This is a genomic window from Rectinema subterraneum, from assembly GCA_009768935.1.
In the GTDB taxonomy this organism is placed as follows: Bacteria; Spirochaetota; Spirochaetia; order Treponematales; family Rectinemataceae; genus Rectinema; species Rectinema subterraneum.
In genome coordinates this window covers 1-57,428 of record WESA01000011.1, presented here as the reverse complement: position 1 = coordinate 57,428, position 57,428 = coordinate 1, and the positions used below count along the sequence as shown (strand labels likewise).

The 57,428-nt window shown below is 54.1% G+C and carries 50 protein-coding genes; 35 read left to right on the top strand and 15 right to left on the bottom strand.

Annotated elements, in window-relative coordinates; all coding sequences use genetic code 11:
- The 3 genes from GAP13_RS04770 to GAP13_RS04760 form a co-directional block, all read right to left on the bottom strand.
- Positions 1-315, bottom strand: a 315-nt coding sequence (locus tag GAP13_RS04770; RefSeq protein ID WP_158906726.1) for a hypothetical protein, incomplete at its 3' end; no start/stop codon positions are given.
- Positions 316-325: 10 nt separating this feature from the next.
- Positions 326-1,903 (bottom strand): M16 family metallopeptidase, encoded by a 1,578-nt coding sequence (locus tag GAP13_RS04765; protein ID WP_158906724.1) that lies wholly within the window; start codon positions 1,901-1,903, stop codon positions 326-328.
- Positions 1,900-2,430 (bottom strand): phosphoribosyltransferase, encoded by a 531-nt coding sequence (locus GAP13_RS04760; RefSeq protein WP_158906722.1) that lies wholly within the window; start codon positions 2,428-2,430, stop codon positions 1,900-1,902. Before GAP13_RS04760 ends, GAP13_RS04765 begins: the two co-directional genes overlap by 4 nt.
- Positions 2,431-2,567: 137 nt before the next feature.
- Between GAP13_RS04760 and GAP13_RS04755 the strand changes: the two genes are divergently transcribed.
- The 3 genes from GAP13_RS04755 to feoB are packed head-to-tail and all read left to right on the top strand — an operon-like array spanning position 2,568 to position 5,540.
- On the top strand, positions 2,568-3,011 hold the full coding sequence (locus GAP13_RS04755; protein ID WP_158906720.1) for a Fur family transcriptional regulator: 444 nt from the start codon (positions 2,568-2,570) through the stop codon (positions 3,009-3,011).
- A 1-nt stretch (position 3,012) separates the two neighbouring features.
- Positions 3,013-3,375 (top strand): FeoA family protein, encoded by a 363-nt coding sequence (locus tag GAP13_RS04750; RefSeq protein WP_158906718.1) that lies wholly within the window; start codon positions 3,013-3,015, stop codon positions 3,373-3,375.
- A 32-nt stretch (positions 3,376-3,407) separates the two neighbouring features.
- Positions 3,408-5,540, top strand: coding sequence for a ferrous iron transport protein B (gene feoB / locus GAP13_RS04745; RefSeq protein ID WP_158906716.1), 2,133 nt, complete (start codon positions 3,408-3,410; stop codon positions 5,538-5,540).
- A gap of 42 nt (positions 5,541-5,582) precedes the next feature.
- On the opposite strand, the gene GAP13_RS04740 is transcribed toward feoB, so the two are convergent.
- Complete coding sequence (locus tag GAP13_RS04740) at positions 5,583-6,890, bottom strand: hypothetical protein (RefSeq protein ID WP_158906714.1); 1,308 nt, start codon at positions 6,888-6,890, stop codon at positions 5,583-5,585.
- Between the two features lie 179 nt (positions 6,891-7,069).
- Here GAP13_RS04740 and GAP13_RS04735 point away from each other — a divergent pair, with 179 nt between their 5' ends.
- Together GAP13_RS04735 and GAP13_RS04730 are read left to right on the top strand one after the other, a co-directional pair.
- A complete protein-coding gene (locus GAP13_RS04735; protein ID WP_158906712.1) occupies positions 7,070-8,911 on the top strand; it encodes a bifunctional metallophosphatase/5'-nucleotidase in 1,842 nt (613 codons plus the stop codon).
- 302 nt (positions 8,912-9,213) lie between these two features.
- Entirely contained in the window at positions 9,214-9,789 is a 576-nt protein-coding gene (locus GAP13_RS04730; RefSeq protein ID WP_186338821.1) for an Hsp20/alpha crystallin family protein, read from the top strand.
- A gap of 86 nt (positions 9,790-9,875) precedes the next feature.
- Here GAP13_RS04730 and GAP13_RS04725 read toward each other — a convergent pair whose 3' ends face one another.
- The 5 genes from GAP13_RS04725 to GAP13_RS04705 all read right to left on the bottom strand — a co-directional run bounded on the left by GAP13_RS04725 (position 9,876) and on the right by GAP13_RS04705 (position 17,359).
- On the bottom strand, positions 9,876-10,262 hold the full coding sequence (locus tag GAP13_RS04725; protein WP_158906710.1) for a DUF1667 domain-containing protein: 387 nt from the start codon (positions 10,260-10,262) through the stop codon (positions 9,876-9,878).
- Between the two features lie 82 nt (positions 10,263-10,344).
- Positions 10,345-11,595 carry an NAD(P)/FAD-dependent oxidoreductase gene (locus tag GAP13_RS04720; protein ID WP_158906708.1) on the bottom strand — a complete coding sequence of 417 codons (1,251 nt, stop codon included), beginning with the start codon at positions 11,593-11,595 and terminating at the stop codon, positions 10,345-10,347.
- Positions 11,592-13,019, bottom strand: coding sequence for an NAD(P)/FAD-dependent oxidoreductase (locus tag GAP13_RS04715; protein WP_158906706.1), 1,428 nt, complete (start codon positions 13,017-13,019; stop codon positions 11,592-11,594). Before GAP13_RS04715 ends, GAP13_RS04720 begins: the two co-directional genes overlap by 4 nt.
- Positions 13,020-13,103: 84 nt before the next feature.
- Positions 13,104-15,644, bottom strand: coding sequence for an alpha-glucan family phosphorylase (gene glgP, locus GAP13_RS04710; RefSeq protein ID WP_158906704.1), 2,541 nt, complete (start codon positions 15,642-15,644; stop codon positions 13,104-13,106).
- Positions 15,645-15,685: 41 nt separating this feature from the next.
- A complete protein-coding gene (locus GAP13_RS04705) occupies positions 15,686-17,359 on the bottom strand; it encodes a DEAD/DEAH box helicase domain-containing protein (RefSeq protein ID WP_158906702.1) in 1,674 nt (557 codons plus the stop codon).
- 189 nt (positions 17,360-17,548) lie between these two features.
- Here GAP13_RS04705 and GAP13_RS04700 point away from each other — a divergent pair, with 189 nt between their 5' ends.
- Positions 17,549-19,597 (top strand): NAD(P)/FAD-dependent oxidoreductase, encoded by a 2,049-nt coding sequence (locus GAP13_RS04700; RefSeq protein ID WP_158906700.1) that lies wholly within the window; start codon positions 17,549-17,551, stop codon positions 19,595-19,597.
- A 94-nt stretch (positions 19,598-19,691) separates the two neighbouring features.
- On the top strand, positions 19,692-20,684 hold the full coding sequence (locus tag GAP13_RS04695) for a polyprenyl synthetase family protein (protein WP_158906698.1): 993 nt from the start codon (positions 19,692-19,694) through the stop codon (positions 20,682-20,684).
- A 57-nt stretch (positions 20,685-20,741) separates the two neighbouring features.
- On the opposite strand, the gene GAP13_RS04690 is transcribed toward GAP13_RS04695, so the two are convergent.
- Both GAP13_RS04690 and yccX read right to left on the bottom strand, forming a co-directional pair.
- Positions 20,742-21,743, bottom strand: a complete 1,002-nt coding sequence (locus tag GAP13_RS04690) for a zinc-binding dehydrogenase (protein ID WP_222126148.1) — start codon at positions 21,741-21,743, stop codon at positions 20,742-20,744.
- Positions 21,744-21,812: 69 nt separating this feature from the next.
- Positions 21,813-22,085, bottom strand: a complete 273-nt coding sequence (gene yccX / locus GAP13_RS04685; RefSeq protein WP_158906696.1) for an acylphosphatase — start codon at positions 22,083-22,085, stop codon at positions 21,813-21,815.
- A 246-nt stretch (positions 22,086-22,331) separates the two neighbouring features.
- On the opposite strand from yccX, the gene GAP13_RS04680 reads away from it, so the two are divergent.
- The 3 genes from GAP13_RS04680 (at position 22,332) to GAP13_RS04670 (ending at position 26,445) form a co-directional block, all read left to right on the top strand.
- Positions 22,332-23,681 (top strand): FAD-dependent oxidoreductase, encoded by a 1,350-nt coding sequence (locus GAP13_RS04680; protein WP_158906694.1) that lies wholly within the window; start codon positions 22,332-22,334, stop codon positions 23,679-23,681.
- A gap of 171 nt (positions 23,682-23,852) precedes the next feature.
- Positions 23,853-26,120, top strand: a complete 2,268-nt coding sequence (locus tag GAP13_RS04675) for a heavy metal translocating P-type ATPase (protein ID WP_158906692.1) — start codon at positions 23,853-23,855, stop codon at positions 26,118-26,120.
- Between the two features lie 115 nt (positions 26,121-26,235).
- A complete protein-coding gene (locus GAP13_RS04670) occupies positions 26,236-26,445 on the top strand; it encodes a CopZ family metallochaperone (protein ID WP_158906690.1) in 210 nt (69 codons plus the stop codon).
- A gap of 114 nt (positions 26,446-26,559) precedes the next feature.
- Here the strand turns inward: GAP13_RS04670 and dnaJ are convergent, their stop codons facing one another.
- The 3 genes from dnaJ to GAP13_RS04655 all read right to left on the bottom strand — a co-directional run bounded on the left by dnaJ (position 26,560) and on the right by GAP13_RS04655 (position 30,544).
- Positions 26,560-27,687, bottom strand: coding sequence for a molecular chaperone DnaJ (gene dnaJ / locus GAP13_RS04665; RefSeq protein WP_158906688.1), 1,128 nt, complete (start codon positions 27,685-27,687; stop codon positions 26,560-26,562).
- Positions 27,688-27,759: 72 nt separating this feature from the next.
- Positions 27,760-29,700 carry a molecular chaperone DnaK gene (dnaK, locus tag GAP13_RS04660; protein WP_158906686.1) on the bottom strand — a complete coding sequence of 647 codons (1,941 nt, stop codon included), beginning with the start codon at positions 29,698-29,700 and terminating at the stop codon, positions 27,760-27,762.
- A gap of 58 nt (positions 29,701-29,758) precedes the next feature.
- Positions 29,759-30,544, bottom strand: coding sequence for a nucleotide exchange factor GrpE (locus GAP13_RS04655; RefSeq protein ID WP_158906684.1), 786 nt, complete (start codon positions 30,542-30,544; stop codon positions 29,759-29,761).
- A gap of 260 nt (positions 30,545-30,804) precedes the next feature.
- On the opposite strand from GAP13_RS04655, the gene GAP13_RS04650 reads away from it, so the two are divergent.
- The 25 genes from GAP13_RS04650 (at position 30,805) to GAP13_RS04530 (ending at position 56,699) form a co-directional block, all read left to right on the top strand.
- Positions 30,805-31,095 carry a EutN/CcmL family microcompartment protein gene (locus GAP13_RS04650; RefSeq protein WP_158906682.1) on the top strand — a complete coding sequence of 97 codons (291 nt, stop codon included), beginning with the start codon at positions 30,805-30,807 and terminating at the stop codon, positions 31,093-31,095.
- 6 nt (positions 31,096-31,101) lie between these two features.
- Complete coding sequence (locus GAP13_RS04645) at positions 31,102-32,517, top strand: ethanolamine ammonia-lyase reactivating factor EutA (RefSeq protein ID WP_158906680.1); 1,416 nt, start codon at positions 31,102-31,104, stop codon at positions 32,515-32,517.
- A gap of 14 nt (positions 32,518-32,531) precedes the next feature.
- Complete coding sequence (locus tag GAP13_RS04640) at positions 32,532-33,899, top strand: ethanolamine ammonia-lyase subunit EutB (protein ID WP_158906678.1); 1,368 nt, start codon at positions 32,532-32,534, stop codon at positions 33,897-33,899.
- Between the two features lie 4 nt (positions 33,900-33,903).
- On the top strand, positions 33,904-34,818 hold the full coding sequence (gene eutC / locus GAP13_RS04635) for an ethanolamine ammonia-lyase subunit EutC (protein ID WP_158906676.1): 915 nt from the start codon (positions 33,904-33,906) through the stop codon (positions 34,816-34,818).
- Complete coding sequence (eutL, locus tag GAP13_RS04630) at positions 34,815-35,471, top strand: ethanolamine utilization microcompartment protein EutL (RefSeq protein ID WP_158906674.1); 657 nt, start codon at positions 34,815-34,817, stop codon at positions 35,469-35,471. The genes eutC and eutL overlap by 4 nt, the downstream gene beginning before the upstream one ends.
- Before the next feature lie 29 nt (positions 35,472-35,500).
- Positions 35,501-36,991: an aldehyde dehydrogenase family protein gene (locus tag GAP13_RS04625; RefSeq protein ID WP_158906672.1), complete on the top strand. Its 1,491-nt coding sequence runs from the start codon at positions 35,501-35,503 to the stop codon at positions 36,989-36,991.
- A gap of 24 nt (positions 36,992-37,015) precedes the next feature.
- Positions 37,016-37,333 carry a BMC domain-containing protein gene (locus GAP13_RS04620; protein WP_158906670.1) on the top strand — a complete coding sequence of 106 codons (318 nt, stop codon included), beginning with the start codon at positions 37,016-37,018 and terminating at the stop codon, positions 37,331-37,333.
- 6 nt (positions 37,334-37,339) lie between these two features.
- A complete protein-coding gene (locus GAP13_RS04615; RefSeq protein ID WP_158906668.1) occupies positions 37,340-37,969 on the top strand; it encodes a hypothetical protein in 630 nt (209 codons plus the stop codon).
- Between the two features lie 3 nt (positions 37,970-37,972).
- Positions 37,973-38,569 (top strand): hypothetical protein, encoded by a 597-nt coding sequence (locus GAP13_RS04610; protein WP_158906666.1) that lies wholly within the window; start codon positions 37,973-37,975, stop codon positions 38,567-38,569.
- A 159-nt stretch (positions 38,570-38,728) separates the two neighbouring features.
- On the top strand, positions 38,729-39,832 hold the full coding sequence (locus GAP13_RS04605) for an ABC transporter substrate-binding protein (RefSeq protein WP_158906664.1): 1,104 nt from the start codon (positions 38,729-38,731) through the stop codon (positions 39,830-39,832).
- Positions 39,833-39,837: 5 nt separating this feature from the next.
- On the top strand, positions 39,838-40,776 hold the full coding sequence (locus GAP13_RS04600; RefSeq protein WP_158906662.1) for an ABC transporter permease: 939 nt from the start codon (positions 39,838-39,840) through the stop codon (positions 40,774-40,776).
- Positions 40,773-41,570, top strand: coding sequence for an ABC transporter permease (locus tag GAP13_RS04595; RefSeq protein WP_158906660.1), 798 nt, complete (start codon positions 40,773-40,775; stop codon positions 41,568-41,570). Before GAP13_RS04600 ends, GAP13_RS04595 begins: the two co-directional genes overlap by 4 nt.
- A 21-nt stretch (positions 41,571-41,591) precedes the next feature.
- Positions 41,592-42,707, top strand: coding sequence for an ABC transporter ATP-binding protein (locus GAP13_RS04590; RefSeq protein WP_158906658.1), 1,116 nt, complete (start codon positions 41,592-41,594; stop codon positions 42,705-42,707).
- Positions 42,708-42,818: 111 nt separating this feature from the next.
- Positions 42,819-44,168, top strand: coding sequence for an RNA polymerase factor sigma-54 (gene rpoN, locus GAP13_RS04585; protein WP_158906656.1), 1,350 nt, complete (start codon positions 42,819-42,821; stop codon positions 44,166-44,168).
- 88 nt (positions 44,169-44,256) lie between these two features.
- Positions 44,257-44,550 carry an HPF/RaiA family ribosome-associated protein gene (locus GAP13_RS04580; RefSeq protein ID WP_158906654.1) on the top strand — a complete coding sequence of 98 codons (294 nt, stop codon included), beginning with the start codon at positions 44,257-44,259 and terminating at the stop codon, positions 44,548-44,550.
- 188 nt (positions 44,551-44,738) lie between these two features.
- Positions 44,739-45,698: an HPr(Ser) kinase/phosphatase gene (gene hprK / locus GAP13_RS04575; protein ID WP_158906730.1), complete on the top strand. Its 960-nt coding sequence runs from the start codon at positions 44,739-44,741 to the stop codon at positions 45,696-45,698.
- A 181-nt stretch (positions 45,699-45,879) separates the two neighbouring features.
- Positions 45,880-46,905 (top strand): LacI family DNA-binding transcriptional regulator, encoded by a 1,026-nt coding sequence (locus GAP13_RS04570; protein ID WP_158906652.1) that lies wholly within the window; start codon positions 45,880-45,882, stop codon positions 46,903-46,905.
- Positions 46,905-47,900: an ADP-ribosylglycohydrolase family protein gene (locus tag GAP13_RS04565; protein ID WP_158906650.1), complete on the top strand. Its 996-nt coding sequence runs from the start codon at positions 46,905-46,907 to the stop codon at positions 47,898-47,900. The genes GAP13_RS04570 and GAP13_RS04565 overlap by 1 nt, the downstream gene beginning before the upstream one ends.
- A gap of 3 nt (positions 47,901-47,903) precedes the next feature.
- Positions 47,904-48,794, top strand: a complete 891-nt coding sequence (locus GAP13_RS04560) for an ABC transporter permease (RefSeq protein WP_158906648.1) — start codon at positions 47,904-47,906, stop codon at positions 48,792-48,794.
- Positions 48,788-49,687 (top strand): carbohydrate ABC transporter permease, encoded by a 900-nt coding sequence (locus tag GAP13_RS04555; RefSeq protein WP_158906646.1) that lies wholly within the window; start codon positions 48,788-48,790, stop codon positions 49,685-49,687. Before GAP13_RS04560 ends, GAP13_RS04555 begins: the two co-directional genes overlap by 7 nt.
- A 9-nt stretch (positions 49,688-49,696) precedes the next feature.
- A complete protein-coding gene (locus GAP13_RS04550; protein ID WP_158906644.1) occupies positions 49,697-51,121 on the top strand; it encodes an extracellular solute-binding protein in 1,425 nt (474 codons plus the stop codon).
- Between the two features lie 109 nt (positions 51,122-51,230).
- Complete coding sequence (locus GAP13_RS04545; RefSeq protein WP_158906642.1) at positions 51,231-53,414, top strand: ADP-ribosylglycohydrolase family protein; 2,184 nt, start codon at positions 51,231-51,233, stop codon at positions 53,412-53,414.
- Entirely contained in the window at positions 53,411-54,676 is a 1,266-nt protein-coding gene (locus tag GAP13_RS04540) for an aldolase/citrate lyase family protein (protein ID WP_158906640.1), read from the top strand. Before GAP13_RS04545 ends, GAP13_RS04540 begins: the two co-directional genes overlap by 4 nt.
- Positions 54,654-56,261, top strand: a complete 1,608-nt coding sequence (gene citF / locus GAP13_RS04535) for a citrate lyase subunit alpha (protein WP_222126147.1) — start codon at positions 54,654-54,656, stop codon at positions 56,259-56,261. Before GAP13_RS04540 ends, citF begins: the two co-directional genes overlap by 23 nt.
- 165 nt (positions 56,262-56,426) lie before the next feature.
- Positions 56,427-56,699, top strand: coding sequence for an HPr family phosphocarrier protein (locus tag GAP13_RS04530; protein WP_158906638.1), 273 nt, complete (start codon positions 56,427-56,429; stop codon positions 56,697-56,699).
- Positions 56,700-56,828: 129 nt separating this feature from the next.
- On the opposite strand, the gene GAP13_RS04525 is transcribed toward GAP13_RS04530, so the two are convergent.
- Positions 56,829-57,428, bottom strand: a 600-nt coding sequence (locus GAP13_RS04525; RefSeq protein ID WP_158906636.1) for a hypothetical protein, incomplete at its 5' end; no start/stop codon positions are given.

Here is a 57,428-nt window from a genome sequence, read left to right as displayed (position 1 = left end):
TGCTTTTTCGTAAGGATAATTCTGCGAGCTTCGAGCCATTGTCTTGAGCGCGATATTTTCCCAACCAGCTTGCTCGGGAGGTGTGACGAGCGAGCCGCCCTGCAGCACGAGCGACACATGGAACACCCGATTGGCATCTTGTACTTTCATATAGACGGGAATGCCATTCGAGAGTACGGTCTTCATGAATGTCGGCGCGTTTTCGCGAATAAAAGAAGTCTGTGCGCCGGCAGAAGCAACAATCAAAAAAACGAACATAACCGCAGCAAATAGTCGAGACAGCCTGCGGTATCGCTCACATATTGCAAATTTCATCGAAGCCTCCTTATTTCTGCCACCAGAAGGCATTGTCGGCGGTTACTCTGGTATATCCGAGTTCGGTTATTTTCGAATCCATTCTGGGATCAGCGCTGAATGTACTCGAGCGCAGGCGCACGAGCGTCGCCGCCGGCGGACGGGCGCTGGCCGCTGGACTGCTGTCTGCGGTTCCGCTTGCCGCACCCGCCTCGCCGATCAGATATTTCCTAATCAACGAAGAAATATCTTCCCAGGTCACTTTCCGGCAGTTTGCTTCGTAATCGAAGAAATAATCGGTGCCCGCGGTTGACCACCAGAATGTGAGCGTATCGGTCACAAAGGAACCTGCAGACTCAAGCGCGTAGATATTTTGATCGACAAGCTTTGTCTTGGCTTCCTCAAGTGCGCCTTCACCGAAATATGCTTTCGGGTCCTTCGCAATCTGCTCAAATTCACTCAGCACAATCTGCCGCAGGTTTTCCACTCGCTGAAGGACCGGCTCCTCCGCGGCTGGCTTCTGCACCAGCATATAGGTAGAAAAAATATAATTGCCGCCATCGCGGGCCGTCGGATAGGTAAAGTCGATGTACTCGGCATCATAGAGGCCGAAAACTTTCCGCATGATCGCCGATTTGAATGGCCCTGACGGCGAGGAAAGCAAAAAGAGCAGGACATCGGAAACATAGGTATCGAATGTCTGTCGGGTTACATCGGGACCGCGCCAACGAAACTGCACCTGCGCAATGCCTCGATAGAACTGATCTTCTGATGTCACCAGTCGGATCCCTTGCGGAATCGGCCCTTGCGGCGGCTCGCCGAGCACAGGCTCGGGAGCCCATGTCCATTTTCCGAACGAGGCTTCTGCTAGCGCGCGGACCTGGTCTATCGTCGTATCGCCGCCTACCATCAGCGCCATGTTTGTTGGTACATAGTAGGCATGCTGCATGTCGCGGAGGTCGGCAACCGTTGCCTGCGCGACATTGGATTCGGGCCCGTCAATATTCTTCCGCCACGGGAATTGCGGGAACATGCGCGATTCCAGCGCATTCGAAGCAATTTGCGCAGGATCGCTATGGTAGCCGCGGATTTCGTTCAACACCACCTGTTTTTCATTTTCCAGCACTGCATAGTTCAGCGTCGGGTTCATTACGGCATGTGCCCAGAAATCGACAGCATCCGCAAGCTTGTCCGAAGGCACGGTAATATAATAATTGATGTATTCTTTTCCGGTAGCTCCGTTCCAGTTCGTGGTGCCCATGCGATTCAAGGCTGCAGTAAACGCGTCTTTGGTCGGATACTTGTCGTTCCCGTTGAACATCATATGTTCATAAAGATGAAAAAGCCCAGCCGTCTGCGGTGTCTGGGCAAGTGCCCCGCCCCTGAAAGCGACACATACGGTTACAAGCGGCACAGAATGATTCTCGACGACAAACAGCTCGAGCCCGTTTTCAAGCTTGGCATTTTGTATGAGACCCGGCGCTGCACTCAGCTCGGCTCCCCCGATCTGGCTTTGAGGCAAACTCTGTTGCCCAGGAATGGCCAAAACTGAAATCAAAGCCATCACGAGCGCCAAAACCTGGCGCCCAGCCTTCTTTTTAAGATTCATAGCCCCTCCTTCGGTCTTGCTCGAGCATTTCTGTCGTGTTCATCGATATCGATCGCATCCCACGGATAGACGATCCATACATCATCGAGCGTCTGGCCGACAAACACCTGATCCACGCCAGGCGGAAATTGTCCGCGCTTTTCCTTCCGTTTGTCATGCAGCACTGCGACCGCAAGCGCAGCAGGATGATAGGCAAGCAGCTCTCTTGTGCAATATTCAAGAGTTACGCGCGAATCATCGACCTCATCGACAAGAAGAATGCGTTTGCCCGCAAGCTGCTTTTCCGCTTCTTCGATCCATTGGACTTTTCGGGGGTACTCCATTGGCTTATCGTTCATATCATAGTAGACCACGCCTACGGCCAGAATGGGTTTGCTGAGATAGGTACGGAGAATGCGCGCAGGGATGAATCCGCCTGAGCCGATTGCCACAATGACATCAGGGTTGAAACCGCTTTCGTTGACGCGGCTCGCTATGGATTGCGCAAGCCTGTGAATTTCCTGGTATGTGTAATGGTGCTTATTCATATTCTGATTTTATGGCATGAGCCGCCCAGGGACAATATGGCGTCTTGCAATCCGCATGGTTGACATACCTCATTGATAATGATTATCATTATCAATGAGCAGGAAATTTCGTTATCACTTCTCCAGGGGCCTTTTGCATGAACGAACTTGTCAAATTCGAGCAATATCTCCGCACGCACGGCCAGAAAATGACCCGGCCCCGAAGAATCATACTCAAAGCGTTTATCGAAACTGAAGGCCACCTGACCACCGAAGACATCCTGCGCGAAGCAAAAAAGGTCGACCCCGGCATCGGCCAGGCAACAGTCTTCAGGACAATACGACTCATCGCAGATGCCGGCCTAGCGCGCGAAGCGCTTCAGGATGATGGCGCGCGGAAATTCGAACATCTCGCTGATCATCCGCACCACGACCATCTTCTATGCGTCGGCTGCGGCAAGATCATCGAATTCCTTAGCCCGGCCATCGAAAAAGAACAGCAAAAAATATTTTCTCAATATGCATTCTTGCCACGTGGACACATGATGGAACTTCTGGGGCTCTGCCCGGAATGCCAAGCGAAACAAAAAAAGGGAGAGTGAGATGCTGCTTGCAGAACTGGGACCAGGCCAGAAATTCAAGGTACTGCGCGTCACCTTTGGAGGCGAGATCGGGAAAAGGCTTGCTGATCTGGGTTTTATTTCGGGGGCTGAAGGGCATGTCGTGCGTGCTGCGCTGTTTCACGGCCCCATGCAGATCAGGCTTGCAGATTACGACCTCATCATGCGCCGTCATGAAGCAAAACTGGTCGAAATCGAGCTGCTACCACAGCCCGTACCCGTATCTGAACCTGCATCCGAAGCCCATGCGGTCATTGACATACGGCCGAATGCGACTGGCATGCGTCCAAAGGGAATGCGCCATCTGAATCGAGGCTTTCATCACGGCAGGCCCGGCTGCCCGTAAACGTAATCAAGGTATCTTTTCAGGAGTGATCCATGCAGGAAAAAAGAGCGCTCACCATCGCGCTCGCCGGCAACCCAAATTCAGGCAAAACCAGCATTTTCAATGCCATCACGGGGGCACACCATAAAGTGGGCAATTATCCCGGCGTCACAGACGAAAAGCGAGAAGGCACGCTCGAATACCACGGCTGGCGCATCCATGTGGTCGATTTGCCGGGCACTTATAGCCTCACCGCCTATTCGCTCGACGAGGTTGTTGCACGCGATTTCGTTCTCAATGAAAAACCCGACATCATTGTCGACGTGCTCGATTCATCAAACCTGGAACGCAATCTCTATCTTTTGCTGCAGCTCATCGAACTGGGCCTTCCAGTGGTCGCCGCGCTCAATATGGCAGACGAAGCCGCCGCTAAAGGCATACTCATCGATGACAAAACGCTCTCTAGAACACTCGGCGTGCCGATGATCCCGACGATCGGCTCGCGAGGCCAGGGAGTCACAGAGTTGCTCGATGCGGTGATCGAAACATTCGAAACTCACAAGATGCCGCGAATGCCGAGCTATGGCGAAGATATCGAAGCCCATATCGCTGCGCTTGTCCACCTTCTTGAGCAGGATGAGGCCTTCGCCGCTGCCTATTCTCCGCGATGGATCGCAATCAAACTCATCGAAAAAGACCCGGATGCCAGGCGGCGCATCGAGCAGCATGTGCGGGCGGCGGAGATCCATACGGCCCTCGAAGCAGCATGGCACTGGATTACCCTTCACTATGGCAAGGATGCGGAGATTATTCTCTCGGAACAGCGCTATGGGTACATCCATGGCGCAGTTGCGGAAGCTGTGCACCGAAAGCGCTTGCGGGGGATTTCGCTGACCGAACAGCTCGATCGCTTTGTAATGCACCCGTTGGTTGGCCTTCCGCTCTTTTTCTTTGTCATTTGGGGAATTTTCAAGCTGACATTTGTGCTCGGGGAGTACCCGGTGGCATGGCTCGAACAGCTTTTCGGCAGCCTTGAAGGGCTTGTGCAGAATTCCGTGCTGCCCGGCGCAGTGCGCGATCTGCTCATCAACGGTATCATTCATGGTGTCGGTGGCGTGTTTTCGTTCGTGCCGCTGATCGTTATTCTCTTTTTCTGCATTTCGATTCTGGAAGATACAGGATATATCGCGCGAGCGGCATTTCTGACCGATCATTTTCTGCATGCAATCGGTCTACATGGGCAATCGTTCATGCCGCTCATGCTCGGCTTCGGATGCTCTGTCCCTGCAATTATGGCTACGCGCACGCTCAAAAGCCCCAAGGAACGTATTGCGACGATTTTGGCGATTCCCTTCATTTCATGCGGAGGGAAGCTGCCTATCTATGTGCTGCTGGCAGGGGCGTTTTTTGCGCGGAACGCCTCGACGGTGGTCATGGTCATGTATGCAAGCGGGGTCGTGCTCAGCGTTCTGTCTACTTTTTTTCTCAGACGGACAGTGCTCAAAGGCCAATCGATGCCCTTCGTGATGGAGCTTCCGCCTTACCGGATACCGACGCTCAAAGGGGTGCTCTGGCATGTATGGGAAAAGACCTGGAGCTATGCGCGCAAAGCAGGCACCATCATTCTTGCGGTGTCAGTGCTGATGTGGCTCATCACCTCGTATCCGAAAGCCAGGGGAATCCAGGAATACGAGATACATGCGCGCCAGTCGGTTGCGGAAGCGCAGCCGGGGCTGAGCGAGGCGGCTATTTCGGCGAGGGCCGAAGTGCTGGTACGGCAGTATCAACTCGAGCACAGCATCGCGGGGCAATTTGGAAAACTGATAGAGCCGGTCATCGCGCCGATAGGTTTTGACTGGAAGGTCGGAGTCGCGCTCATACCGGGTCTGGCGGCAAAGGAACTGGTGGTGTCAACGCTTGGGGTGCTGTACGGTGCGCCTGTGGATGAAAACAGCGAAAGCCTTTCGCTCAGACAATCGCTGCGCGAGGCGCCCGACTGGTCGCCGCGTATTGCGCTCGCGCTAATGGTCTTTATCCTTGTTATGCCGCCATGCTTTGCATCGCTTGCCACTATTCGGGCGGAAGCAGGGGATAAGTGGCTGGCATTCCAGGTTGTATATTCGCTTGTCCTGGCCTGGGTGATTTCGTTTCTTGTGTCGCTTGCTGGGCGCGCTTTCGGGATGTAAGCGAAGCAAACAAGGCAGAGGCCAGTCTGCTGCGCGCGTTATTTACAACTTGAAGCTTATACCTGCTCCAATCGTCACTCCGCCATAATCGTTGAAGAGCAAGTTATCAAGTGCAAGCCAATAATCAAGCCCCGCATCGACAAACAGCCGCATGTCTCGGCTGAGCAAATAGCCGACTCTCCCGCCAGCCTGAAGACCAATATGCGAGAGATAATCACTTTCATAACTGCGCCAAATAGCCGTCAAATGAGCATAGGTTAACCCTACACCAGCATAGGGCGCGATATGCAACCTGCCTATAGGCATCATATATTCAGCACCGATAACAGCGTTTACAGGTATGATCGTAACGCCAAGAAAACTGAATGCAAGACTCAACGGCATCTGAATGCCGATATACGGCCGTAATGGGTAGAACCCCCGCGACACTGTCGCCCTCAATCCCGGCAGCGATTCTCCGCCACTCATATGGAAGTAAAGATCCAGGTCGGTGCCGCGCCGCGCAATTTCCTTGAGCTGGGTATTCCCATCCAATGCGCCGCTGCGATAGAGAACTCGCCCCATGGACAACTGCTGGCTCACATCGGTGATGAGAATGAGACCTGTCTCTTTGGAGTCCTCAATGCCGCCTATGGTCTGCTTCGTTACAATTGCGTACTCATCGCCCTTTTTCAGCCCCATATTGCTTCCAAGCTGAATTTTGACCCGGGAGCCTTTTGCTTCCAGAATTCGCGTACTGATCTGGAATGCGGGAATAGCGCGGATTCGGTATTCAAGCTCGGATGGAATACTGTTGATTGCAGACATGACCGCGTTGTTCTGGTTCGTTTTATCACTTCCGGATGTATCGATGGATTCGATAGAAATGACGGTGCCGCCTGTGGCATCGATGAAGGTGACGCCTGTCGTAATGTTGCAGTTCCAGCTTCCGGCCTTGGAATCCCAGTAGACCGCAAAATTCGTCACCACCGGCACAACGACAATGAACGCACCAGTGAGCCGCTCGAATTCAGCTTTGGTGAGAAAAGCCTCGCCAAACTGATATTTTTCCGGAAGCACAAAATTTGCCTGCTTGGCTTGCCTTAGCGCATCGATGAATTGCTGCACACCTTCCGAAGACAGCCTCTGCGCGGTGCCGAACACGGTGAAGCGACCGATGTTTGAAAATACCTGCTGTATCCGAAGATCAATAGTACCGAGCGCCTGGGAAGGAATGAACCATCCATAATAGCCCAGGGCAAAAACTGCGATGTCCTGCTTTGCGCTCACTACTGGCTGTGCCCCTGCAGGGAGAATGCCTACACACAATACCAACAGCGCCAGAATCATTGCAAAACCCGCTTTACGCATGGCAAGCCTCCAAACCAATTTTGACCTGAGCAACGTTATTTCGATTATAAGCGAGAATTTGCAATAAGACAAATCAATTCTTGCGCCGCAACCCCTGCAAACTGCAAAATTTATATTGCGCTCGGAGAGAAACAGGCGTATCATTGATATGCTGCAAAATTTCCATAAAAGGAGGTCGTATGAAAAGGTTTTTCGTCATACTGTGCGCATTGCTCGCGATGACCATGTCGCTGGCAGCACAGAGCAAAACCGTAGATCTGACGTTCATTGAGACATCAGATATCCATGGCTCAATCTATCCGTACAATTTCATCACAGCCAAACCAGCTGCTACATCTCTTGCCCAGGTAGCCAGCCTCATCAAGGAAGAGCGCTCCGTTCCTGGTACCGAAGTTGTGCTCCTCGAAAACGGCGACTCGCTCCAGGGTCAGCCCACTGTGTATTACTATAACTTCGAGAAAACCAGCGGTCCGCATATCTGGTCGCAGGCTGTCAACTTCCTCGGCTACGATGCAGTAGGGGTGGGCAACCACGACATCGAAGCAGGCCACGCAGTCTATGACAAAATGTATGAAGAGCTGCAAGCGCCTGTTATATGCGCGAATGCGGTCAAGCCTGATGGAACGCCCTATTTCCAGCCCTATTCGGTGATCGAGCGCAATGGTGTGAAGATCGCGATTCTCGGCATGATCACCCCCAAAATCCCTGACTGGCTGCCTCCGCAGTTCTGGACTGGCATGGAATTCGAGGATATGGTCCAGAGTGCAAAGAAATGGGTTCCCATCATCAAGGAAAAAGAGCATCCCGATCTGCTGATTGGCCTGTTCCATTCCGGTGTCGACTACACCTATGGCAATGTGACCCGCGACACGCCGAACAACGAAAACGCATCTCAGCTCGTCGCCGAGATGGTCCCCGGTTTCGATCTCATTTTTGTCGGACATGACCATGCGGGATGGTCTGGCCAGGGATGGGATCCGGTCAACAAGAAGAAAATCGATGTCAAAGACCCAAACGGCAAAGTTGTCCCTATCTATGGCCCGCTCAACGCTGCCCGCAATGTGGCGGTAGTGAAGATGAACCTCACCTGGAACGACCAGACCCAGAGCTGGGACAAGATCGTGCGCGGCGGCCTTATCGACATGACGAAGTACCAGCCCGATCCCGATTTTATGGCGAAATTCCAGCCTGGTTTCGATGAAATCAAGAAGTGGGTCGATCGCCCGATTGGCAAAATGGACGGCGTGATCACGACCCGCGACTCGATGTTCGGCGATTCGGCGTTTGTAGACCTGATCCATCGTATTCAGCTCGATCTTTCCAATGATCCGAGCCTCGGGCTCAAGCCTGCGGACATTTCCTTCGCCGCGCCGCTCTCGGCCGATTCGAAGATACCTTCCAGCCCCGACGGCACGCTCTATGTGCGTGACATGTTCAATCTGTATGTCTACGAGAACTTCCTTTACACCATGACGCTCACCGGCAAACAGGTAAAAGACTTCCTCGAGTACTCGTACCAGTACTGGTTCGATACCATGCCAAATGAGGGCAACCACCTCATCAATTTCCAGAAAGACAAAGAAGGCAAGCTGGTATTCGACAACCGCACGAACATGCCGATGACCGCTACCCGCTACTACAACTACGATTCAGCTGCCGGCATCAACTATGTCGTCGATGTGACCCAGCCTCCGGGGAACCGTATCTCCATCTCCTGCATGTCCGATGGTCGCGCGTTCAATCCGGATGCAACCTACACAGTCGCGATCAACTCGTACCGTGGCTCCGGCGGCGGCGGGCATCTCGAACTTGGTGCTGGCCTCGACAAGGAAACCATCCGCACCATGAAGCTGGTCAATGGCGCTACCACCAAAGACCTCCGCTATTTCCTGCTCAAGTGGTTCGAAAAACAGGATGGGCCGGTCACGGTCATGCCGATCGGCAACTGGGAAGTAGTGCCTTCCGATCTCGCTGAGCTTGGAACAAAAACCGATTACCCGCTTCTGTATCCGTCGAAGTGAGAGATTATCGATGCGTCCGGCAGGGCTTTCAATCTTTGCCCAAAGCCACAACGCATTAAAAGTTCTTTCATATAAGGCTGCCTGGTGTGTGCCGGGCAGCCTTTTTCATGCTGTCCTCATTTTAAATGAGCCAGCATTTTTCAGATTCTTGGTCGCCATGCGCTCTTTTCTGATTTTCTCTTGATTTCAAACGGACTTATTTCTATATTTGAGTTAGTAATACCGCCCGCCTGCATGGGGGGCGAAATTTGGCCGACGGGCTTTCGCCGCGGCTGCGGAAAAAATTCCGCGAGGAGAAGCATATGAACAAGCGTCCGTACATGGATATCGGATCCATTTTCGACGACATTTTCGAGGCTGCCAAGGATTTTGGCGAAAAAATGAAGAATTTTGCGCCTGGGTTCGAAGGCCCCGGCCCTGAAGACAATTGCGAAGGACCAAGGCCTGGTCCGGGCTGCCACGGGATGGGCGGAGGCGCATGGTTCGAAGCGCATGGCGACGAAAATGTAGATTATTACCCGAACTACTCGTATCCGCCCCTGAATATCTACATGCTCCCTGACAAGAGCCTTGTGTTTGAATTTGCGCTGGCTGGCTTTGACGAAAAGAACATGAGCCTTTCGTTCCAGGGCGACTACATGGTATTCTCCGCCAAAATGGAGATGGAGCAGCCAGAGGAAGGAGTCCGCTACTTCAAGCGCCGGCTCAAACTCAAAGACATCGACCGCCAGAAGTATTATGTGCCTGCCGACAAATTCGACCAAGAAAAAGTAAAAGCGGTGTTCCGCAATGGAATTTTGAAAGTCACGGTGCCACCAAAAGAAGTCGTCGACACGAACGAAGGCATCAAGATCGAAATCGTCAAAGAAGGCGAGTAAACGCCATCAAGGCCGCGCCGCATGTTCTCTAGAGCGCGATTCACTTTAAATGACAGCGCCGTCGGGCTGACCGCCCGGCGGCTTTTTCATGCGCCAATGCTCCGCGAGACCACCACATTTACCTCCATGCCAAGAGCGCGCTCGAGAACCACCGAGCCGCGCGCGACAGGCAGGCGTACGGTGATCCCCCTGAGCACATCGAGCAGTTCGGGAATCCTCTCTTTCGGGAAGGCAGCAGTGGTCCGCACGGGAACGCGCCGCGGCAGATTTGAGCTCGGCCCAGGCAGACTTCCGTCTGGCAGCACTGCTGTGCACGTAAAAGTAACCACGCGCCTGGGATTGAATATTTCCTCGCGCGCATACTGTTCGCCTCGGACACAGCGGTTGCCGGTCACCTTCATTTCGCCCTGTGCGTCAGTGTCGACTGAAAGATGGCAGCCCATCGGACAGGTGATGCAAATCAATTCCTGCATATTCCAGAACCTCTCAAGTTGGCACAAGGTTGGGAGCACTATCGGAGGACTACCCCAGCGCCCTCTCCCTTGACCTTCGTTTTTAAACTAGTGCTATCTCCACCACCGAATCGCGCCCGGCCGCAGCCACATCCTCTGGCCCCAGCGTCAAGCTCAGCATTTCGGAAGGCTGGACATGGGCGAGTTTTCGCGAGCGCACCACATTGCCGTCGAGGCGCACTTCGAGCCGCGCATCGTTTTTGACCACAAGGCTCCGCATATAGAGCCGGTTCTCGCGCTCGGGATTGAGGCGCGCAGGCAGCACATAGCGAATATTCGAGCCTGTTTTGATGCGAATCTCGCGCGAAGGCCGGTAACCGGAAAGCCAGGCCGCCGCGTTCGCGCCCGCGCGCCGCGCCTCCTCGACCACATAGTCGACAAGATCGTGCACATGGAGCACATTGCCGCAGGCAAATACTCCCGGCAAGCTCGTCATGAGCATCGAATCGACCCACGGCCCGTTCGTCGTGGGCTGGATCTCGATGCCCGCATTGCGCGACAGCTCGTTTTCCGGCACGAGGCCAACCGACAAAAGCACCGTATCGCAGGCAATTTTGAAGGCCTTTTCGTGCATAAGCGCTCCGCTCTCAATCGGCGTCACTTCAATGCCCTCGACACGGTCCTTCCCGTAGATATCGGTTACAAGGTGCGACAGATACAGCGGAATTCCAAAATCATTGAGGCACTGCACAATATTACGCGTCAGCCCGCTCGGATAGGGCAGAATTTCGATGACCGCGTGGACTTTGCAGCCCGACCAGGTCATTCGCCTTGCCATAATGAGCCCGATATCGCCTGAGCCGATTATCACGACATCCTTGCCGGGGATGTAGCCTTCGATATTGACAAGGCGCTGAGCGAGCCCCGCCGTGTAGATGCCTGCGGGCCTTGTCCCTGGTATGCGGATATTGCCGCGGTTGCGCTCGCGACAGCCCATCGCAAGAACGACCGCGCGCGCCTCGATGCGCATCATGCCCTGAGAGGGCGAGACGGCGTACACGACTCTGCGGCCTTCTTCTTCGCGGATGTCGAGGACTGTGGTACGAAGCGAGGCCTGGATATTGCGCGCGCTCACTTTTTCTTCAAAGCGCTGGGCGAACTCGGGGCCTGTGAGCTCTTCGTTGAATTCGATGAGCCCGAATCCATTGTGGATGCACTGCATGAGAATGCCGCCGAGCGTGTCTTCGCGCTCGAGAATAAGCACCGAATGCCCGCGCGCATCGAGCTCAAGCGCCGCGGACATGCCCGCCGCGCCGCCTCCAACCACCACAGCATCAAATGTAAGCTGTTTCATAGACTACCCTTGAGTATGGCGGAATTGCCGCCGTGCTTGGTGATCTGATCCCAGCTCATGCCTGTTTCGCGCATGAGTATCCGAATGATTTTGTATGTGCAGAATCCACCCTGGCAGCGGCCCATCTGCGCGCGCGTGTAGTACTTGATCCCATCGAGCGTCGTATGGCCGGCGCGGATCGCCTTGACAATTTCAGCTTCGCTGACGCGCTCGCAGCGGCAGACGATGTCGCCGTACGCCGGGTCCTGGGCGACGAGGGTGTCGAGGGTGTAGGGGTCGGCATCGCGCGCGCGGGGAACTTTGTGGACATAGGGGTCCCAGCTGGGCTTTTCGACAAGGCGAAGCCCGGCTTTTTTCAGCAGGTCCTTGACGTACTCGCCGATTGCGGGACTCGCGGTCAGGCCCGGTGACTGTATGCCCGCGACCTGCACAAAGGCTGGCGCTTTTTCGGAATTCGCGATATAGAAATCATTTCCATACGAAGCGCGCAAGCCGGCAAAGCTCGTGATAACGTCGTTTTCGGATATCGACGGCACCATCATGCGGGCGGAATGCAAGATATGTTCGAGCTGGTCGCGGGTGGTGGCAAAGTCTTCTTTGTCCTGTGCAGGCGAAGCGGTAGGACCGATGAGGACGGTGCCCTCCACAGTGGGGATGACTAGTATGCCTTTGGAGACTTCGGTGGGGACGGGGAAAATGACGCGCGAAGGTTTGGCCTTTGTGGTCCGGTCGAGGAGGTAGTACTCGCCTTTGCGCGGGGCAATCGTAAAGCGCTCCGCCCCGAAAGCTGCAGAAATAGTGTCGGCATGCAAGCCCGCCGAGTTCACCACATAGCGCGCCCGGATCGTCTCGCCAGCCTTGGACTGGATCTGCCAGAATTCCCCATCGCGCTCGGCCTGGGCAACCTCGAATTCGGTTTTGACTTGCACGCCATTTTTACGTGCTGATTCCACGAGCGAAAACACAAAGCGATACGGCTCGAGAATACCTCCCGAAGGCGCATACAAGCCGCCAACCACATCGGGGTTGAGCTTGGGCTCCAGCTCGAGCATGCGCTCGCGCGAACACATCTCGATGCCGATAACCCCGTTCTCGACGCCCTGAAGATACAGCTGCTCGATCGCCCGCATCTCGTCTTCGTGCAACGCAGCGACCAGAATGCCACACCGCTCGAAGGGGAAATCGAGCTCCTCATGCAGGCGGTCAAACATGAGGGCGCCCTGCAGCTCGAGGCGTGCCTTTAATGTGCTGATATGATCATGAAATCCGCCATGCACGATGCCCGAGTTCGCTTTCGAGGTACCAAGGGATACATCGATTTCCTTTTCAAGCAGCGCGACATCGAGCTCATACTGCGAGAGCTTGCGGGCTATATTCGCGCCGCAGACGCCCGCTCCTATTATCGCTACATCATACTGTTCCATAGCCTTTTCCTGTTATTCACATCGCGGACGGAGCGCATGTGCTTGTGTTTTCTGTCAGCGCCCAGCTCCAGCCTCAAATCGAGCTCACTGCGCCCAGCGCACCAGCCCGGGGATAAACCTGCCGTCGAGTGCTGGATGACTGGGCAGGACTCGCACCGAATGCCCGATCTGGCCAGTTATTTCTCCATGCATGGCACATTGGTATCTGAAATAGTGGCCTTCGGGACCGACAAGTGTCATCGGCAGGCGCGCGCCATCCAGAATTTCCCCTTTGGAAGACAACCTGCCCTTGTAGCATTCCACTGCCACATCATCGGGCGAAAGGCCTGCAAGATCGACAAGCACGCTCACGGTGATAGTCGTTCCCCTGCTGACCACAGGCGCGCCATCGTCCTTGAATTCGACAATCCGCACGCGCTGCCACGCACGTCGCACCTTGTCGATATACGCCGCAAGAGAAACGCTCGCCTTGTACCCATCAGCCTCGAGCGCACGGCTCTCGTTGAGCGCCGCTTCGTAGTACTGCGAGTAATATTCCTTGAGCATGCGATGCGTGGCGAACTGGCTTCCGATTGCTTTCATCGAAGCGCGCATTTTCGCAACCCACGCGCGCGGTGTATTATCGCGGCCCCGGCTGTAAAAGAGAGGCAGAATTTCATGCTCCAGAAGGTCGTACAAGTCTTGGGCTTCGATTTTGTCCTGCAAGTCCTGATCCTGATATTCTTCGCCCGAACCGATTGCCCAGCCGATGTCGGGCGTGTATGCCTCCGCCCACCAGCCGTCGAGCACTGAACAATTGAGCACTCCGTTCATGCCCGCCTTCATGCCTGAAGTACCCGATGCTTCGAGCGGCCTGCGCGGTGTATTGAGCCAGACATCGGAACCGCTTGTCATGTAGCGGCCCATCGCCATGTCATAATCCTCAATGAAGACAATCCTGCCAAACACATCTTCCCGCCTCGAAAAATGCACGAGCTCGCGAATGAGGTCTTTCCCCGATTGATCGTGCGGATGCGCTTTCCCCGCGATCACCAGCTGAAGCGGCATATCTTTGTTAGATAATAGTTTAATGAGCCTGTCCGGATCCTCGAGAAGAAGCGTGCCGCGCTTGTAGGTCGCGAACCGGCGCGCAAAGCTAAGTGTAAGCGCATATGGGGAAAGCACATCGCTTGAACGGAGTACTTCACCGTCAGGCATGCCAAGCCGCACATACGAAGCGGCAAGCTTTTGCCGGCAGGTAGCGACAAGGCGCTCGCGCCTTCGTTCGTGGGTGCGCCAGAGCTCTTCATCGGAGATGCGATCGACAGATGCCCACACTTCCGGATTATCCGGCTCGAAATAGAACTTCGGCCCCAGGAACCGATCGAGGAGGCTCAACATGTCGTGGCTTATCCATGTGCGCGGATAGACGCCGTTCGTCACATGCCCGATCGGAATCTCCTTGAGCTCGAGCTCGGGCCACAAGCCCTGCCACATCTTGCGCGAAACTTCGCCATGCAGCTTCGAAACCCCGTTCGATTTGGCGGAAAGGTGCAGCGCAAACACCGTCATGCAGAAGCTTTCCTGGTTGTCGAACGGATTTTCGCGCCCGAGGCTCAAAAATTCGTTCCAATCCAGCCCCAAGCCCGACACAAAAGCGCGGAAATACTTGTCCATCAGATCGATGCCAAAGCGCTCATTGCCCGCGGGCACCGGCGTATGGGTCGTGAAAATATTGGTAGGGATAAACGCCTGCATTGCTGAGTGAAAATCGAGATGAAATTCTTCCATTAAAGAACGAATGCGCTCCAGCGCGAGAAAGGCGGAATGCCCTTCATTCATGTGGGTCGCAGCGACCTTGATGCCAAGAGCCTTCAGGGCTCGAATACCGCCGATTCCGAGCAAAATTTCCTGCTTGATGCGCATTTCTTTGTCGCCGCCATAGAGCGTCGCGGTGATGGTGCGGTCTTCAGGCTGGTTTTCCGGAATATTCGTATCGAGTAGATACAGCTGAGCGCGCCCGATATCGACACGCCAGATACCTGCGCTGATACTCCGCCCAGCCATATCCACAGTGATGAGGATCGGTGCACCGCTCTGGTCGACACAGCGCTCGACAGGCATGTTGTACCAGTCGTTTTCCGGATAGGTTTCCTGCTGATAGCCATCAGCATTGAGGTACTGCTTGAAATAACCCTGCCGGTACAAGAGCCCGACACCCACAAGCGGCAGGCCCAGGTCGCTCACAGTTTTCATATGGTCGCCGGAGAGCACCCCAAGTCCGCCGGAATATGTCGGCAGAGAAACATCAAGTCCATATTCCATCGAAAAATACGCAATGATACTGTCGCTTGGGCCGCGATACCACGGCTTGCTCTTCAGATAACGCTGAAAGCGCGCATACACCTCGTCCAGATCCGACAAGAAAGACTGATCCGCGGCCAGTTCATCGATTTTTTCCTGGCTGAGCATGCCCAGCATTTTCACAGGATTCTGGCCCGCTGCCAGCCATAGATCATTATCGATCCGGATAAACAGCGAAACCGCGTCGAAATTCCACGAGAGCCACAGGTTCCGCGCCAGGGTATCGAGCCTGGCAAGGCGGCCTTTCAACGCCGGCTTAATGGTATGAGAAACTATTCTCATTTATGGACACCTCTTTTTCATACGGTATTTCATCCGATATTTCATTCGGCGGCTTTGCCCCCGGAAAAGAACTTTCCGATAAGTCGCTTTACTATACCGTCATTTTCAGGATTGGTGCTATCGGGTGGCGAAACTTGAGCCCCGTGTTGGGGCGCAGGCGAGGCTTCGCTCGAGGGTGTTTTGAGTATCCCCCTGTATTTGTTGCGAAAATAGGCAAGGCGTTCCTCTGTACTCATGGAATAGAGCGATGGGTTTCGATCCGAATTCTTTGAACCAGCACGAGTTGGCTGCTGGCGACCTTTTTTTCGATCGGTTTTTTTTCGCTCGAACTTACCTCGCTCAGAAATCCGAGTGTGCATTTTGCGTTCCTGGATACTTCTCGGCCTATCCGGTCTCGCCGCTGGCGCGCGGGTTTCAGGCGCACGCCTTTCAGATACGCGGGTTTCAGGTACGCCGGTTTGCTGAGGAAAATCTGCTCTTTTGGTCACATGCCCGCGCTCGAGATCGAGGGGAACACCCTCGCTTGCATCCTTGATATTCGCCATATCAGTAGCTTCTTTGCATTCGACACGAATGCCGAATCGCGATTCAATCGCGGACAAACCGACTTCGTAGCGCTCGCACACAAGCCCCAGCATGGATGCACCGCGCGATCGCATTGCGCGCACCCGCTCTAGATATATGTCTGCATCGAGCGGGATATCATAATGAATGGCAAAAAGCGCGAGCTCATCCGGCAGCGCCTCGAGATTGTCATTGGAAACGACGAGAACCAGCTGCATATGAGCGCTTTCCAGATTTTCTGGGCTTTCGAGAGGCTCGGCACCCTGTTCCCGGTTTTCCTGTTGATCCCCTATTTCCTGCAGCTTTGCGAATCGCTGGAACAGCATTTCATTTTTTGCTGGCGGCGCAGCAGCAGATACGTGCTCTGCTGGAATATGATTGAGCCTCAGCCGCGCTTCGACTTCGCGCGATGTCTGGCGCAGATTGCAGAATACGATTGCTGCGTGATGTCCCTGCGCTCCGGCTGCTGCAAGATGCGACAGCAAGGCTTTGAACTTCTCCTCAGACAAAACCCGATAAAATTCTGCCGAGATTGCATCGAGGCTCGCCCGCGCCTTCTTGAGCGTAACGGTTCCTGGACTATTGGCAAAATCGATCGCTGTGTTTTTTGCTCGCACCCCGAGCCGCTGAGCAAAGAGCACCGCTCTCCGCTCCCAGGGCGGAAGCAGATACCCCCACACCTTGCGCTGAAGCTCGCTTGGCAATTCGCCAAACAGATCCGCACCTTCGATTATAACCAGTCCGAATTCGCGAGGCTTGAAGCTTTGTTCCAGAACCGCAGTCATGAACAAATCCGCTGAAATCCCGACAAAAGAGGCTGTCGCAAGTCGCTCCGCTGAGCTTTCCGTTTCTTCTTTTGAAACGCAGATCGTGCTTTCGATTCCTGCCTGTTCCAAAAGCCCGCGCAACTGCGCAAGCACCTCACCTTTTTCCGCAAGAAGGAGCACGCGCGGGTGTTCCATCCCTTCCTGCGCCGAAGCCTCAAGCCACTTCCCCGCCAGCGCTGCAATCAACGGAGCCCGATATTCCGCATTCTCGTCGTTTACCAGGATATCTTTTTTTTGAGCAAAGAATTGATCGCCTATCAGGCGGGCGAATGATACAATAACTTGATCCTCTGCGCATCCGATGCGCTGCAAGAATCTTTCCATTTCCTGTCCTTCCCTGTCTTGTAAAATCTATATAATGTGCGCGCTTGCACGGTTTCATCATAAGCATGAACGATGCATCATAATAAATAATCGGCATCTGGTGAATAGAAAGAATACTATAGTCAAAATATAGATAATAGTTTATAATAATGCACGGTTTCAGAATCTTGAAATAACGGGGTCACAGAAATGGCAACAAAGAAAATTCTCATTCTTGGCGGTGGCTATGGAGGAGTCTGGGCTGGAAAGATTCTCGAAAAGCACTTCCGCAAGAGAGAGGATGTAGAGATCACGCTTGTCGATAAGCGTCCTTTCCATACATTGATGACAGAGTTGCATGAAGTTGCTGGCTGGAGAACCGAACCTGAATCCGTTCAGGTTCTCTTCAAGAAGATTTTCGGCGCAAAGCGCATCAATGTCGTGCTCGATACAATCGAAAAAGTCGATTTCGAGGCGAAACAGGCGACCGGCAAAGTTTGCACCTATGATTTCGACTATATCATTCTAGGCGTCGGCGCCGAGCCTGAATTCTTCGGCACGCCAGGCATCGCGGAAAATGCGTTCACGCTCTGGTCATTCGAAGATGCAATGAAAGTGCGCAAGCATGTAGAAGAAAAATTCTACGAGGCTTCGCTCGAGACCGACCCGGAAAAGCGAAAAAAGCTGCTGACGTTTGTGGTCGCGGGCGCGGGCTTTACCGGTATCGAAATGATCGGCGAGCTGCTCGATTACCGAGATGTCATGTGCCGCAAATACTTCCTCGACCCGAAGGAAGTGCGCGTTCTCAACATCGAGGCGCTGCCTTCGATTCTCCCCATTCTCGAAGAACCGCTGCGCGCCAAAGCCGAGAAATATCTGCAGAAGCGCCGCTGCGATGTCATGCTCAACTCCGCGATTATCGGCGCCGAGCCCGGCAAGGTACTCCTCAAGAGCGGCCAGATCGTCGAAACCGAAACATTCATCTGGACATGCGGTGTCAAGGGTTCGAGTTTTGCGGGCCAGCTTGGGCTTCCCGCAGGCAAGCGCAACCGCATCGACTGCGACATGGAACTCAAATCCACGAAATATCCATTCGTCTATGTCGTCGGCGACATCTCCGGCCTGATGCAGGAAGGCAAGCCCCTGGCGCAGATCGTCGAAACAGCGCACTTCACCGCGGAAGCGGCTGCTAAGAACATTATCTCCGACATCGACGGCGGCGAGCGGCATCAGTTCAAACCAAACTACCATGGCTTCATGATTTCCATCGGCAGCCACTACGGCGTTTCAAACGCAGGCGGCATGAAAACTTCGGGATTCATCGCGCTTGCGATCAAACACCTGATCAACGTGTGGTATTTGCTCAACATTGCTGGCATCAACCAGGTGTGGGAATATCTCAAGCACGAATTCCTCGACATGAAGAACCGCCGCTCGATAATCGGCGATTTTGCTTCGTACAAAATCCGGCCATACTGGCCGCTTCTGCTCAGAATGTGGCTGGGGCTTATGTGGGTTTTTGAAGGCATCAACAAGATTGGAGAGGGCTGGCTTGCGTTTGCAAGCGGCTCGAAATCTGGCTGGATGTTTTCGCCCGGCGTGGTGCAGGCAGGTGTAAAAGCTGCAGAAGCGACGAGCGGCGCGAGCGCGTGGGAGAGCGCAGGACAGGCTGCGGCCACTGCCGCGACGGGTGCCGCGGCAGCCGCGAGCGCCGCACCGGCTGTGGCCGCCACGAGCGCGGCGAGCGCGGTTGCATCGTCCGCTGCTGCAGCGGCACCGGCCGCCACATCGGCGGCTTCGGCTGCAGCCGCCGCTCCTGCAGCAACCGGTGGCACCCAAGCCGCAACCCAAACCTTCAAGGCCGTCTGGGACCTTACGAAACCTATCTTCGACCCGAATTCCGGGCTCGTAACCTGGTTCCGTCACACCTTTATGGACGGCATTTTCGCATATCTGCCATATACCTTCTTCCAAGCCATGATAGTGGTCATGGAAATCGGCATCGGTCTGGCGCTCTTTGGCGGCTGTTTCACATGGCTCGCCGCCGCGGCAAGTATCGGCATGTGTATCGTATTCACGCTGTCCGGCATGTTTGCATGGAACCAGCTGTGGTTCGTGTTCGCAGCGATTCTGATGCTTGGAGGCCTTGGCCGCTCATTCGGCATCGACTACTGGCTCATTCCTGCTATCAAGCGATGGTGGAACGGCACCAGGTTTGCCCGCAAATGGCATTTCTATGCGGACGATCCGACGAAGTGAGTATTAGAAAAGCGTTGACCAATTAACGAAAAGGTGGCGGCGGAAACGGCTCTCTTTCAAGGCCGCTCCGCCGTCTTTTATTTGCAGGAGCATCATGACGCAATACTGGAATGACTTCCCGGATATAAAAGATTTTCTCAGCGAAACAGAAGCGCTTATTCTTTCGATTCTCGAAAACAGCACACTCCCCCTCAGGGAAGAAGTAGGGAGGCTCGTCGAATCAGGCGGAAAGATGCTCCGCCCCGCACTTGTCTATGTAGGAGGCGAGTTCGGGCTTAACCCCGATCGAAAAAAGTGGAGCAAAAAGCAAGAAAAGCGCCTTGTGAACATCGCTGCTGCCATCGAGCTGCTCCACACTGCAACCCTTATCCATGATGACATCCTCGACAGGGCAAGCCACCGCCGCGGCATTCCAACGCTCCATCAGACACTCGGGACGACGAATGCAATCCTTGCCGGTGACTGGCTGCTTTCGCGCTGCTATCGAATTATCGCGCAATATGTGCACCCGAGCCGCGCTGTCTTGCTGGCTGAATTCGTGAGCGCCATCTGCAAGGCGGAAATCAATCAGGACCTCACAAAATACACGTTTGCGCTGAGCAGGCGGCGGTATCTGCAGACAATCGCAGGAAAAACCGCAGCGCTTTTCGCGCTTGCGCTTCATATCGGCTCGGCGGAAACAGGCTGCTCGACTTTCACCACGCAGGCCCTCAGACGAACCGGCTACAACCTTGGCATGGCATTCCAGATCATTGACGATATTCTCGACTACGAGTCCAGCCTTGAGGAACTTAAAAAGCCGGTTGGCAATGACATACGGGAGGGTCTCTGCACACTGCCGCTCATCTATGCCCTGGAGGAAAAGGGCGAGAAAATCAGACCTCTGCTCTCCGATATCCGCGCCCATCCCGATTCTGTCGGTAGTGTTCTCAACCTTGTGCACGAAACGGATGCCATTAAGCGCGCCCGAAAAGATGCCGAGCGCTATACCCGCCTCGCTCATGCCGAAATTGCGCGCCTGCCTGAAGGAAAGCCGCGGCGTGACCTCGAGCTTATCGTGAATTCACTGCTGGTTCGCACTTATTAGCGTTCGCTCTTGCCGGCGCGCCGCATACTCAGACGTTCCCTTTCGAAAAAGCCCCTTTTACTGTACATGTACAAGGACTTTGCCGTAATGGCTCTCTGTTTCGAGGAATCTGTGTGCCTCGGCAATGCTGCTGAGCGAGAACGTACGCGGGTAGATAATGGGACGAATAAGGCCATCGTCCACCAGGCGGGCAATTGCCTCAAGATCCTGCCCCATCTGCGCGCGCCCCTCCCCGTAGAGAATCGGCAAAAGGCTGAAGACGACATGCAGGTTGAGGCCCTTTGAATGCATAAGGCTCAAATCGACGATGGCCCGCGCAGCGATCGTGACAATATCGCCGCCGCGGCGCGCGGCTTCGAACGACAGCGGGAGGTTGGCCCCTCCCGCTGTATCGAACACAACATCGAAGCCTTTGCCGCCGGTGATTCGCTCAACATACTGCGCGGCTGTTTCCTGATCGTAGCGAATGGTCCAATCTGCGCCAGCCGAAGCAACAACTGCGATTTTTTCATCGCTCGAGGCGGCGGCAGCCACCTGTGCGCCAAACGCCTTGCCCATCTGCACGACAATATGTCCCACACCGCCTGAGCCGCCCTGTACAAGAAGCATCCGGTCCTTTTCGAGCCTGATTTTGCGCCGGAGCCCTTGATACGCGGTAATCCCTACGACAGGGAGCACCGCAGCTTCGTCCAAGGGCAGCGACCGGGGTGCATGCGCCAGGAGCTGTTCATCGCAAACGGCGAATTCAGCAAGAGCACCCCCTTCTCCCCCTGTCCACCCGACAAGCCCGTATACTTCATCGCCTTCCTTAAATTTGCGCACATCCTGCCCGACCTCGACAACCGTGCCGGACAGATCGCCATGCAGCACCGCCGGGAAGGGCGGCAAAATGGCAACCGCTCCCGAGCGCACTTTGCAATCGATCGGATTGACCGAGGTTGCGGCAATTTTTACCAACACTTGGCCCGCCTTCGGTTCGGGAATCAGGAGCTCGGCCTCCTCGAAAACATCCGGTCCTCCCGTGCGTCGAATTACCATTGCTTTCATGGTAGATGCCATTTTCTCCGCCTCCTGTTCTGATGGGCCATCGCCGCAGCGACGCTGCGGCGCGCCCGCATTCCGAATCATTCAAAATGCAACCGAAAACCTTTTATAGATCCCGCGAGGCTGTTCATCGGTTTTGATCACTTCGTCGACGCGTGCCGCGGACGGGCCTACCTGAAGCCAAGCATAGAAGTGTTCCAAAGCTTGTGTATTCCCTTCCGCCCAGACTTCGACATCGCCATCGGGAGTATTCCGAACCCAGCCCGTAAGTCCAAGCTGCTCCGCCCTGATTATCGCTGACATGCGAAATCCGACGCCTTGCACTTCACCTTTCACAATTGCATGGAAGGCTTGCATGTTCTCTGATACTGACTCCCTGTGCTCTAATTGAATATCTCTCTTCCTAATGATTGTAAAGCCCAGAAAATGAAAATGCCACCCCAAAAACACAATACGCCCGGCTGACATAATTTCATTATTAATTTCAGATTTTCAATATATATCATATTATATAGATATTTTAATATTGACAAAATTCTTGAAAAGGAAGAGAATGTTTCTGGCTTATGCCAATTATCTGAATTTCTGACTGGAGGTATAGCTATGAAAGCTGTTGATGTGCTGGTAGTCGGCGGAAGCGCAACTGGCCTTGTCGCCGCAACAACCGCAAAGTCGAATTACCCCGAAAAGAGCGTCGCTGTCATACGAAAAGAAGAAAAAGTCATGATTCCATGCGGCATCCCCTACATTTTCAACACTGTCGGAACAAGCAACAACAACATACTTCCAGACGAAGGCCTTGTGAAGCTCGGCGTCGAAATCATTGTAGATGAAGTGCTCGAAATTAATGGCAAGGCAAAAACATGCACAACAAAAAATGGTCTGGAAATCGCGTACGACAAACTGATTCTGGGAACCGGATCCTTGCCCTCGGTTCCTCGATGGCTCAAAGGCGCCGATCTGGAAAATGTCTTCACCATCCCGAAAAACAAGGACTATCTGGATCAGCTCCAGCAAAAGCTTCAGACCATGAAAAAGATTGTCGTCGTAGGGGCTGGTTTTATCGGCGTTGAAGTCTCCGACGAACTCAACAAGGCCGGCAAGGAGGTGACCCTTGTCGAAATTTTGCCTCATGCACTCGGTGCGACATTTGACGAAGAATTTGCGGCGGAAGCCGAAGCGCTTCTTATTCAGCGCGGTGTCAAACTCAGGACAAATATTGGCATCGAAGAAATACTTGGCGACAAAAAAGTCGCACAAGTAAAGCTCAATAATGGTGAACTGCTCGATGCTGACGCAGTCATTCTTTCGCTTGGATACCAGCCAAATACCGAGCTCGCAAAGAAAATGGGCCTCGAACTCAATGCATTCGGATTTATCAAGGCAGATCAATACCGCCGCACCAGCATGCCGGATGTCTTTGCAGCCGGCGATTGCGCAGAAAAAATCGATTTCTCGACCGGAAAAATCAGTAAGGTCATGCTTGCATCCACCGCCTGCAGCGAGGCAAGGACCGCCGGCCTCAATCTTTATGAACTGAATACCTTCGCGACCTTCAGAGGAACCGTCGGCATCTATTCGACCTGCATAGGAGATACCGCATTCGGAGTGGCGGGGTTGATCGAAAAGACCGCTGCCGCAGAAGGTTTCAAAATTGTCGTCGGCTCCTTCACGGGCGTCGATCGGCACCCCGGCAAAATCCCCGATGCACACAAAGAAACGGTCAAGCTCATTGTATCGAAACACTCCGGAGTGGTCCTTGGCGGAGAGGTAATGGGCGGCAAGGGAGCAGGAGAGCTTATAAACGCGATCGGCATTGCAGTGCAGAACCATATGACCATCAATGATCTATTGATGATGCAGATCGGCACTCAGCCCTTGCTTACGGCGTCACCGGCTGCATTCCCTCTGATCAAGGCAGCGGAAGTCGCCGCCAAAGCACTCAAAAAATAATCTTTCATTGCAGTTGGCCTATTCGCGGATGCGTTCATTTATCCCGGTGAATGCATCCGCAATGGTCACCCGTGAATATCTCTCATTCTGACTTACACTGCAATGCATAATTAAATACTGGAGTAGTCATCTATTTCATTTTATCGTATCTTTGAAGAGAGAGGTGACTACATGCCAGTTTACAAAACCTTTGCGCTGAAGGGCATGACATGCGCAGCGTGCGTAGCTGCGAATGAACGCGCGGTCGGCAAGCTGCCGGGCATTGCACGCGTATCAGTGAATCTCGCCACTGAGCGGATGGAAGTCGAATTCGACCCCACTGCCGTCGATGTGGCGCAAATACAGGCTGCAGTCAAAAAAGCCGGATACGAAGCCGAGCTGCTCGAAAAACCTTCGAGCGCTCCGCCGCCGATCTATGAAGCCTATGGATGGACTCGCTTTACTGTGTCCGCAGTTTTTGCTGTAATTCTTCTTTATATCGCGATGGGCTCGATGATTGGCCTTCCTTTGCCGCCCTTCATCGATCATCGCACGGCGCCGCTCGCATTTGCGCTTGTGCAGCTTGTGCTCCTCATCCCCGTTCTTGTTGCGGGCAAATCCTTCTATATCCATGGATTCAAGTCTTTGTTCCATCTGTCGCCGAACATGGACAGCCTGATCGCGATCGGAACCAGCTCGGCGATTCTCTATAGCCTCTTTTCGATGTGGCGAATTGCAAGCGGCGACCATAGCGCCAGTATGCAGCTCTACTTCGAAACCGCTGCGATCATCATCACACTCATCATGCTGGGCAAGAACCTCGAATCGCGCTCGAAGCGCCGCACGTCCGAAGCAGTGCGCAAGCTCATGAAATTGCGCCCTGCAATTGCGACGATTCTGGAAGGCGAACAGGAACGAAAAGTGCCTGTCGATGATGTGAAGCCCGGGAACCTGCTGCTCGTGCGCGCAGGCGAGCGGATCCCTGTCGATGGAAAAGTACGTAGCGGCAATTCCTCGGTCGACGAATCCATGCTCACAGGCGAAAGCATGCCCGTGGAGAAGGCAAGCGGTGCCCCGGTGTACAGCGGTACCATAAACCTCAACGGGTCGCTGGTGATGATTGCTGAAAAAGTAGGTGAGGATACCGCGCTGGCAAGAATTATACGCTTGGTTGAAGAAGCGCAGAGCAGCAAGGCGCCGATCGCGCGGCTGGCGGATCAGGTTTCGGCGGTTTTTGTGCCGGTTGTGATGGGCATTGCGCTCATCGCGGCATTCGGCTGGCTCATCGCCGGGCACACAATTACCTTTGCACTCACCGTATTTGTTTCGGTTCTTACGATTGCATGCCCCTGCGCGCTTGGCCTTGCCACGCCGACAGCAGTCATGGTCGGCACAGGCAAGGGCGCCGAATTGGGCATACTCATCAAATCGGGAGAAGCGCTCGAAACCGTTCACAAGATACACACTGTGCTGTTCGATAAAACAGGAACCATCACGAAAGGAAAGCCTGCCCTGACCGATGTGGTGCCGGCAGAAGGCTATTCTACAGAGGAGGTGCTGGGCCTGGCCGCTTCGGTCGAACTCGCCTCGGGGCACCCGCTTGCTGATGCTATTGTCTCCCAGGCGCGCGAAAAAGGGCTTGCCATTTCCCGCCCGGACCACGTAGAAACCATTCCAGGAAAAGGAATTGTCGCGAAGATATCTGGCGGAGTCGCAGGCAGCGCAACCCTTGCTGTCGGCAATGCGGCTCTCGCAGAGTCGCTAGGAATTTCAATCCCGAAGCACGCGTCGGATCTGCAGGAAAAGGCGACACAGCTTGCGGGCATGGGCAAGACGCCGATGTTCGTGATGAAAAATTCGCTGCCTGTCGGGCTTATTGCCGTAGCAGATCAGCCTCGGCCTGAAGCACGTGCGGTTGTTGCCGCGCTCAAAAAACTCGGCATCGATGTGGCGATGATCACCGGCGACAGCCGCTGCACTGCAGATGCAATTGCCGCACAGGTCGGGATTTCCGAAGTGTATGCAGAGGTTCTGCCCTCTGAAAAAGCATCGATAATCAAACGCATTCAGGCATCGGGACGAAAAATCGCCATGGTCGGCGACGGCATAAATGATGCGCCAGCACTTGCGCAGGCAGATGTCGGCATAGCAGTTGCTGCCGGTACCGACATTGCCATGGAGAGCGCGGATATCGTGCTCATGCACAACAACATCTGCGATGTCGCAACCGCGATTCACCTGTCGCGGCGCGTCATCAAGACAATCCGGCAGAACCTTTTCTGGGCTTTTGGCTACAATGTGCTGGGAATTCCGATCGCAGCGGGGCTTTTGTACGTGTTTGGCGGGCCTCTGCTTTCGCCGGTTTTTGCTGCAGCGGCAATGTCCCTCAGCTCGGTTTCAGTAGTGACGAACGCGCTCAGGCTCAAAGGGTACCGCAAGCCCGAAGCTTCATGTGAATAGAAAATTTTGCTTGCGGCATCGAAAAGTTATATAATTGATTATAGAAATGCGTGTTTGCCCGCGCAGGCTGCAGACGGGCGGGCTTAATCGAATATTTCAGAGAAGGGAGCGAACCATGAAGAAGTTATTGAAAATCGAAGGTATGAGCTGCGGCCATTGCGTCATGCATGTGCAGTCGGCTCTCGAGGATGTGCCTGGCGTCAAATCCGCGAAAGTGAACCTTCTCGAGCGCGAAGCGATTGTCGATGGCGACAACCTCGACGACCAGGCGCTGCGCGCCGCAGTTGCCGATGCTGGGTACAGGGTTGTACAGATTATTCCATAATGAGAAGCGCCGCGGCTTGGTGCTGAACAGGCTGACTTTTGTCGCGCGCATATTCCACAAACAAGAAAGGCTGTCTCGCGAGCGCGGGACGACCTTATCATTTTATTTTTGCCTTCAGTGCGGCACATCCTTAAGCCGCAAGAGCTCCGGCTGATTGGTCTCGCCCTCAACTGTCCTGAATTCTTCAAGAAGCTCCCGGCCACGCCGCGAAAGCCGCACAGGTACCTTTACGAATATCTTGATATAGAGATCGCCGCGCCGTCCACCGGAAATCGGCACACCTTCTTCTTTGATCCTGAGCAGTTTGCCGCTCTGCGTGCCCGCAGGAACCTGAACAGAAATCTTGCGCCCTTCGAGCGTCGGGATGATAATTTCACCGCCCAATGCAGCAGTCGCAAAATCGACATAGGCTGCGCAATAGAGATCGTCATCCTGTCGTTCGAAAATGTCATGCGGACGGACATGGATGAACACATGCAGATCGCCGGGCGGCCCTCCATTGGGGCCCGCATTGCCCTGTCCAGGCACAGTCACGCGCTTGCCATCTTCGACGCCCGCAGGGATTGTGACGCGAATTTTCTGCTTTTTCTTTACAACACCGATGCCACCGCAGTCAGGGCATGGGTTTTCTATAACTGTGCCTTCGCCATGACAGACCGGGCATGGCTGCGAAATCGCGAAAAAGCCCGAGCTGCGCCGAATTTGGCCTGTGCCTTTGCACATTGAACAGATTTTTCGGCCCTGGCCGTCGCGCGATCCTGTGCCGCTGCATGTCTTGCAGGTATCGTCCCTGCTGTACGAAATTTCGATTGTGGTCCCGAAAACGGCCTTTTCGAATGGCAGTTCTATGTCATAGCGCAGATTGGCGCCGCGATTGACTCGACTTCCTCCGCGCTGCTGTGCTCCCTCTCCGAAAAATGACCCAAAAATAGAAGAAAAATCGCCAAATCCGCTGAAGAGATCCTCGAAATCATGGAATACATTGGCATAATCCTGCTGGGAGGTACCAGCCATGCCTTCCACTCCCGCAAAGCCGAATTGATCATATGCCTGGCGCTTCTGCTCGTCGCCAAGAATTTCGTAGGCTTCGGTCGCTTCCTTGAATTTCTCTTCGGCATTTTTGTCGCCTGGATTTTTGTCGGGATGATATTGTATCGCAAGCTTGCGGTATGCCTTTTTTATATCGTCTTTCGTGGCGGTTTTTGGCACCCCGAGCACTTCGTAATAATCGCGTTTGGCCACTTCCGACCACCCTCTCAATCAGCGAAAAGGCGGCTGAACATGCGCCCAGCCGCCCATTCGTAATTTAATGTGTTATTTATCGTCGTCGACTACTTTGTAATCGACATCGTCCGCATTCTTGGTTTGGTCATTGGATTCCGAAGATGCGGATTCATTTGCCGCACCCGCAGCGCCGCTCGCAGATCCGCCCGCTGCTCCGCCGCTTTGCGCCGACGCATTGCGATAGAGCTCTTCGGAAAGCTTATATGAAGCCTGCTTGAGCGCTTCGGTCTTCTGCTTGATGAGCTCGGTATCTTTGCCTTCCATGACTGACTTGAGATCTTTGATTGCATTTTCTACCGCAGCTTTTTCGCCTGCACCGATCTTATCGCCGACTTCCTTGAGGGCTTTTTCGGTTGTGTAAATGAGCGAATCGGCTTCGTTGCGCGCATCGATACGCTCGCGCTCGCGGCGGTCTTCCTCAGCATGGGCTTCGGCTTCTTTGACCATGCGGTCAATTTCGCTGTCATTGAGCCCGCTCGATGCTTCGATTCGGATCTTCTGCTCTTTGCCCGTGCCGAGATCCTTTGCGGACACGTGCACGATGCCGTTCGCATCGATATCGAAGGTTACCTCGATCTGGGGCACACCTCGCGGAGCCGGCGGAATACCGACAAGGTCGAAGCGCCCGAGGGTCCGGTTCTGGCTTGCCATCTCGCGCTCGCCCTGAAGCACGTGGATCGAAACCGCGGTCTGACCATCAGCGGCCGTGGAGAAAATCTGGCTCTTGCGGCAAGGGATCGTTGTATTGCGCGGAATAAGCCGCGTAAAGACGCCGCCGAGAGTCTCAATGCCGAGCGAAAGCGGCGTTACATCGAGAAGAAGTACGTCTTTTACTTCGCCGCCGAGGATACCACCCTGAATGGCAGCACCAATAGCGACCGCTTCGTCAGGGTTAACTCCCTTGGAAGGCTCTTTGCCGAAAATCTCGCGCACCATCTGCTGCACGCGAGGAGTCCTGGTGGAGCCGCCGACGAGAATGACTTCGTCGATCTGCGCAGCGGTAAGACCTGCATCAGCAAGCGCCTTCATGCACGGCTCGCGTGTACGCTCGATAAGGTCCATGCACATCTGCTCGAAACGAGCCCTCGTGAGGGTCTTCTGCAAGTGCTTGGGCCCCGATGCATCCGCCGTAATGAACGGCAGATTGATTTCGGTCTGCTGCATGTTGGAAAGCTCGATCTTTGCCTTTTCGGAAGCCTCGCGGAGGCGCTGGAGCGCCATGCGGTCCTGCGACAGATCGATGCCCGTATCGTTCTTGAACTCGTCGACGAGCCATTGCATGATGCGACGGTCGAAATCATCGCCGCCAAGGTGCGTATCGCCGTTGGTGGACTTGACCTCGAACACGCCTTCGCCAAGCTCGAGGATGGAAATATCGAATGTGCCGCCGCCGAGGTCGTACACCGCGATGGTCTTCTCTTTCTTCTGGTCCTTGTTGAAGCCGTACGCGAGGCTTGCTGCGGTCGGCTCGTTGATAATGCGCTTGACCTCGAGCCCCGCAATGCGGCCTGCATCCTTGGTCGCCTGTCGCTGCGAATCGTTGAAGTACGCAGGAACGGTGATAACTGCTTCAGTAACCGGTTCGCCGAGATAATCCTCAGCGGTTTTCTTCATTTTCTGAAGAATGAAGGCACTGATTTCCTGGGGGCTGTACAGCTTGCCACCTGCCTCGACGCGCACATCGTTGCCATTGTCGATGACCTTGTAGGGCACCATCTTGATTTCCTGCTGAACTTCAGCATAGCGGCGCCCCATGAATCTCTTGATGGAGAAAATCGTGTTTTCCGCGTTGGTGATCATCTGGTTCTTGGCTGGCTGTCCGACTACTCGCTCGCCCTTTGCAGTGAAGCCGACGATGGATGGTGTCGTTCGCTGACCTTCGGAATTCGCGATAACGATCGGTTCCCCACCCTCCATGACAGCGACGCAGGAATTAGTTGTTCCCAAATCAATGCCAATAATCCTTCCCATATTGTGTTCTCCTTATCTTTACTATCTAAATTAACGAAAATACCTGCTATAAAGCAAATCAGACATCATTCTGACCAGAAGAGCTGCTGTTTGCGGTACTGGATTCATCTTGGGCTTGGCCCTGCGCTTTTTCCATCTGTGCTGGCGCCTTCTCTGCTCCATTATTCGCGGGCACAGTGACTTTTACTTTTGCCGCCCGAATCACGCGATCATGCAGCTTGTATCCTGGCATGAACTCCTGGGTAACTGTTGGCTCGGTAACATCACCCTGATCCGAGAACATGGCCTCATGCATATGCGGATCAAAAACGCTGCCCTCGGCATCGTAGCGCGCAAGCCCATACTTGTTCGCAAGCGTATCCAGAAGTCGCTTCTGGACGAGGCGAATTCCTTCTATTACTTTCGACACATCATTCTGCGACTGCGCGGCAGCTTCCAGCGACCTGTCGAAATCATCGAGTACCGGAATGAGATCCGAAAGAAGCGTCGAAAGCGCGTACTGCTGGTACTCTTCTTTTTCTTTTGTCATCCGTTTGCGGAAGTTGACCTGCTCCGCAAGCGCTCGCAGGTACTTATCGTTCAGCTCTGCAAGCTGAGCCTTGAGCAATTCTATTTCTGCTTTGGCTGCTGCAAGCTGTGCCTCAGGCGTGGTGACTGCACCTGGCTGCGCGCCTGGTTGCCCGGCCATATCGGGCTCAGCATCAGGCTGGATTTCCACCTCAGGCACACCAGCCTGGCCTTCCGCCTGCTGGTTCTGCAGCGAGCTGAGAGACTCTGCAGACATTGTCTGTTCCGGTTTCATCGTATTTGATGATTGGCCGTGTTCGTGTTTATGTTTGGACATTCTTCACCCTGTAATGGATCTATGGATCTATTGTATTGGTATGTTGAAAATAATAACGAAAAAGCTTAACCGTCAACACAGATTTTTCAATCATCTGCATAATTTTTCAACGAATGTCAGGATTTTTCATCCGAAAGAATTATTTTTGGCGCTAAATCCGCACTAGACATATTCGGGATATTGGTGCTCCCAAGCTTGTGCCAGTCATCAATGAGTTCTATAATCAAAATTTAGCAATCTATTTCTTCTTCGAGGTGTCTATGCGCATAGCTTCTGTCATTGGCACAGTTGTGGCGACGATGAAACAGGAAAAACTCAGCGGGCGGAAACTTCTGCTTGTGAGAGAAGTGAACACCGCAGGTAAAGCGAGCGGGGAACCCTTTGTTGCAATCGATACTGTTGATGCTGGGAAAGGAGATATCGTAGTCGTAACCGAAGGCAGCTCGGCTCGCCAGACAACCTTTACCGATGGTCTTCCAATTGATGCAGTCATTGTTGCAGTTATCGACTCGCTCGAAGTCGAAGGCAAAGTAACGTACCGGAAACAATAAACCTCCATGGACAATACTCGGCGGATGATCAGCGTCGGCATTGACATCGGAACGACTACCACGCAAGTCGTTTTCAGTGAACTTAGTCTCGTCGCAATAGCCAGAGCCGGCCAAATACCCCGCCTCGATATAGCTGACAGATCTGTTCTTTTTGAAAGCGACATCGTCTTTACGCCGCTTATCGATTCCCGGACTATTGATGCAGACAAGTTATCCTCAATAATCCGCGCCCAATACGAAAAGGCCGGCATCCTGCCCTCGCAGGTCGAGACAGGCGCGGCGATCATTACCGGAGAAACCGCTCGAAAGCAGAATGCAGACAAGGTGCTTGCCGCAATAGCAGGTCTGGCAGGAGATTTTGTCGTAACGGTGGCCGGCCCCAATGTGGAAGGCATGATCGCTGGGCGCGGTTCAGGGGCTGCAGCCTATTCCCGCCAGCATTTTGCGACCGTTGCCAATATCGATATCGGCGGCGGCAGCGCCAATGGTGCACTATTCCACCTTGGAGAAATCGAAGCATCGGCCGCAATGAATTTCGGCGGGCGCGTCATCGAGCTCGATGGGCCTGTGGTTCGCGCCATTACCAATGCCGGGGAAGCAATTTGCGCATCCGTTGGCATCAAACTAAAGCCGGGCGATCGCCCTTCTCTTGGAGACCTGAGAAAAATCACTGATGCAATGGCAGAGCTCACTATCCTTCTCGTCGAAGGAGGCACATCGCCTCTCGCCGAAAAACTCTACCAGACTGCACCGCTTCCCGGAAATGCCAATCTGAAAAACATCATGTTTTCTGGCGGCATTGGATACTATTATTATAACCCTATCGGGCTGAACAGTGTGGAAGATGTCGCCTGCCATGATGACATAGGCCCGCTTCTCGCAGAAAGCCTGAGGAAAGAAACAAGGTTCAGCCGTTATACCATTCTTCAGCCCAAAGAAACACGACGTGCGACTGTCCTGGGGGCGAGCGCCCAGACACTCACGCTTTCCGGTTCGACAATATGGGCTGATCCATCAATTCTTCCCTTAAAGAATGTGCCGGTAACGGCGCTTGTTTCGGGGTCTGACCCCTCTGACATCACGGAAGCACTTCGCCGCTGGGACCTCAATCCGTCAAACGACATTTTCGCCATTGCACTTGATATGCAACATGGCCTCGATTACAAGGAGCTCTCAAGGATTGCAGAAAATCTTGCAGTTTTTGCAAAGGATCTTCCTCCAGACAAGCCACTCATTGTCATCACCAAACGGGATTATGCCCAGTCTCTCGGCCAGACCATCAAGGGCATAGACAAGAATCGGCCTCTCCTCATTATCGATCAGGTCGGCCTTGAAGAAGGGGATTATATCGACATCGGCTCGCCGCTCATGGATGGACGCGTCGTTCCGCTCGTGGTAAAGACGCTCATTTTTTATCACTGAAGGGAAAGAACGAGATGGCATTGCGCACGAAGCTTTTCGGAAAGACATGGGAATTCCCTGACATACGCGTCCTTATGGGAAAAGCAAATGAAGAAAAATCGGGAGACCGGCTCGCAGGACTCGCTGCCGACAGCGCGGAAGAAAGAGCGGCGGCTCGGATTGTCCTTGCAGATATTCCCCTCAGCGCCCTGAAGGAAAATCCCGCAGTGCCCTACGAACAGGACGAAGTCACCCGAGTCATCCAGGATGGTATCAACGAAACAATTTACAACGAAATAAAAGGATGGACGGTTGGAGAACTGCGGGAATGGCTTCTTTCTGAAAAATCAAGCGGAGATGATATCGCGCGCATTTCCACTGGCCTTACTTCGGAAATGATTGCCGCAGTCGCCAAACTGATGTCGAATATCGATCTGGTCTATGCGGCAAGCAAAATCCGGGTCGAACGACACGCGGTGAATTCCATAGGCTTGCCGGGCATGCTGGCAAGCAGGCTCCAGCCCAATCACCCGACAGATTCGCCGGAAGGTATACGCGCCGCGCTGTACGAAGGGCTCTCCTATGGCTCAGGAGACGCGGTTATCGGCATCAACCCGGCGGACGACAGTTATGCATCAGTTGCCCGCCTGCTCGACATGTCGTATGACGTAGTAAAAACATGGGAAATTCCGACCCAGACATGTGTGCTTGCCCATGTCTCGACACAGATGCGCTGTCTCAAATCCGGTTCGCCGGTCGGGCTCGTCTTTCAGTCAATATGCGGTTCCGAAAGAGGAAATGCTTCATTCGGCATTTCTGTTGGAATGCTGGACGAAGCGTTCACGCTTGCAAAAAAATACTGTTATCATGGCGGACCGCATTATATGTATTTCGAAACCGGCCAGGGCTCGGCGCTCTCCGCAAACGCCCATAATGGCTGGGATCAGCTTACCATGGAAGCGCGCAACTATGGACTCGCCCGGCGATATTCGCCATTCATTGTAAATACTGTTGTAGGGTTTATCGGGCCCGAATACCTCTATAACAGCGAACAGATACACCGCGCCGGCCTGGAGGACCATTTCATGGGCAAGTTGTCTGGTATTTCCATGGGCGTTGATGTCTGCTACACAAATCATGCCAATACCGATCAGAATGCTTCGGAAAATCTTTCTGTCCTGCTGACTTCGGCTGGCTGCAATTTTTTCATCGGCGTACCGATGGCCGACGACGCGATGCTCTCCTATCAATCGCTGTCATTCCATGACATTGCCACACTGCGGGAGCTTTTCGGTCTCAGGCCGAGCCCTGAATTTGAAGCCTGGCTGGAATCGATAGGACTTATGCGCAATGGCCGCTTGACTGAGCGCGCCGGCGACGCCAGCTTTTTCCTTTCAAGGTGAGACGATGATAGACGCGAAAACGATTGAGGCGCTTGTCGATGCGGTCGTCAGTGAGCTCGAGTCGCTGGCTGAAAAGCCGAAGATAGCCGCTGCAAAGCCTCAGTCACAGCAAGGGCCGCAATCTCAGCCTGCAGATGGATCAGCAGTAGCGCCTGCCATGCAGACCGCGCTCATGTCCGGCGTCAAAAACCCTGTTGATCCGGAGGGTCTTCTTGCGCTCAAACAGACCACCACAGCCCGCATCTGTGCCGGTCGTGCCGGCCCACGCTTGCGAACTGAAGACCTTCTGGCATTTCAGGCCGATCTCGCCATCACAAAAGACGCGCTTGAAAAACAGGTAGATCCTTTGCTTCTCGAAGAATTCGGCCTCTTTACCGTGCGGACAAAGATTACTGGAGGCAAGGAGGAATACCTTTTGCGCCCGGACCTTGGCCGCCGACTTTCCGACGAAGCGAAAAAAATCATTTCAGAGCGCTGCATCAGAAATCCCGATATTCAAATCTGCGTCGGCGATGGGCTCAGCGCACGAGCAATCGAAGCCAACCTTGCAAAAATCTTCCCGGTTCTGAAAGCAGGATGCGAGACGGCGGGCCTCTCCATGGGAACGCCGTTTTTCATAGAGCGATGCCGCGTCGGTGTAATGAACGATATCGGCGACCTGCTGGAACCGAAGGTGGTCATTCTTCTTATCGGCGAGCGCCCCGGGCTCGGGCGCGCGGACTCGATGAGCGCCTACATGGGCTACAAGCCGCATGCAGGCCTAACCGATGCTGATCGCGATGTCATCTGCAACATTTTTGATGGCGGAGGGGTCAATCCGCTCGAAGCCGGTGCGTACGCAATCCGTCTTGCGGAACGCATGATAAAGGCAGGCGCGTCGGGCATACAGCTGAAACTCCTGGAAGGTGAGGCAAAATGAGCGTGCTCGATCCGATTTTTGCCCATGCACTTGCGGTGCGTATCATTCCAAAGGTCTCGGATGAGTATGCCAGAGCAATCGGACTAGAGCCTTCTCAGACAAGCCTTGGCTTCATCACTGCAGATAACGATGATGCGCTCTATGTTTCCATCGATGAAGCAACCAAAATGGCGGATGTCGAAGTCGTGTATGCCCACTCATTCTATGCAGGAGCCAGACATTCGTCGGGGATCTATTCCGGCGAAATTATCGCAATGCTTGCCGGGCCCGACCCCACAGAAGTAAAAGCGGGCCTGGATGCGGCTATCCGTTATCTTGAAACAAGAGCGCTTTGGTATTCGGCGGATGCTCATGATGGTGTCGCATTCTTTCCGCACGTCGTCTCCAGAATAGGTTCCTATCTGGCAAGCGTCAGCGGTTTACCGGAGGGGGCATCGGTTGCATATCTGGTGGCGCCGCCGCTCGAAGGCTCTTTTGCCTTGGATGCTGCGCTCAAGGCAGCGGCGGTAAGAATCGCCGCATATACTGCGCCGCCTTCGGAAACGAACTTTATGGGAGCCATCCTTACAGGGGAGCAGTCGGCCTGCGAGGCTGCAGCCCTTACATTCCAGGAAGCGGTGCTGGATGTCGCGCAGCATCCAATCATGTATTAAGCTGTATTGCGTAATCAGGAGAAGGATAAATGACGGAAATATTCGATGCCGATCTGGTTTCCATTCAGGAAGCGCGACGACTGGCAAACGCTGCAAAAGAAGCCCAGAAAAAATGGGCTGGCGCAAGTCAGGAAGAAGTGGACAGAGTCTGTGCTGCAATGGCTGAGGCAGGAGCTGCGGCCGCCGAGAAGCTTGCAAGATTGGCGGTCGAGGAAACAGGTTTCGGTGTCGTGGAGCATAAAGTCCTTAAAAATCTTCTGACTTCCAGAGATCTGTGGACTGCCATTCGCGATGTCAAAACCGTTGGCATTATCGGTCGCGACGAAAGCCGCGGCCTTGTGCGCATCGCCAATCCGATGGGTGTCGTCGTTGCTCTGATACCGAGCACCAATCCCACGTCCACTGCGTTTTTCAAAACCATGATCGCAGTAAAAGCGCGAGACGCTATTGTCGTAGCGCCGCATCCCTCAGCTGTCCGATGCACATTCGAGGCCACACGCGTCATGGCAGAAGCTGCGGTCAAAGCCGGCGCTCCCGAAGGCCTTATCGCCTGCATGGAGCACGTTTCCCTGCAAGGAACCGATGCCCTTATGCGGCACAAGGCTACATCGCTCATTCTTGCCACTGGCGGGACACCGATGGTGCGGGCAGCGCACTCCGTCGGGAAACCTGCATACGGTGTCGGGCCCGGCAATGTGCCGTGCTATATCGACAGAAGCGCGGACCTGCCGCAAGCCGCCCGTCTCCTCGTCGCGAGCAAGGCATTCGATCATTCGGTCATCTGTGCGACAGAACAGGCAGCGGTTGTGGACAAGCCGATCGCGGGACGTTTCGCTGAACTTGTACAGGCCGAGGGGGCTTATTTTGTCTCGGAGAGTGAAGCGAATGCGCTCAGACGATATCTTTTCAAACCCGATGGGGCCATCAACCCTACAGCAGTTGGAAAATCGCCACAGGTTCTTGCAAAGGCGGCAGGCTTTTCTGTGCCGGATTCCGCACGGATTCTCATTGCGCGGCTGAGCAAGGTCGGCCCGGAAGAGCCGCTTTCGCGCGAAAAACTCACCACCGTGCTCGGCTGGTATGAAGTTGACGGCTGGAGAGAAGGATGCAACCGGAGCCTCGAACTCATTCATTTCGGAGGAGAAGGGCATTCCATCGCCCTGCATGCCCGCGATGAAGCGGTCATAACCGCATTCGGCCTCGAAAAACCCGTTCATCGCATTGTTGTCAACACCATGAGCTCGCTGGGCGCAGTCGGAGTGACAACAGGCATTGCCCCCAGCATGACGCTGGGGCCTGGCGGCGTGGGCGGAGCGATTACCGGCGACAATATCAGCGTCCAGCATTTGTTTACTGTAAAAAATATTGTCTATGGGCTAAGGGATGCTCCGGCCCCTGCAATGACAGACGGAACCGATTTTGAGCATTTGCATGCACCACGTACCACCGTGAGCGCAGAAGAAATCGAACAAATTGCACAGCGTGTGCTTGCGGAATTGCAGAATCGGCATGTACAATAACCACATTCGTTCAGGAGGTCAGAAATGGCAGAGTTATCGCAGATTGCTCTCGGTATGGTTGAAACCAAAGGGCTTGTCGGTGCTATCGAAGCAGCCGATGCTATGGTCAAGGCAGCCAATGTCACATTGATCGGCTCGGAATATGTGGGCGGCGGATATGTGACAGTGATGGTGCGCGGTGATGTAGGCGCTGTCAAATCAGCAACCGATGCCGGTGGAGCAGCTGCAAAACGCGTTGGTGAACTTGTTTCCGTCCACGTTATCCCGAGGCCGGATCCATCAGTCGAGATGATTCTTCCGCAGAAAACCAAGGGATCGTTCAGCGGCCGGGGAAACGATTAACACACTATGGCAGAGTCATTCCAGTTACGGGTCTATTCCTACCTCGACAGGATGCAGCCGCAGTTCGCAGCCTTTGTGGGGACAATCACCCAGGGAGACCTTCCCACGGCAGGCATGGCGGCGCTGTACATAGAAGTAGCTCCTGGCAACGAAGTTTTCAGGCTTGTCGATATTGCGGTAAAAACGACCGAAGCGCGCCCTGGTGCGCAGATTGTCGAACGCGAATTCGGCATGTTCGAGATACATTCCCATTCGCAGGCCGAGGTTCTTGAGGCCGGACACATCGTGCTCGACAGGCTTTCTCTGCATGAGGAAGAACGGATCAAACCGTTTATCGCCTCGGTGCAGGTTATCACCAATGTCGATCCGTATCAGGCCCAACTGCTTAACCGCTTCAGACGCGGCTCGATGATTGTGCCGGGCGAAACGATGCTCGTGCTTGAGTGCGCTCCCGCCGCATATATCAATTTTGCAGCCAACGAAGCTGAAAAAGGTGCTACTATCAAGCTTATCCATATCTCTTCAGTCGGTAGGTTCGGTCGCATGTGGTTGTCTGGAAGCGAATCGGAAATTCTGCAGGCTCGCGATGCTGCAATAAACGCGCTGGAATCGCTGAATGGTGTAGAAGGGCGATAGGATATGATTATCACCGAAGCGGAACTTCGCGAGGTATGGAAGAATGGCCACGGCACCATGCCGGAAATTCCTCCCGGCGCCCGCCTTACGCCGGCTGCAAGGGACTTCCTCGTTACCATAGGCTCTTCTGCGATTGCTAATCCGCAATCTGTTGAGACTGGTTCTGTTTCAAACAACGTTTCGGGCGGCTCGATGGAGCTTTCTGCTTCCAGAGGCCGCCTCATCCTGACTTCAACCGATATAGACGACATTCTCGCCGCTCATCCTGCAACGCTCATTGTTCACCCCGAGGTCACGATCACCGATGTCGCCCGCGATCGCCTGCGAAATGCCGGGATACGAATCATACCATTCGCCAGGGAGAAGCCTGCCGCGCCAGGACCAATCTCCTACAACATGACAGCACAGCCTCCTTCGGCCATGCTTGCGGCACAGGCTCGTGCCGGGCGTACCGAAACTGCTCCCCAAAATTCACGGAACGAACAGAATGACGAGACCTTCAATGCCGTCAAGAAAGCAGTCATGGCCAGACTCAACGGAGAAGTTGATGACTACCTTGTCGATGCAGTTCTGAAGCGGGTTCTCGGCACCTTGAAATGAGTGCCGAGGAAGGGCGAGCGCACGCTTTCCGAAGCGGGCAGCTTTCTCAGCCAATCATTACCAATCATGAATTGTAAAATTTGAGCTTTCTTTTTTGAGAAAATCGGTTTAATATAAGAAGGTCTGAAATATTCAGATACATCTATTCAAGGAGGCCTTATGAAAAAAATCAGCATCGTACTCATCGTCGCAATGCTGTCTGGTTCGATGGCTTTCGCTCAGGCTACCTCGACGCAGGACATGAATGCCCTCATCGCCGCCGCCAAGAAGGAAGGACAGCTGACTGTCATCGCCTTGCCTCGAGACTGGGTCAATTATGGCGAAATCATCGATACCTTCTCCAAAAAGTATGGAATAAAGGTGAACGAACTGAACCCGGAAGGGTCTTCCGGTGAGGAGCTTGAGGCAATCAGAGCAAACAAAGGCAACAAAGGTCCTCAGGCACCGGATGTCATTGATGTCGGCCTCTCGTTCGGCCCGCTCGCCAAGCAGGAAGGCTTGATTGCACCGTACAAAGTGCAGACCTGGGACTCGATTCCGAATGAAATCAAAGACAAAGATGGCTATTGGTATGGCGACTATTACGGTGTTCTGGCATTTGAAGTGAATGCGGATATTGTAAAGAATCTCCCCAAAGATTGGTCCGATCTTCTGAAGCCTGAATACAAAGGCAAATTTGCCCTCTCCGGCGATCCGCGCACCTCGAACCAGGCGATCATGACTATCGTGGCCGCATCCCTTTCGCAGGGCGGAAGCCTCACCAATATGGAACCTGGACTCAGGTTCTTTGACAAGCTCAATAAAGCCGGAAATTTCGTTCCGCTTATTGCAGTGCCAGGCACGGTAGCCTCCGGCGAGACACCAATTACTGTCCGCTGGGACTACAACGCACTTTCCAACCGCGACAAAAGCGCAGGCAACCCCAATATCGCCGTTATTATCCCTGAGACCGGTGTTGTCGCAGGCGTGTATGTCCAGGCAATCAGCGCATATGCGCCGCATCCCAATGCCGCCCGCCTGTGGATGGAGTTCCTCTATTCTGACGAGGGACAGATTCTGTGGCTCAAAGGTTACGGACATCCTGCACGGTTCAACGATCTCGCCAAGCGAAATAAAATCCCAGCCGATCTTGCGGCGAAACTTCCGCCTGCATCAGCATATGCGAAGGCCGTGTTCCCGACCATCGAAGAGCAGAATATTGCAAAGAAATATATTGCCGAGCAGTGGGACAATATCGTTAGAATCGATGTACAGAAGAGATAAACACAATGACTGACTCCTTGAAAAAGGAGCGGAGCAATCAGAAGGGCGCCGAACAGACCACTGGGGCCTCAGGCGCCCTTTCTTTGCACTCCGCTGCAAAATCGAACTGGAAAGATTGGCTCGGCCTTATTCCTTTTTTTCTTTTCATTTTTGCATTCATGGTAATCCCGGCCGGGTCTCTGCTTGTCGGAGCTTTTCAGAATCGTGATGGCTCTTTTACTCTTATAAATTTTTCGCATCTTCTCAAGCCGAATATCATCAGCTCATATCTCATCACTATCCGATTGAGTGCGACAACTGCGCTCCTGGGCGGTCTGATAGGTTTTTTGCTCGCATATGCGATAACCATTGGAGGACTTCCGGAGGGAGTCCGTTCCTTTGTGTCAACTTTTTCCGGAGTCGCATCCAATTTTGCTGGCGTTCCTCTTGCGTTTGCATTTATTTCCACGCTGGGCCGCGTCGGATTAGTGACGGTTATTCTCAAAACAGTGTTTGGTATAGATTTATACGAATCCGGATTCAATCTCTACAGTTTCTGGGGATTGGCTCTAACCTATATCTACTTTCAGATTCCGCTCATGGTACTGATTATCCAGCCAGCGCTCGACGGGATGAAGAAAGAGTGGCGCGAGGCTTCCGAAAATATGGGAGCTTCAACCTTTCAGTACTGGTTTCATATTGGAATTCCTGTACTGCTACCATCGCTTCTTGCTGCATTGATACTGCTGTTCGGCAATGCATTCGGAGCCTATGCCACCGCATTCTCCCTCACAGGCGGGCTTATCAATATTGTGCCGATTCTCATCGGCGCACAGATCCGCGGAGATGTGCTCCATGACCCGAACCTTGGCTATGCAATGGCGCTCGGTATGGTGCTTATTATGGCCATCACTATTCTTGCCTATTCATGGCTTCAGAAGATTTCGTCAAGGTGGGTAAAATGAGCAATGGAAAAACAGGGCGCAAAGCGCTTTCCTGGGTATGGCTTGTTCTGGGCCTGGCATATTTTTTTATTCCGCTGATTTCAACCTTTCTTTTTTCGCTTAAAGGCAAGAAAGGAGTCCTCAGCTTTGTCGCGTATCAGCATGTATTCGCCGATCCCAATTTCCTGAAAACATTCACCTTCTCTCTGCAGATGTCTATATATACCATTCTGGTTGGGCTTATCCTGATTGTCCCTACTGCCATCTGGATAAATCTCAAGCTTCCGAAGGTGAAACCTCTCATCGAGCTTTTCTCTCTGATGCCCTTCGTCATTCCGCCTGTTGTACTCGCGTTCGGGCTTATTAAATCCTATGCCAGGCCACCGCTCGCTCTCGTGTCAAGCCCGGCGCTTCTGGTTGCTGGTTATGTTGTCATTTCTTTTCCGTACATCTACCGCTCCATTGATACAGGTCTGACGTCAATAGATTTGAAAGTTCTCACTGAAGCAGCACAGAGCCTTGGTGCAGGATGGGGGAGCATTCTGTTTCGCGTTATTCTGCCCAATTTGAGGACTGCGCTTCTTTCTGCGATTTTCCTTACATTTGCAACCGTTATCGGCGAACTGACCCTGGCGGTGCTGCTCGCTTGGCCTGCATTCGGCCCTTACATGGCGCATGTTGGTCGCGACCTGGCCTATGAGCCTGCGGCGCTCGCAATTCTCAGTTTTATGATGACATGGGGATCGATCAGCATTATTCAGATCCTGAGCCGTGGGATACCTGGCTCCCGCTCCAATGTCGGCGGATTGCACTAATCTTTTCGAGGAGTCGATAATATGGGATTCATTGAGCTCCATGGAGTATCAAAAAGCTTCGGGAAAAATACTGTTGTCCGCAATTTGTTTCTTTCTGTGGAAAAAGGCGAGTTTGTGTCATTCCTGGGTGGATCAGGCTGCGGCAAGACAACTACGCTGCGCATGATTGCTGGTTTTGAAATCCCTTCTTCCGGGAAAATTCTTGTCGATGGAAAGGATGTATCGAATGTTCCCCCTGCGAAACGGAACCTCGGGATGGTTTTCCAGAATTATGCGCTGTTCCCGAACATGACAGTGAGGAAAAATATAGGATTCGGACTTAAGATAGCCGGTGTCTCTGCGCACGAGATAGAAAAGCGCGTCGATGAAATGCTTGCACTTATCCATATGGAAGAATTCGCCAACCGCTATCCTCACCAGCTCTCCGGTGGTCAGCAACAGCGCGTTGCACTCGCGAGAGCCATTGCGGTAAGGCCGAAAGCTCTTCTATTGGACGAGCCTCTGTCGGCTCTTGATGCTAAAATTCGCGTGCGTTTGCGAGACGACATTCGAGCGATCCAGCAAAAGCTCGGTATCACAACGATTTATGTCACACACGACCAGGAAGAGGCTATGTCGATTTCCGACAGAATCGCTGTTATGCGCAACGGCAAAATTGAGCAGATCGGCACCCCATTCGAAATATACAATAGGCCTGCGACAAGCTATGTTGCTTCATTTATCGGAACCCTCAATCTGCTGGAAGCCACTGTTGTCGATGCCAATAATGGCATTGTTTCCATCGGATCTATGAAGCTGAAAACCGCCAGCTCACTCGATAGAATGCAGGACAAGCCTGTAAAACTGACAGTCAGGCCAGAGGCGCTTTCTTTTGCAAATCCTGCAGACCCTGTGACAGCCGATACCAATGTGCTGTCCGGCACCATAGAAACGATAAAATTTCTCGGCTCTACAGTGCGTTATGTCATGAAATTCGGAGACACCTTCATGTACATGGATCGGTTCAACAATCCCCAGCTCGAGCTCCCCAAAAAAGGAGACCCGGTTTCGGTTATCTTCAGCAAAGAGGCATGCAGGATTTTGCCCGCAGATGAAGAATCGGCTAATTCACTGAAAGGTACTGAAGAAGAGCTTTGATGAAGGGCCATTGAGCCAGCCGCAGGGCCAGCACAATCTTAGGAACACATACTTTCCTCCGCCTTGACTTTCACGCAAAGTGCTTTACATTTAATTACAGGAGGATGAGCTTTGCAGACACAGCGTCCGGTCCTTGCACAACAGCAACAGCTTAAACTCAGCCCTCGGATGATTCAGGCAATTCGTCTGCTCGCGCTCCCGCTCCAGGAACTTTCAGAGCAAATCCGCCAGGAACTTGAAGAAAACCCCGCGCTCGAACTTCTGACCGATAATGCCGAGCTTTCGCTCGATGTAATGGAAGACAGCCTCGATACATTCAGAGACAGCGATGAAACCCTCCGGGAAGCCGAATACTCTGATGAAGCATTTGGATTCAATAACGATGAAAACGACCGAACCGCCATCATTGAACAGACCATCGCAACAGAAGAATCCTTGCAGGAACATCTTTCAGGCCAGCTAGGTCTGCTGCCATTGAATGATGCGGAACGCCAAGTCGCTGAGCGTCTCATCCAGAATACTGACGAAAATGGCTTCCATATTCTTCCGCCGCAGGAAATTTGTCCGGATTGCGAACCAGGTACCCTGGAGCGGATTCTCTCTCTCCTCCAGAGGCTGGACCCTCCAGGCACCTGCACTTCAGGCTATCGCGAAAGCCTGATTGTGCAAGCACAAATCGCAGCCAATGCTCCGCGCAAGACAATCGAAGTGCTCACCAGTCATTTTGAGGATTTGCAGACGCGCAATCGCAGCGCTATCAAAAAATCACTTGGTCTCAATGATCGTGAGCTCGATCATATTATCGATTTTATACGAACGCTCGATCCCTTCCCGGGCCGCTCTTTTTCACGGGCCAGACCACGGTATATTGTTCCGGATCTTGCGATGTGGCTCGAAGATGGTGAAATTAAAGTGCGCCTGAACGACGACATAGTTCCCAAGCTCGGCATAAACCGCCTCTATACTGAACTGGCTTCGCGCGCTTCACGAGGGGAAGCCGAAAAATTCGCTCGCGAAAAAGTCGAAAATGCACGATTTTTTATCGACAGCATAAAAAGGCGCAACGAGACACTGCTCAAAACCGCCTATGCCATCGCTGATGCCCAGAAAGCCTTCTTCGTAGGAGGCCCGCAAGCTTTGAAGCCTCTCACCCTTAAGGAAATTGCACAGAAAATCGAGGTTCACGAAGCAACGGTTTCCCGGGTCGTGAATGGCAAATATGTACAGACCGACTGGGGCACATTTGAGCTTCGCCGTTTCTTCACCAACGCCGTCAACCATGACAACGGCGAAAATATATCAAAGGAGGCTGCAAAAGCGCAAATATCCCAGATAATCGATGAACTTGCTTCGAGAAGAGAAAAAATCTCCGACAGAATCATTGCGGAAATCCTCGCCCGGCGCGGCATCAATGTAGCTCGCCGGACGGTGGCGAAATATCGCAGCGAGCTTGGCAAATAAGCCTGGTTATCGAGCCGGCTCATTATGCCGGGCCGCCGCGAAAGCGCAGGGCATAGCCATTGCGCCAGCATTTTTTCAGGAGGTCACCATGAAAATCGACGTTCGTTCCGTGCATTTCGATCTTAGCGATCAGAGCAGGCAGTATCTGGATACAAAAATCAGCCGGATCGATTACGCGAAGGACATGATCGTCGATCTCCTCTTTGTTTTTACTAAAGACGCAGGGCAGTTCCGTCTCGAAGTAACCGCCAACTTCCGGTGGGGCAAGCAAGCGCACATCGTCGAGACTTCCCTGGAACTCAATCCTGGCATCGATGTGCTGATTGACAAGCTCGATCAGAAAATAGTCAAAGAAAAAGAAAAAATTCAGGAAAAGAAGTAAGCAATCGGCGGCGGTTTTTTCTGCACCATAAGGCCAAAACAAGCTTGGGCATGGCATGAGGCCTTTCCAGACTGCCATAGCAGCCAGCAGAGAACCGCCGCATTTATTGTTTGATTTACCACAATGTACAAATGGTGTAGAATATTGTTGTGAAAGAACAAGAACCGGTCAATTTTACCGTTCTGGACATGCTCAGCCTGGAGCTCAAAGAGCAGAACGACCTTTCGCTGCGCTGTGTCGCAGGAAGGGCCGGCCTGTCTCGCGAGATCACCGTGCCGGACCTCAATCGGCCAGGTCTAGCGCTTGCAGGCTTTTACGATTCCTTCGCATGGGAGCGCCTGCAGATCTTCGGCAGGGGCGAAAGCGCCTACATCAATAAAATCGAAGCTGATGGAGTCGACGAGCCGATTTATGCAAAGCTGTTTTCGTATCAGATACCCTGCTGCATTTTTACCAATAATATTCAGCCTACTGCGCACTTCGCAGCGGCTGCGGATGCAGCAGGCTGCCCTGTGCTTATCACCACGCTGAGTTCGGTGGAATTCTCGATTCGTGTCATCAGGATTTTGCACGATATATTCGCCCCAAAAATTATCATGCATGGCGTCCTGGTCGAGGTTTTTGGCATCGGCATTCTGCTTCTGGGCGAATCCGGCGTAGGCAAGAGCGAGACAGCGCTTGCACTTATCGAGCGGGGACACAGGCTTGTCGCTGACGATGTCGTCGAAATCCGCTGTCTCAATGGCACGCTGCTCATGGGACAGGGCACGAACAAAGTCATCGGCCACCACATGGAAATCCGCGGCCTCGGTATTATCAATATAACCCACCTCTTCGGCGTCGGCGCCATTCGCGACAAAAAGCAAATCCAGCTCGTCATCCAGCTCGAAGACTGGGATCCAAACAAAGTCTACGACCGTATCGGCATGGACGAACTCACCATCGATATCCTCGGCGTCAAAGTGCCCAAGCTCGAAATCCCTGTAAAACCGGGCCGCAACATCCCCATCATCATCGAAACCGCCGCAATGAACGAGCGCCTCAAAAAAATGGGGTACCATAGCGCCCGCGAATTCAACCAGAACATCCTGCGCTGGCTCGAGAGCGAAAGTGCCCGCGCGATGTATTTTTCGCGGGATGATTACTGATTCCGCCCGCTAGTCTGCCTTGATTTGCTACTGCCTCAACTTGAGCCCATCATGTTTTAGAGCTTTTGCGCCTTCTGATCGAGCCCGTATTTCCTGCCAGAACATTTTTCGGGAACGTTCCCATTTTGCACTTGCATTCTCCAAATAATAGTGCTATAGTTGTTTTGGGAACGTTCCCATTATGAAGAATTCGAAGATTAGCATTTACGAAGTCGCGCGACTCGCTGGCGTCTCGAAAAGCACAGTGTCTCGGGTCATATCGGACCGCGGCGGTTCAGTCAGCCCGGAAACACTGGAACGGGTAAACCGTGCGATCGAACAACTCGGCTACCGGAAAAACAGCATCGCGGCAGGACTCAGAACTCGAAAGACCTACATAGTGCTCGTCATGATTCCTGATGTCGCGAACCCCTTCTGGTCCGAAATCGCACGGGCAGTACAAGACAAGCTCGAGCCAGAAAGCTATTCAGTGGTTATCGGAAGCACGTATTGGAGCGAGGAACGTGAAGCACGCTACTATGAGCTCGCTCAGATGTCCCGCTTTGACGGCGTGATCCTCAACAGCGTCACTGACAACATCGAACTCATCAAAAAGCTCGGCGTGCCGGCAGTGCTCATTGGCGAACGTGTTGCAGCGCAGAATATCGATACCGTGGGCACCGACACGATGCAGGCCACCAAGGTCGGCATGCAGTATCTCTATGACCTGGGGCATCGCAGGATAGCCTTGGCAACAAGCGAGCACGGGAGCGAGCGTTACCTGTCGCTGCGGGCGCGGGCGTACAAGGATTTCCTGCATGAAAAAGGCCTGCCGTTTGATCCCAGCCTCGTCTTTTCGGTCAATCTGAACGAGGAAGGCGGGCGTGAACTGGCAAAACGCTTCCTCGCCATGCCCGACTGGCGGAACCGTGCGGACAGTCTCTTCTGCGGCAACGATATCCTTGCTATCGCCGCAATGAGCGAGTTCAGAAAGTTCGGCATCATTCCCGGTATCGACATTTCCATTATCGGTATGGATGACGTGCCTGCAGCGTCCCAGACCTATCCTCCGCTGACGACGGTACGCAAGCCGAGAGAGCGTATCGGCCAGGCGGCAGCGGAATTGTTGCTCAAGCGCATGGAAAACCCGGCGGGACAGCCGGAAAAGCACTTGTTTCCGGGTGAGCTGGTTATACGGGACAGTGTCATCGACAGAAGGAAGCGATAATGAAGACAAGATCAGAGGTGCTGTCGGACAGAGCGACATACGAATCCAGAGCGATTGGCGCGTTCATCGGCCTTGCGATTGGCGATGCAGTCGGGGACCTTGGCAGGAGCCAGGAGCATCGCAACAAGTACGGGCTCATCACTAAGCTCCTCGATGACGGGAAAAGCACCGACGACACCGAGTTCGGGGTACTGACCGCACGGGCCTTGCTAGATACAAAAGGCGCGCTGACCTCGGATACGGCCGCATCCGCGTGGCGGCGCTACATTCTTGATCGCGGCGGGGCAAAGAAAAGGGCCGGTCGCCCGCTCTACGGCGCAATTGAGAATCTGTCCCGCGGCATGCAGCCACCACTGACCGGTAGATACAATGTCATGAATATCGACGACGGGGCGGCGATGCGCGCCAGTCCTCACGGGATTCTATGGGCGGGGGATCCGGAGCGTGCGGCGGCGTCAGCCGCTGCAGATGCCTGCGTGAGCCATGATGCCGATGGTATTTGGGCAGCCCAGGCCACAGCGGCAGCAGTTGCTATCGCGATAGCGAACGGCTCGGTAGATGAGATCGTGGAAGCCGCCAGGCGATGCTTGCCCGCTGGAAGCTGGATCGCCAGCGCTATGAATACCGCAATGGACATCTGCAACCGTCACCCGGACATCGAGGAAGCCTACGAGGAACTGCACACGAAGCTGTGGACACCGGAACATGCTGCAGCGCCGGAAGCGATCCCGCAGATGTTCGCTATTTTCCGACTGTGCGCAGGAGACCCACGCCGCGGCCTTTTGTGGAGCGCAAACTTCGGAAGGGACGCTGATACGATCAGCGGTCTGGTGTGCTCGCTATCGGGAGCGGTGCATGGAGCGGAAGCCTTCCCGACCGAATGGACAGAGAGCCTGCGCAAGCCATCCGGCACCTGCCTGGATTTCGCTGCAGAAGAGGACATTGTCTCGCTCGCCACGGAACTTGTGGCGCTTTCATGCGAGCTGGGAGCCTGAAGTATGGTCGCACTGGCGAAAAAGAAAGAATGGTCGCTGCTCCTCCTGCTGGCGCCCGCCCTCCTTTACTTTCTGATCTACCACTTCATCCCGATCTCAGGGATGGTCATGGCATTCCAGGATTACCGGATCTTCGGGAAGAGCCCCTTCGTGGGGTTCAAGCACTTCAGGATACTATTCGCGTCGCCGGCTTTCCTGCAGGTGCTAAGGAACACCCTGATCATCAGCTTCATGAAGATCGTGCTTTTCTTCCCCTTGCCAATCATCTTCGCGCTCATGCTCAACGAGGTCCGCTCGTCGATCCTGCGCAAGTTCATCCAGTCCACAACCTACCTGCCGCACTTCCTGTCCTGGGTTGTCATCGCGGGCATATGGATTGCCTTCCTTTCGCCGGCCAACGGCGGCCTGAACCAGCTGCGCGAAATGTTCAACCTTGCACCAAAGGATTACATGACGGACAAGGGAGCGATTCGCTGGGTACTCTTCGCCTCGGAAACATGGCGCAGCCTCGGATGGGATTCCATCATCTATCTAGCAGCTCTCGCGTCGATCAGCCCCAGCCTGTACGAATCAGCTGATCTTGACGGAGCTGGAGCCCTGCAGAAAATGCGGTATATCACCTTGCCCGAGCTGCTGCCCACTATGGTGACAGTCTTCATTCTCAACATGGGGTTTTTTCTCAATGCGGGCTTCGACCAAGTATTCAACATGATGAACGATTCGGTGATCAGCGTGGTCGATATTCTTGATACCTACGTCTATAGGATCGGCCTTCTGAACATGCAGTATTCCTTCTCCACGGCGGCGAGCCTGTTTAAGGGCGTCATAGGACTGGTGCTGATCCTTGCAGCCCACCAGGGTTCAAGAAAGATCACGGAAAAGGGCCTATGGTAAAGAAAGTGAAAACCCCTGCCGTCGAGCTCTTCTGGCGCTGGCTGTTCACGGCGCTGCTGCTTCTTGTCTGTGTCATCGTGCTCGTGCCGATGCTCAACCTGCTGGCGCTCTCGCTCTCGAATCCCGCAAGGGTTCCCGAGGTCCGCGGGCTCACGGTTTTCCCCAAAGGCTTCTCGCTCATCAACTACCGCGTGCTCGCCGCCAACCCCCTCTTCGTACGGAGTTTTCTCAACTCGGTATTCATCACCGTCGTCGGGACGGCCCTGAACCTGCTCGTGACATCGATGGCAGCCTTCGCGCTGACGCGGCCCAAGCTGCCGTTCCGCCGTTTCTTCATGGTACTGATCATCATCGTCATGATCCTAGAGCCGGCCCTGGTCACCGAATACCTGGTGATCAAGAAGATCGGGCTCATGAACAGCCTGTGGGCGGTTATCCTCTACAAGACCGTCAATGTCTACTACCTAATCATCCTGATGCGATACTTCGAGGAAATACCACCTTCGCTCATCGATGCGGCGCAGGTGGACGGCGCAAGCAACATGACGGTACTGCGCAAGATTGTCATGCCGCTTGCCAAGCCTGCGCTCGCCACGCTCGGCCTGTTCTACGGCGTGTTCCACTGGAACGAGTACTTCAGGGCAAGCATCTATCTCACGGACCCCATGAAATATCCGCTGCAGCTCATCCTGCGTCAGTTCGTGGTGCTGGACGATACAGCATCGCTCATAGGGTCGGGAACGCTCTTCAGCTACGATGAAGCGGCCCGCCTCAGCTATGACGCTCTACAGGCGAGCACGATAATCGTGGCGATTCTACCGGTTCTCATCGTCTACCCCCTCATCCTCAAATACTATGCGCGAGGTGTGATGGAGGGCGGAGTGAAAGAATAGGAGGTATCTATGAAAAAGCACAGTATTGTTCTGTGGCTCATGGTCGCGATGCTGGTCACTGGTGTCGCGCTGGCTGGCGCACAGCCGAAGGTGAGGCTCGTCCTCAAGGACCTCGATACGGATCCGAATGCAGCTCAGTTCATCCAGCTCATCGAGAAGGGCATGGCAGCTGCGGGCACACCGGTGAAGATTGAGATCGTCAAAGTCCCGTCTGGGAACTATGCCGAGAAAATCAGCCTGATGATTATGTCCGGCGATATTCCCGACATCATCTATTTCCAGGGCGGCGACGACAAGATTGCGATGCAGAACCTGCTCGAGGACCTGCGCCCTTACGTCGCAAAGTCGAAGTACATAAAGAATGTTCTCGATCCTCACAGCAAAACCAGGCTCGAGAGCTATCCCTACCTTGTCTGGGTGGCGCCGCCACGAGTCCGCGCGCCGGTAATCCGCAAGGACTGGTTTGACACGCTGCCTTCGGCGAAAGCTGTCGCTACGAATCCGACGGTCGACACCTACTATGCGCTGTTCAAGGACCTGGTCCAGAAGAAAGGAGCGAAGTTCGGCATTTCCATTACCGGCGCGACAAACGGCGTCGAGGAGCTCGATTCGATTTTCGATGGCGCGTTCGGCATCACCTCGACATGGATGAAAGGAGCGGACGGCCAGTGGGTGTACTGCAGGGTTACGCCGAACGAAAAGCAAAAGCTGGAATTCTACGCAAAGCTCTACAAGGAAGGCTTGCTGGACCCTGAATACCTGACAAAGAAATGGGATACCAAGGAACAGGTGTTCTATGAGGGCAAGGCCGGTATCATCGCCGGTGTGGCGCCCGGCAGTATTGACGTGTATGCCAACAAGATGATGAAGACCCAAAACACCACGCTCGTGCCGCTGCCGCCTCCTGCGGGGAAAGCGCAAGGACTTGGCCCATTTGTTGATGTGATCAAGGAATCACGTGGTTTTGCGATTCCTGTCACCTCGAAGGTGAAGGATGCAGCCTTTGCCGTGCTCGATTTCATGTGGAGCCCTGCTGGCCTCAAGATCGCGAAGCTGGGCATCCCGGGCCTCCACTATATTGAAGAGCCCAACCGTTATGTGCTCACGGACAAGTACGCCGAGTGGTACAACGGGTGGTTCGGCGATTCCTTCAACGGCTTTGTCCCCGACAAGCCGCTGAGCAGGCCGATCATGACCGAGGCCGCCGTGGAAGCCGGAAAACTCGCCGTGAAGTACATGATGCCTGACAAGACATTCCTCATCCCCGAGCAGTACATTGCTAACTGGGATGCAATGACAAACCTCTACAAGGAATACAACGCGGACATTGTGACCGGCAAGAAGCCCATTTCGGCATTCGACGAGTTTGTGCAGAAGTGGTACAGCGCGGGCGGGACCGAGCTGACGAAATATGCGCAGACGAAGCTGAAGTGATGCTTGTCTGTGCTGACTGATCCATCAAAACCAGGCGGAGGAGTGCCGCGCCCGTATCAAAGGACGAAAGCGCGGTACTCCCTGCCGCTCTTTCGATTGCGGAGCAACTATGCCGACTATCCCCTCTGATTACCTTGAGCGAGTCTACGCGGGACTGCTGGGAAAAAACATTGGCATACGCCTTGGCGCGCCTGTCGAACCGGCGATCTGGACCTATGAGCGTATCCGCGAAGTGTATGGCGACATCACATCATACATCAAACCTTACCGGAATTTCGCGGCGGACGACGACGCGAACGGGCCTGTATACTTCGTGCGGCCGCTGCTTGAAAAGGTGGAGCGCCTAAGGAACAAAGAGGGGGGCTGGCTTGGGAGCCTGCCTCAGAGCGCCGTTGGTGCTGGAGAAGGGAATCCTGTCGCGCCTCTTGCCATTGAGCCATCCGAGGTCGCCCGTGCCTGGCTCGATTATTCGCGCGAAGGCGTTGGCATGTTCTGGTGGGGAGGCTATGGCCGGAGTACCGAGCACACTGCCTATCTCAACCTCAAACATGGTGTGCCTGCTCCCGAATCCGGCTCCATTGCACGAAACGGCAAGGTGACTGCCGAACAGATCGGTGGCCAGATTTTCATCGATACATGGGGGCTGGTGTGGCCGAGCAACCCGGAAATGGCTGCTGAATATGCGGTACGCGCCGCGTCAGTGTCACATGATGGCGAAGGCTTGCACGGCGCGCGGTTCATTGCAGGCTGTATCGCCGCAGCATTCCGGGAAACCGATGTGGAAGCGGTGGTCGGTGCAGGCAGGGCAATGTTGCCAGCGGATTCTGCTTACGCTGCTGTGGTAGATGCAGTCCTGCGCTTTCATGCGCAGCATCCCTCCGACTGGCGTGCCTGCCAGGAATACCTGCTAGCCGAATGGGGTTATGACAAATGGCCTGGCCTCTGCCATATCATCCCGAACGCAGGCGTGTGCGTACTCGCACTGCTCTATGGTAAGGGCAGTTTCGCGCGGACGGTCGAAATTGCGACAATGTGCGGCTGGGATACCGACTGTAATGCGGGAAATGTGGGTACCATTGCAGGAGTTCTGTACGGTCTTGATGCCCTGCCGGCACACTACCGCGCGCCGGTCAACGACAGCATCGTGCTCTCCGGGCTACCAGGCACACTCAATATCCTCGATATCCCGACTTTCGCGAAAAGGGTTGCGGAAGCTGGCTACATGCTCGCGGGTGAGGCTGTGCCGGCATCCATCACTGAAGCCCTGCAACGCGGCGATGGAGAGCGGGCGATCTGGTTCGATTTCGTTCTGCCAGGCTCGACGCACGGTATGCGCGTCTCGGATCCAACCAGGTTCGCGGCGCGCCACAGGAGCGGCGCCCTTGAGTTCCAGTTCGAGCGGCTCGTCAAAGAAGAGAGCGGGAAGCTCTTCTTCAAGCCTTTCTACCGCAGGGACGATTTTGACGACGAACGATACAACCCTATCTTTTCACCGATTGCCAGGCCCGGCCAGAAGGTGCGGATCGAGTTCATGCTCGAGCGATGGGAGGGACAGAGCATCGGGGTCGAAGGCTATGTGCGCGATACTTTCACACGGCAGGATATCATCACGACTGGCACTATCTTCCCGCAGGAAGGCGAGCCCTGTCGCCTCGATTTTCAGATTCCCTCGCTGGATGGCTCGTTTCCTGATGAAATCGGCTTGAAAATCACGAGCTTCTCGGGCAAGGGGAAACGGGATTCCGGCAGGCTTTTCATCCGGCATTTCTCTATTGAGGGGAAGGCTTCCTACACAATCGATATGGCAAAGCAATCGGTCGAGTTCGGCTGTGTGACCCCCTTTTCGCATGATGGTGGCACATGGAGCATCGAGAGTGGCAGGCTGCACCTTATGACCCCAGTCCAGGCTGCATCCTACACGGGTGGCTACCGGGTCGGTGATCAGCGGATAACGGCACAGGTGCGCCCTATCGCCGGTGATTGCCACATGCTCTTAGTGCGCACACAGGGCGCTACGCGGGGGTATTGGGCCGGATTCGATGGCCCAGGCCATGTCGCCATCTACAAGAACGATGCTGGTTTCACAAGGCTCGCAAATGCCGAGTATTCATGGCAGGCAGGCAGGGACTATGTGATGGCCCTCGAAGCAATTGGCTCATCGATCTGCTTGTCCATTGACGGGGAGAAGGTGCTCGAAATTGACAATGACAGATTTGACAGCGGTATGCTCGGCTGCGGCACGCTCCGCGCTTCAAGGGCGCTGTATGGCCCATTCACGGTGGAAGAGCTATGACGGAATACACACCATCCACAGCCGGCACGCTTTCCAAGTCGGATTGCCTTGTGGTGTACAGGCCCTCTAAAGAGCCTGTTTCTGTTACGGTTCGCTCGAGCGTCGGTAGACTGTTCGGCAGGTCAATCGAAGACACTGCGAAGAGTATGCTCGGAGTCTTCGGTGTCAAAACCGGTTTGCTCGAGATCGAAGATGATGGTGCTCTCAACCTTGTGCTTTCGGCGAGGATAGAGACCACTCTGAGGCTGGCTGGATTCGAACTGAATATCTCACTGCTAGAAAGGGACAGAACCTTTAGCGCAGCCAAAATCCAAAGAGAACCGTCAGCCAAGCAGCTCCCGCGGCGTGCCCGCCTCTATATTCCGGGCAATCAGCCGAACCTCATGATTAATGCCGATTTGTTCGGTGCGGATACCCTCATATTCGATCTCGAGGACTCGGTTCCTCCGGAGCGAAAACTCGAAGCGCGCATCCTTGTGCGCTATATGCTTTCCGATACCCACCTCTTCCGGGAGAGCGAGCTCGCTGTCCGCATCAATCCAATCGACAGCTCCTGCGGCAGAGAGGATCTCGAGGAAATCGTTAACAGTCGGCCGCAGGCAATCGTTCTGCCAAAGTGTGAGTCCGCACGCGACATCCAGGTACTGGATGCAGAACTCGCGAGGCTTGAAGCGCGCGAAGGCCTGCCTTTGGGCTCGATTCTTATTCTCCCGCTTATCGAGACCGCTGCTGGTGTACTGGCAGCAAAAGAAATAGCAGCAGCTTCGCCGCGCAACGCAGCACTCTGCTTCGGCTATGAGGACTTTATAAGCGATATACATTCAAGCGCTGGAGAAAGAAGCCTGCGCTCTGCCAGCACGCCAGCAAATCATGATGGAGAAATGCCTCATAGCTCATCCCAGCCCGAGGCACTCCTTGCAAAGCAGATGATTGTGCTTGCAGCGCGTGCAGCGGGAATAGACCCGCTCGATTCCGTAATTTCGGATACCGAGGACAAAGAAGCCCTTAGGAGTTCCTGCGAAGAAGCTCGTATGCTCGGCATGTCGGGCAAGGCGGTGATCCATCCAGTGCAGATACCTGCCGTCAAGAGCGCCTTCCACCCTTCGGAAGAAGAAATCATGCAGGCGAAAGCTATAGTCGAAGCCTACGAGCGCTCTGTGGTGGAGGGCAAGGGAACTGCAGCGCTCGGTGACACCATGATCGATGTGCCGGTCGTCGAGAGAGCTAGGCGGCTATTGAATGACTATAGGATCGGGGACTGATATGGAATGGAAGACCAATGCGCTCGGACGCGCAATCCCGCTCGAAATAGAGGGCAGAAAACTCGTGCCCTTTGCTGGCGCTTTTGCTGATCCGACAGGTGCAGCAATTGCTGCAAGCAAAGACATTTCCACGCAATCGGGCAAGAAAAAATTGCGCCCTGTCCCTTGGCGAGGCAAGCCAGACAAGTTGACGAAAAGCTGGGATGACCTGTTCGACCGGCTAGATATTCATGATGGAGCTACGATTTCCTTTCATCATCATCTGCGCGATGGCGATGCGATAGTGCTTGAGGTAGTCAAGCGACTGGCAGAGCGTGGGATTCGCAATCTCACGCTCGCGCCTTCTGCCCTTTTTTCGGTCCACGACGCACTGGTTCCCTATATCCGCGCAGGTGTCATAACAAAAATAGAAGGTTCAATGAATGGAGCGGTCGGCGCAGCCTGCTCTCGCGGAGAAATGCCAAAGACCTGCGTGCTCCGTTCCCACGGCGGACGCCAGCGCGCTATCCAGGATGGAGACCTTAAAATCGATGTCGCCTTTATCGCCGCGCCCTGCGCGGACGCATTCGGGAACGCAAACGGCCTTTACGGAAAATCGGCATGCGGTCCGCTCGGCTATCCGAAACCGGATTCCGAGTACGCAAACAAAGTCACCGTAATTACCGACAATCTTGTGTCCTATCCCTGCCTTCCATGGGCAATCTGCGGATCGAATGTCGATTACGTGCTCCAGGTGGAGAGCATTGGTGACAGCTCAAAGATTGTCTCGGGCACGACACGCCTGACCAGGAGCCCCACCCAGCTGCTCATCGCAGACCTTACTGCCCGCTTTATCGAAGCAGCCGGACTCATGCATGAAGGTTTTTCGTTTCAAGCAGGAGCGGGCGGCATTTCGCTCGCTGCGACGGTCTTTCTTGCAGAGCGCATGCGGCGCGCTGGTGTGAAAGCTTCCTTCGCGCACGGCGGAGCGACGAAAGTCCTCGTCGATCTCCTCAAGGAAGGCTTGCTGAGCTCCATCGTCGACTTGCAGAGCTTCGATCTCGACGCGGTACGCTCCTGCGCTGAGAATCCCTCGCATGTCGCTTCGGACCCTTTCATCTCCTACGGACCCCGCTCAGCGGGCTGTGTTGCCAACATGCTCGATGTGGCGATCCTAGGCGCCACCGAGATCGACCTTGGATTCAATGTCAACGTTGTCACGCATTCAGACGGCCTGCTGCTGCATGGAATTGGCGGCCACAGCGATGCCGCGGCCTCAGCCGGTTGCACCATCATCACGGCGCCGTCCTTCCGGAAGCGCATCCCAATCGTCAGGGAAGAAGTAACCACTGTAACCTGTCCTGGCGAAGTGGTTGATGTCCTTGTGACCGAGCGCGGCATTGCCATCAATCCCCGTCGCGAAGACCTCCTGGAAAGAGCAAAAAAGGCCGGCCTGCCCTGCATAAAAATTTCGGAGCTCCTCCACGATGTCCGAGAAATCACTGGGGCGCCAGAGCTTCCTAGGTTCAAGGATAGAGTTGTTGCGATGATCGAATGGCGTGACGGAAGCATTATCGACGTAGTAAGGGAAATCGAGAGCATATAGCATATTTTGCAGAATGAACCGGTTATCCAGCAGCTTCAATTCTGAAAGACATCCGTTCCTCGTGATGCCTCATCATAAAACCTAACCGTTATGCAATGGATGCCTCATTGAACGCGGCAGCACTTCCAGAGTATCATATTGCCTAAATTCATTCCGGGAGCCTGTATGGTAGAGCTTGAAACAACTATAAAAAATCGTGCCGGCATTCATGCCCGCCCATCTGCACTTATCGCGCAAACCGCAATCAAGTTTGCATCCCGCGTCTATCTCGAAAAATCAGGCAACCGAATCAATGCCAAATCCATAATGGGCATCATCACGCTCGCCGCCAGCTTCGGCACAAAAATCAAGATCATCACCGAGGGACCGGACGAACAGCAAGCAGCAGAAGCCATCAAGGCGCTTTTCGAATCCGGATTCAACGAAGAGCTGGGCTAATTTTTGTAGTGCTTCCAACCTTGTGCCAAGCAAGCAGCGCGCACCACCAAGCCAGCACCTCTCTCTTCCTTATCTTCCCTTCAGATGCGCGAGACCAGCGCATCCTTCTTTCCTAACGCCCGAAGCTTTTTATGCAAGCGCATACTTCGGAATGTACTCAGCCTTTGTTTTCCCTGGCGTCTTCCAGCGCTTCTCCCAGGTCCGTCGCATCGTCTCGGAGAGCGTGCAGCGGCTCAAGAATGCCCGTATTCCACCAGTGAGCGCCTGCACAAAGTGCTGCACAAGCTGCACCGGAATCCCCGCTGCCTCAGCATGCGTACGAGGATGCGCTCCTTTATGTGCACGAATACGAAAGGGCTTGAGGTAGTTGTGGCCAAGGAGGTACAAGCTTAGGCGCATCATGCCGTTTGCGACATTGCGGTTGAAACAGACTGTTTCCCGGTGGTGGTGCGCGAGGTCTTTGCGCAGCTCCCGGTCGATGTAGTTGGAAGAAAAAAGGGGATTGCTGAGCGTCCGGGGCAGCTTCGAGCTGATCGTCCAGTGGACGAGGCGGGTGTGTTCAGTCTGCGTGCGGAAGGCTGCAAGCCTCTGGAGCACGCGCTGATAGTCGGGCTTTTCATCGGTGATGAGCACAAAGGGCCGGTAGGGAGCCGGTGGCTGCAGCTGCAGGGCGCGTACGAGGGTTTCGCGGAAGGAGCGGGCGAGTGCGCCGCGCTCTAAGGGGATACG

What these genes read in the sequence shown, in the direction of transcription:
- GAP13_RS04765 (WP_158906724.1), bottom strand. Translation starts at nt 1,903, where the DNA reads ATGAATCTTAAAAAGAAGGCTGGGCGCCAGGTTTTGGCGCTCGTGATG.
- GAP13_RS04760 (WP_158906722.1), bottom strand. Translation starts at nt 2,430, where the DNA reads ATGAATAAGCACCATTACACATACCAGGAAATTCACAGGCTTGCGCAA.
- GAP13_RS04755 (WP_158906720.1), top strand. Translation starts at nt 2,568, where the DNA reads ATGAACGAACTTGTCAAATTCGAGCAATATCTCCGCACGCACGGCCAG.
- GAP13_RS04750 (WP_158906718.1), top strand. Translation starts at nt 3,013, where the DNA reads ATGCTGCTTGCAGAACTGGGACCAGGCCAGAAATTCAAGGTACTGCGC.
- feoB (WP_158906716.1), top strand. Translation starts at nt 3,408, where the DNA reads ATGCAGGAAAAAAGAGCGCTCACCATCGCGCTCGCCGGCAACCCAAAT.
- GAP13_RS04740 (WP_158906714.1), bottom strand. Translation starts at nt 6,890, where the DNA reads ATGCGTAAAGCGGGTTTTGCAATGATTCTGGCGCTGTTGGTATTGTGT.
- GAP13_RS04735 (WP_158906712.1), top strand. Translation starts at nt 7,070, where the DNA reads ATGAAAAGGTTTTTCGTCATACTGTGCGCATTGCTCGCGATGACCATG.
- GAP13_RS04730 (WP_186338821.1), top strand. Translation starts at nt 9,214, where the DNA reads ATGAACAAGCGTCCGTACATGGATATCGGATCCATTTTCGACGACATT.
- GAP13_RS04725 (WP_158906710.1), bottom strand. Translation starts at nt 10,262, where the DNA reads ATGCAGGAATTGATTTGCATCACCTGTCCGATGGGCTGCCATCTTTCA.
- GAP13_RS04720 (WP_158906708.1), bottom strand. Translation starts at nt 11,595, where the DNA reads ATGAAACAGCTTACATTTGATGCTGTGGTGGTTGGAGGCGGCGCGGCG.
- GAP13_RS04715 (WP_158906706.1), bottom strand. Translation starts at nt 13,019, where the DNA reads ATGGAACAGTATGATGTAGCGATAATAGGAGCGGGCGTCTGCGGCGCG.
- glgP (WP_158906704.1), bottom strand. Translation starts at nt 15,644, where the DNA reads ATGAGAATAGTTTCTCATACCATTAAGCCGGCGTTGAAAGGCCGCCTT.
- GAP13_RS04705 (WP_158906702.1), bottom strand. Translation starts at nt 17,359, where the DNA reads ATGGAAAGATTCTTGCAGCGCATCGGATGCGCAGAGGATCAAGTTATT.
- GAP13_RS04700 (WP_158906700.1), top strand. Translation starts at nt 17,549, where the DNA reads ATGGCAACAAAGAAAATTCTCATTCTTGGCGGTGGCTATGGAGGAGTC.
- GAP13_RS04695 (WP_158906698.1), top strand. Translation starts at nt 19,692, where the DNA reads ATGACGCAATACTGGAATGACTTCCCGGATATAAAAGATTTTCTCAGC.
- GAP13_RS04690 (WP_222126148.1), bottom strand. Translation starts at nt 21,743, where the DNA reads ATGGCATCTACCATGAAAGCAATGGTAATTCGACGCACGGGAGGACCG.
- yccX (WP_158906696.1), bottom strand. Translation starts at nt 22,085, where the DNA reads ATGCAAGCCTTCCATGCAATTGTGAAAGGTGAAGTGCAAGGCGTCGGA.
- GAP13_RS04680 (WP_158906694.1), top strand. Translation starts at nt 22,332, where the DNA reads ATGAAAGCTGTTGATGTGCTGGTAGTCGGCGGAAGCGCAACTGGCCTT.
- GAP13_RS04675 (WP_158906692.1), top strand. Translation starts at nt 23,853, where the DNA reads ATGCCAGTTTACAAAACCTTTGCGCTGAAGGGCATGACATGCGCAGCG.
- GAP13_RS04670 (WP_158906690.1), top strand. Translation starts at nt 26,236, where the DNA reads ATGAAGAAGTTATTGAAAATCGAAGGTATGAGCTGCGGCCATTGCGTC.
- dnaK (WP_158906686.1), bottom strand. Translation starts at nt 29,700, where the DNA reads ATGGGAAGGATTATTGGCATTGATTTGGGAACAACTAATTCCTGCGTC.
- GAP13_RS04655 (WP_158906684.1), bottom strand. Translation starts at nt 30,544, where the DNA reads ATGTCCAAACATAAACACGAACACGGCCAATCATCAAATACGATGAAA.
- GAP13_RS04650 (WP_158906682.1), top strand. Translation starts at nt 30,805, where the DNA reads ATGCGCATAGCTTCTGTCATTGGCACAGTTGTGGCGACGATGAAACAG.
- GAP13_RS04645 (WP_158906680.1), top strand. Translation starts at nt 31,102, where the DNA reads ATGGACAATACTCGGCGGATGATCAGCGTCGGCATTGACATCGGAACG.
- GAP13_RS04640 (WP_158906678.1), top strand. Translation starts at nt 32,532, where the DNA reads ATGGCATTGCGCACGAAGCTTTTCGGAAAGACATGGGAATTCCCTGAC.
- eutC (WP_158906676.1), top strand. Translation starts at nt 33,904, where the DNA reads ATGATAGACGCGAAAACGATTGAGGCGCTTGTCGATGCGGTCGTCAGT.
- eutL (WP_158906674.1), top strand. Translation starts at nt 34,815, where the DNA reads ATGAGCGTGCTCGATCCGATTTTTGCCCATGCACTTGCGGTGCGTATC.
- GAP13_RS04625 (WP_158906672.1), top strand. Translation starts at nt 35,501, where the DNA reads ATGACGGAAATATTCGATGCCGATCTGGTTTCCATTCAGGAAGCGCGA.
- GAP13_RS04620 (WP_158906670.1), top strand. Translation starts at nt 37,016, where the DNA reads ATGGCAGAGTTATCGCAGATTGCTCTCGGTATGGTTGAAACCAAAGGG.
- GAP13_RS04615 (WP_158906668.1), top strand. Translation starts at nt 37,340, where the DNA reads ATGGCAGAGTCATTCCAGTTACGGGTCTATTCCTACCTCGACAGGATG.
- GAP13_RS04610 (WP_158906666.1), top strand. Translation starts at nt 37,973, where the DNA reads ATGATTATCACCGAAGCGGAACTTCGCGAGGTATGGAAGAATGGCCAC.
- GAP13_RS04605 (WP_158906664.1), top strand. Translation starts at nt 38,729, where the DNA reads ATGAAAAAAATCAGCATCGTACTCATCGTCGCAATGCTGTCTGGTTCG.
- GAP13_RS04600 (WP_158906662.1), top strand. Translation starts at nt 39,838, where the DNA reads ATGACTGACTCCTTGAAAAAGGAGCGGAGCAATCAGAAGGGCGCCGAA.
- GAP13_RS04595 (WP_158906660.1), top strand. Translation starts at nt 40,773, where the DNA reads ATGAGCAATGGAAAAACAGGGCGCAAAGCGCTTTCCTGGGTATGGCTT.
- GAP13_RS04590 (WP_158906658.1), top strand. Translation starts at nt 41,592, where the DNA reads ATGGGATTCATTGAGCTCCATGGAGTATCAAAAAGCTTCGGGAAAAAT.
- GAP13_RS04580 (WP_158906654.1), top strand. Translation starts at nt 44,257, where the DNA reads ATGAAAATCGACGTTCGTTCCGTGCATTTCGATCTTAGCGATCAGAGC.
- hprK (WP_158906730.1), top strand. Translation starts at nt 44,739, where the DNA reads ATGCTCAGCCTGGAGCTCAAAGAGCAGAACGACCTTTCGCTGCGCTGT.
- GAP13_RS04570 (WP_158906652.1), top strand. Translation starts at nt 45,880, where the DNA reads ATGAAGAATTCGAAGATTAGCATTTACGAAGTCGCGCGACTCGCTGGC.
- GAP13_RS04565 (WP_158906650.1), top strand. Translation starts at nt 46,905, where the DNA reads ATGAAGACAAGATCAGAGGTGCTGTCGGACAGAGCGACATACGAATCC.
- GAP13_RS04560 (WP_158906648.1), top strand. Translation starts at nt 47,904, where the DNA reads ATGGTCGCACTGGCGAAAAAGAAAGAATGGTCGCTGCTCCTCCTGCTG.
- GAP13_RS04555 (WP_158906646.1), top strand. Translation starts at nt 48,788, where the DNA reads ATGGTAAAGAAAGTGAAAACCCCTGCCGTCGAGCTCTTCTGGCGCTGG.
- GAP13_RS04550 (WP_158906644.1), top strand. Translation starts at nt 49,697, where the DNA reads ATGAAAAAGCACAGTATTGTTCTGTGGCTCATGGTCGCGATGCTGGTC.
- GAP13_RS04545 (WP_158906642.1), top strand. Translation starts at nt 51,231, where the DNA reads ATGCCGACTATCCCCTCTGATTACCTTGAGCGAGTCTACGCGGGACTG.
- GAP13_RS04540 (WP_158906640.1), top strand. Translation starts at nt 53,411, where the DNA reads ATGACGGAATACACACCATCCACAGCCGGCACGCTTTCCAAGTCGGAT.
- citF (WP_222126147.1), top strand. Translation starts at nt 54,654, where the DNA reads ATGACTATAGGATCGGGGACTGATATGGAATGGAAGACCAATGCGCTC.
- GAP13_RS04530 (WP_158906638.1), top strand. Translation starts at nt 56,427, where the DNA reads ATGGTAGAGCTTGAAACAACTATAAAAAATCGTGCCGGCATTCATGCC.